45 protein-coding genes (1 of these 45 running past the window's edge) are annotated in these 57,671 nt (G+C 41.9%); 21 read left to right on the plus strand and 24 right to left on the minus strand.

Annotation, left to right across the window (positions count from 1 at the left end):
* Window positions 1–434 precede the first annotated feature (434 nt).
* From DV872_RS12180 to DV872_RS27270, 3 genes are all read right to left on the minus strand, one after another.
* Entirely contained in the window at window positions 435–2,177 is a 1,743-nt protein-coding gene (locus tag DV872_RS12180; protein ID WP_114630215.1) for a response regulator, read from the minus strand.
* Between the two features lie 180 nt (window positions 2,178–2,357).
* Window positions 2,358–2,729, minus strand: a complete 372-nt coding sequence (locus DV872_RS12185) for a methyl-accepting chemotaxis protein (RefSeq protein ID WP_114630216.1) — start codon at window positions 2,727–2,729, stop codon at window positions 2,358–2,360.
* Between the two features lie 745 nt (window positions 2,730–3,474).
* Window positions 3,475–3,726 (minus strand): transposase, encoded by a 252-nt coding sequence (locus DV872_RS27270; protein ID WP_199563468.1) that lies wholly within the window; start codon window positions 3,724–3,726, stop codon window positions 3,475–3,477.
* An 82-nt stretch (window positions 3,727–3,808) separates the two neighbouring features.
* On the opposite strand from DV872_RS27270, the gene DV872_RS12195 reads away from it, so the two are divergent.
* The 8 genes from DV872_RS12195 to DV872_RS12235 all read left to right on the plus strand — a co-directional run bounded on the left by DV872_RS12195 (window position 3,809) and on the right by DV872_RS12235 (window position 13,010).
* Window positions 3,809–4,144, plus strand: a complete 336-nt coding sequence (locus DV872_RS12195) for a UPF0758 domain-containing protein (protein WP_114630217.1) — start codon at window positions 3,809–3,811, stop codon at window positions 4,142–4,144.
* 703 nt (window positions 4,145–4,847) lie between these two features.
* The gene (radC, locus tag DV872_RS12205; RefSeq protein ID WP_233516422.1) at window positions 4,848–5,690 is read left to right on the plus strand and encodes a DNA repair protein RadC; all 843 of its coding nucleotides are present in this window, start codon (window positions 4,848–4,850) and stop codon (window positions 5,688–5,690) included.
* A gap of 67 nt (window positions 5,691–5,757) precedes the next feature.
* Window positions 5,758–7,293 carry a sensor histidine kinase gene (locus tag DV872_RS12210; protein WP_114630219.1) on the plus strand — a complete coding sequence of 512 codons (1,536 nt, stop codon included), beginning with the start codon at window positions 5,758–5,760 and terminating at the stop codon, window positions 7,291–7,293.
* Window positions 7,286–8,869, plus strand: a complete 1,584-nt coding sequence (locus DV872_RS12215) for a response regulator (RefSeq protein ID WP_114630220.1) — start codon at window positions 7,286–7,288, stop codon at window positions 8,867–8,869. Before DV872_RS12210 ends, DV872_RS12215 begins: the two co-directional genes overlap by 8 nt.
* A gap of 132 nt (window positions 8,870–9,001) precedes the next feature.
* Window positions 9,002–9,973 carry a tripartite tricarboxylate transporter substrate binding protein gene (locus tag DV872_RS12220; RefSeq protein WP_158546946.1) on the plus strand — a complete coding sequence of 324 codons (972 nt, stop codon included), beginning with the start codon at window positions 9,002–9,004 and terminating at the stop codon, window positions 9,971–9,973.
* Between the two features lie 47 nt (window positions 9,974–10,020).
* Window positions 10,021–10,995, plus strand: coding sequence for a tripartite tricarboxylate transporter substrate binding protein (locus tag DV872_RS12225; protein ID WP_114630222.1), 975 nt, complete (start codon window positions 10,021–10,023; stop codon window positions 10,993–10,995).
* A gap of 46 nt (window positions 10,996–11,041) precedes the next feature.
* Complete coding sequence (locus DV872_RS12230) at window positions 11,042–11,497, plus strand: tripartite tricarboxylate transporter TctB family protein (RefSeq protein WP_158546947.1); 456 nt, start codon at window positions 11,042–11,044, stop codon at window positions 11,495–11,497.
* A 16-nt stretch (window positions 11,498–11,513) separates the two neighbouring features.
* Complete coding sequence (locus DV872_RS12235) at window positions 11,514–13,010, plus strand: tripartite tricarboxylate transporter permease (RefSeq protein WP_114630224.1); 1,497 nt, start codon at window positions 11,514–11,516, stop codon at window positions 13,008–13,010.
* A gap of 6 nt (window positions 13,011–13,016) precedes the next feature.
* On the opposite strand, the gene DV872_RS12240 is transcribed toward DV872_RS12235, so the two are convergent.
* The 3 genes from DV872_RS12240 to DV872_RS12250 all read right to left on the minus strand — a co-directional run bounded on the left by DV872_RS12240 (window position 13,017) and on the right by DV872_RS12250 (window position 15,941).
* Complete coding sequence (locus tag DV872_RS12240) at window positions 13,017–14,465, minus strand: DEAD/DEAH box helicase (RefSeq protein ID WP_114630225.1); 1,449 nt, start codon at window positions 14,463–14,465, stop codon at window positions 13,017–13,019.
* A 167-nt stretch (window positions 14,466–14,632) separates the two neighbouring features.
* Window positions 14,633–15,622, minus strand: coding sequence for a fatty acid desaturase (locus DV872_RS12245; protein WP_114630226.1), 990 nt, complete (start codon window positions 15,620–15,622; stop codon window positions 14,633–14,635).
* A gap of 127 nt (window positions 15,623–15,749) precedes the next feature.
* On the minus strand, window positions 15,750–15,941 hold the full coding sequence (locus DV872_RS12250) for a YwbE family protein (RefSeq protein ID WP_114630227.1): 192 nt from the start codon (window positions 15,939–15,941) through the stop codon (window positions 15,750–15,752).
* A 238-nt stretch (window positions 15,942–16,179) separates the two neighbouring features.
* Between DV872_RS12250 and arsB the strand changes: the two genes are divergently transcribed.
* Window positions 16,180–17,217 carry an ACR3 family arsenite efflux transporter gene (gene arsB / locus DV872_RS12255; protein WP_114630228.1) on the plus strand — a complete coding sequence of 346 codons (1,038 nt, stop codon included), beginning with the start codon at window positions 16,180–16,182 and terminating at the stop codon, window positions 17,215–17,217.
* Window positions 17,218–17,295: 78 nt separating this feature from the next.
* Window positions 17,296–17,988: an MBL fold metallo-hydrolase gene (locus DV872_RS12260; RefSeq protein ID WP_114630229.1), complete on the plus strand. Its 693-nt coding sequence runs from the start codon at window positions 17,296–17,298 to the stop codon at window positions 17,986–17,988.
* Between the two features lie 3 nt (window positions 17,989–17,991).
* On the opposite strand, the gene DV872_RS12265 is transcribed toward DV872_RS12260, so the two are convergent.
* Window positions 17,992–18,213 carry a hypothetical protein gene (locus DV872_RS12265; RefSeq protein ID WP_114630230.1) on the minus strand — a complete coding sequence of 74 codons (222 nt, stop codon included), beginning with the start codon at window positions 18,211–18,213 and terminating at the stop codon, window positions 17,992–17,994.
* 179 nt (window positions 18,214–18,392) lie between these two features.
* On the opposite strand from DV872_RS12265, the gene DV872_RS12270 reads away from it, so the two are divergent.
* Both DV872_RS12270 and DV872_RS12275 read left to right on the plus strand, forming a co-directional pair.
* Entirely contained in the window at window positions 18,393–18,797 is a 405-nt protein-coding gene (locus tag DV872_RS12270) for a DUF4260 domain-containing protein (RefSeq protein WP_199563469.1), read from the plus strand.
* 9 nt (window positions 18,798–18,806) lie between these two features.
* A complete protein-coding gene (locus tag DV872_RS12275; RefSeq protein ID WP_114630231.1) occupies window positions 18,807–20,090 on the plus strand; it encodes a ferritin family protein in 1,284 nt (427 codons plus the stop codon).
* On the opposite strand, the gene DV872_RS12280 is transcribed toward DV872_RS12275, so the two are convergent.
* Together DV872_RS12280 and DV872_RS12285 are read right to left on the minus strand one after the other, a co-directional pair.
* Window positions 20,087–22,867 (minus strand): DUF1638 domain-containing protein, encoded by a 2,781-nt coding sequence (locus DV872_RS12280; RefSeq protein WP_158546948.1) that lies wholly within the window; start codon window positions 22,865–22,867, stop codon window positions 20,087–20,089. The genes DV872_RS12275 and DV872_RS12280 overlap by 4 nt on opposite strands.
* A 79-nt stretch (window positions 22,868–22,946) precedes the next feature.
* Window positions 22,947–24,260, minus strand: a complete 1,314-nt coding sequence (locus DV872_RS12285) for a DEAD/DEAH box helicase (RefSeq protein WP_114630233.1) — start codon at window positions 24,258–24,260, stop codon at window positions 22,947–22,949.
* 201 nt (window positions 24,261–24,461) lie between these two features.
* Here DV872_RS12285 and DV872_RS12290 point away from each other — a divergent pair, with 201 nt between their 5' ends.
* Window positions 24,462–26,441, plus strand: a complete 1,980-nt coding sequence (locus DV872_RS12290; RefSeq protein ID WP_114630234.1) for a DUF2194 domain-containing protein — start codon at window positions 24,462–24,464, stop codon at window positions 26,439–26,441.
* Here DV872_RS12290 and DV872_RS12295 read toward each other — a convergent pair.
* The 3 genes from DV872_RS12295 to ald form a co-directional block, all read right to left on the minus strand.
* Window positions 26,425–27,279 carry a 3'-5' exonuclease gene (locus DV872_RS12295; RefSeq protein ID WP_114630235.1) on the minus strand — a complete coding sequence of 285 codons (855 nt, stop codon included), beginning with the start codon at window positions 27,277–27,279 and terminating at the stop codon, window positions 26,425–26,427. The two genes, DV872_RS12290 and DV872_RS12295, sit on opposite strands and share 17 nt — an antisense overlap.
* The gene (locus DV872_RS12300) at window positions 27,276–28,643 is read right to left on the minus strand and encodes an MATE family efflux transporter (RefSeq protein ID WP_230391549.1); all 1,368 of its coding nucleotides are present in this window, start codon (window positions 28,641–28,643) and stop codon (window positions 27,276–27,278) included. The genes DV872_RS12295 and DV872_RS12300 overlap by 4 nt, the downstream gene beginning before the upstream one ends.
* Window positions 28,644–28,731: 88 nt before the next feature.
* Complete coding sequence (ald, locus tag DV872_RS12305; RefSeq protein WP_114630237.1) at window positions 28,732–29,847, minus strand: alanine dehydrogenase; 1,116 nt, start codon at window positions 29,845–29,847, stop codon at window positions 28,732–28,734.
* A gap of 265 nt (window positions 29,848–30,112) precedes the next feature.
* Here ald and DV872_RS12310 point away from each other — a divergent pair, with 265 nt between their 5' ends.
* Complete coding sequence (locus DV872_RS12310; RefSeq protein WP_114630238.1) at window positions 30,113–31,954, plus strand: HD domain-containing phosphohydrolase; 1,842 nt, start codon at window positions 30,113–30,115, stop codon at window positions 31,952–31,954.
* On the opposite strand, the gene DV872_RS12315 is transcribed toward DV872_RS12310, so the two are convergent.
* Both DV872_RS12315 and DV872_RS12320 read right to left on the minus strand, forming a co-directional pair.
* Window positions 31,858–32,823 (minus strand): DMT family transporter, encoded by a 966-nt coding sequence (locus tag DV872_RS12315; protein ID WP_114630239.1) that lies wholly within the window; start codon window positions 32,821–32,823, stop codon window positions 31,858–31,860. The two genes, DV872_RS12310 and DV872_RS12315, sit on opposite strands and share 97 nt — an antisense overlap.
* A 58-nt stretch (window positions 32,824–32,881) precedes the next feature.
* Window positions 32,882–33,994 carry an IS110 family transposase gene (locus tag DV872_RS12320; RefSeq protein ID WP_158546950.1) on the minus strand — a complete coding sequence of 371 codons (1,113 nt, stop codon included), beginning with the start codon at window positions 33,992–33,994 and terminating at the stop codon, window positions 32,882–32,884.
* Between the two features lie 464 nt (window positions 33,995–34,458).
* On the opposite strand from DV872_RS12320, the gene DV872_RS12325 reads away from it, so the two are divergent.
* The 5 genes from DV872_RS12325 to DV872_RS12345 are packed head-to-tail and all read left to right on the plus strand — an operon-like array spanning window position 34,459 to window position 41,663.
* Window positions 34,459–35,748, plus strand: a complete 1,290-nt coding sequence (locus DV872_RS12325) for a TolC family protein (RefSeq protein WP_114630241.1) — start codon at window positions 34,459–34,461, stop codon at window positions 35,746–35,748.
* 38 nt (window positions 35,749–35,786) lie between these two features.
* Window positions 35,787–36,866, plus strand: a complete 1,080-nt coding sequence (locus DV872_RS12330; RefSeq protein ID WP_114630242.1) for an efflux RND transporter periplasmic adaptor subunit — start codon at window positions 35,787–35,789, stop codon at window positions 36,864–36,866.
* A 9-nt stretch (window positions 36,867–36,875) separates the two neighbouring features.
* On the plus strand, window positions 36,876–39,971 hold the full coding sequence (locus tag DV872_RS12335; RefSeq protein ID WP_114630243.1) for an efflux RND transporter permease subunit: 3,096 nt from the start codon (window positions 36,876–36,878) through the stop codon (window positions 39,969–39,971).
* 58 nt (window positions 39,972–40,029) lie between these two features.
* The gene (locus DV872_RS12340; RefSeq protein ID WP_158546951.1) at window positions 40,030–40,767 is read left to right on the plus strand and encodes an RNA methyltransferase; all 738 of its coding nucleotides are present in this window, start codon (window positions 40,030–40,032) and stop codon (window positions 40,765–40,767) included.
* On the plus strand, window positions 40,764–41,663 hold the full coding sequence (locus DV872_RS12345; RefSeq protein ID WP_114630245.1) for a DMT family transporter: 900 nt from the start codon (window positions 40,764–40,766) through the stop codon (window positions 41,661–41,663). Before DV872_RS12340 ends, DV872_RS12345 begins: the two co-directional genes overlap by 4 nt.
* Here the strand turns inward: DV872_RS12345 and DV872_RS12350 are convergent.
* The 5 genes from DV872_RS12350 to DV872_RS12370 form a co-directional block, all read right to left on the minus strand.
* Complete coding sequence (locus tag DV872_RS12350) at window positions 41,660–43,321, minus strand: DUF342 domain-containing protein (RefSeq protein WP_114630246.1); 1,662 nt, start codon at window positions 43,319–43,321, stop codon at window positions 41,660–41,662. The genes DV872_RS12345 and DV872_RS12350 overlap by 4 nt on opposite strands.
* Before the next feature lie 58 nt (window positions 43,322–43,379).
* A complete protein-coding gene (locus DV872_RS12355; protein WP_114630247.1) occupies window positions 43,380–44,963 on the minus strand; it encodes a GLUG motif-containing protein in 1,584 nt (527 codons plus the stop codon).
* Window positions 44,960–47,089 (minus strand): lipopolysaccharide assembly protein LapB, encoded by a 2,130-nt coding sequence (locus DV872_RS12360; protein ID WP_114630248.1) that lies wholly within the window; start codon window positions 47,087–47,089, stop codon window positions 44,960–44,962. Before DV872_RS12360 ends, DV872_RS12355 begins: the two co-directional genes overlap by 4 nt.
* 291 nt (window positions 47,090–47,380) lie before the next feature.
* Window positions 47,381–49,453, minus strand: coding sequence for a TRAP transporter permease (locus DV872_RS12365; protein ID WP_114630249.1), 2,073 nt, complete (start codon window positions 49,451–49,453; stop codon window positions 47,381–47,383).
* 98 nt (window positions 49,454–49,551) lie between these two features.
* A complete protein-coding gene (locus DV872_RS12370) occupies window positions 49,552–50,544 on the minus strand; it encodes a TAXI family TRAP transporter solute-binding subunit (protein ID WP_114630250.1) in 993 nt (330 codons plus the stop codon).
* A 468-nt stretch (window positions 50,545–51,012) separates the two neighbouring features.
* Here DV872_RS12370 and DV872_RS12375 point away from each other — a divergent pair, with 468 nt between their 5' ends.
* Window positions 51,013–51,354: a DRTGG domain-containing protein gene (locus tag DV872_RS12375; protein ID WP_114630251.1), complete on the plus strand. Its 342-nt coding sequence runs from the start codon at window positions 51,013–51,015 to the stop codon at window positions 51,352–51,354.
* On the opposite strand, the gene DV872_RS12380 is transcribed toward DV872_RS12375, so the two are convergent.
* The 4 genes from DV872_RS12380 to DV872_RS12395 form a co-directional block, all read right to left on the minus strand.
* Window positions 51,348–52,352 (minus strand): tRNA-dihydrouridine synthase family protein, encoded by a 1,005-nt coding sequence (locus DV872_RS12380; protein ID WP_114630252.1) that lies wholly within the window; start codon window positions 52,350–52,352, stop codon window positions 51,348–51,350. The two genes, DV872_RS12375 and DV872_RS12380, sit on opposite strands and share 7 nt — an antisense overlap.
* A 25-nt stretch (window positions 52,353–52,377) precedes the next feature.
* The gene (locus tag DV872_RS12385; protein WP_114630253.1) at window positions 52,378–53,595 is read right to left on the minus strand and encodes an HD domain-containing phosphohydrolase; all 1,218 of its coding nucleotides are present in this window, start codon (window positions 53,593–53,595) and stop codon (window positions 52,378–52,380) included.
* A 36-nt stretch (window positions 53,596–53,631) separates the two neighbouring features.
* Window positions 53,632–53,913 (minus strand): Dabb family protein, encoded by a 282-nt coding sequence (locus tag DV872_RS12390; protein WP_114630254.1) that lies wholly within the window; start codon window positions 53,911–53,913, stop codon window positions 53,632–53,634.
* A gap of 114 nt (window positions 53,914–54,027) precedes the next feature.
* On the minus strand, window positions 54,028–55,029 hold the full coding sequence (locus tag DV872_RS12395) for a Gfo/Idh/MocA family protein (RefSeq protein ID WP_114630255.1): 1,002 nt from the start codon (window positions 55,027–55,029) through the stop codon (window positions 54,028–54,030).
* 87 nt (window positions 55,030–55,116) lie between these two features.
* Here DV872_RS12395 and DV872_RS12400 point away from each other — a divergent pair, with 87 nt between their 5' ends.
* Window positions 55,117–55,968 (plus strand): HDOD domain-containing protein, encoded by an 852-nt coding sequence (locus DV872_RS12400; protein WP_114630256.1) that lies wholly within the window; start codon window positions 55,117–55,119, stop codon window positions 55,966–55,968.
* A gap of 129 nt (window positions 55,969–56,097) precedes the next feature.
* Here the strand turns inward: DV872_RS12400 and DV872_RS12405 are convergent, their stop codons facing one another.
* Window positions 56,098–57,671, minus strand: partial view of a tetratricopeptide repeat protein gene (locus DV872_RS12405; protein WP_114630257.1) — the final stretch only. 2,185 nt of this gene lie beyond the right edge of the window; only the last 1,574 of its 3,759 coding nucleotides appear in the window; the start codon falls outside the window, past its right edge; it ends in the stop codon at window positions 56,098–56,100.

The raw sequence follows: 57,671 nt of genomic DNA on the forward strand, positions 1-57,671 counted from the left end.
CAATCATGGACCGTATTGTTCACAGTTCTATCAGAATAGAGCTTCAGGGAGAGTCTGTAAGGAAGAAAATGTATAAAAAAACTTGACTCAAACCTGCCACCCGGGATTAGATGAAACCAGCGGTTGAGAAAAGCGACTTAGGTGGCAGGATAAAACCGGAATGGGTGGCAGTTTTCACCGGAATATCCAAACTATTATATTTTTCTTATTTTTTGTCAAAAAACGTGTGATGTAATTTAATTCATCGACGTTATATTTTTGAATGTTATTAGCCACCAGAAAAAAGACATCTTTTGGCCTGATTTCCTTTTCGCATATTAAGTTGACTTGAGGGAGCACTATAATATTTTGCATATTTTAATAGAAATTAAAAAAAACCTTGCAAAAAGATTAGACTTGTTGACTCATATAATATTTATCACAAGTCTGCAATTTCACACCTGTGTAGATATTACTTCATGTACTTTTTCTGAAAGTGTTGTAATTGAGTAGGGTTTATGAATTATATCATTTAATCCTTTTTTCATCATTGATTGTATCTGTTCATCACTAATATATCCTGATACCAATATGGTCTTAACTTTTTTATTAGTTGAATAAATCTTTTGCAGAAATTCATAACCAGACATATCAGGTAATACGAAATCGAATATGATAAGATTAAATGATTCTTTATCGTCATTATAAATCTTCATTGCTTCTGATCCAGAAGCCGCAGGAATCACAACATAACCACAGTTAATTAGCATTTCTTTGCACAACTTCAAAATCATTTCTTCATCATCAACTAAAAGTATTTTCCCTTCTCCCTTGATTACTGAAAGAAACGATTGGGGTTGTGATTGATAAATACTTCTCTTACTATTCTTTGGTAGTAAGATATGGAAAATGCTACCAATGCCAAGCTTAGACTCAGCTTTAACAATTCCATTATGGTTCATTACAATATGATTAACCATAGACAGTCCTAAACCTGTTCCGCTGTTAGATTTTGTTGTATAGTATGGATTGAATATCTCTGTAATCTTTTCCTTTTCAATCCCAACACCCTCATCCTCTATTTCAATATGCCAAAGGTCTTTTAGATGCTCATCTGGAATAGTACTGTTTTGGATCCCACCATTATATGATTTGAGAACCAGCTTTATATTTCCACCCCATTGTTCTCCAGTTCTATGCATTGTAGTCATAGCATGCTCAGCATTAATCAAAAGATTTAGTAATACTTGCTGTATGTTATCCTCATTCCCCATTATAACAGCGGCATCTTTTGGGAGATCTGTCTTGATCTTTACGGATTTATTAAATGATAATCTACATAGTTTTACTGTATTTTCTATAGCATTTTTTAAGTCGAAAGATTTGAATATATGATCATTATTATTAAACTTAATGAGTTGATTAATTGCATTTGAAGCACGTCGGACACAATCATTGATAGTATAAAGATATTCATCAATGCTTTTATTAGATATCTGTAGTTTATCTTCTAACAGATAATGAATTAAAGAAGATGAAGCGCTAATCCCACCCAATATATTATTCATATCATGTGCATAACCGCTTGTTAATGTTCCGATGAGTTCTATTTCTTGAGATTGTTTCAGTTTTGCTTCAAATATCTTACGATCTGTAATATCAATGATGACTCCATCCAGTATAGTCTCTCCAACTTCGGAAACAGCCCCTTTACCTTTTTCATAGATCCATCTTATTGCTCCATTCTTATGAACAATTCGATACTCAAGGATATAATTATCATTAATAATTAGTCCATCACGAATCACATCATCAACTTTTTTCCGATCATCTTCTAAAATTATTGAATCATAGGTTCTAATTTTATTTTCAATAAAATCAGATGCTTCGTAACCTGTTATTTGGTAGATAAATTCACTTAAAAAAATCATTTTCCAACCATTTTCATTATGGCAACGATAGTAGGCTCCCGGGATATTGGAAACTAGTATCTGGAATCTTTCTTCTGATTCCAATAATTTTTTTTTAATGCTTCTTTTTTTAAGATAGGAATTGTTAAAAGGTTTTTTGATTTTAATCAACTGCTTGTTATTAAATATATGATTTAAAGAAAAATAGAGGAGTGTAATTACAATGACTGTTGTTAATGCACCAATAATAAAGAATAAAACTTCACTATTAATCTGATAAACTCTCATTTAAATCTCTATCTCCATATTATACTAAGATTTATAATCTTCATCGTTCCAACTCTATCAATAACACAATCACTAAAACTCTTGATATTCTTCGATTTACAAATGATTCACATCTGTATTTTTTTTTCGACCTCAAAGAAATTAGTTATTTCAATCAGTTTATCAGACTCGAGCAAAGAGTTATTCTGACATAGAAGTTAGCTCTTTAGAATATGAAATATTTTGCTGAACAGCTTTATCAAGCTGCAATACAGTTGATTTATTCAGCTGAGAATCACTATTCTGTTCTAAAGATGCAGCGGATATACCTTTAATGAACTCTGTTGTGTTCTGAATGGCTGTAAAGATCTGCTTAAGCATGTTACCAGTATTTTCAGCAACAGTTATGATTTTCTTTGATAGTGAATATATTTCTTCAGCAAAACTCTGGATTCTCTCAGTTAACGTTCTTTCTTCCCTGGCAGCTACTGCTAATCCCTTACCTGCATCTCCAGTCCCTACAGCTTCAATCGCTACATTAAATGCTAGAAGACCTTTAAACTTCTTTACCATTTACATATCATCCTTTCATAAGATTATAAGCCTATAATATGATGATTTCCATATTACTTATATGATGCTGATAACCTTGTAACTGTAAATAGTATTCTGAAATTCTTAACATCTTGTGTAATATTTATTTGGATTTGGATTCTAAGTAATTATCATGGAGGAATTACAAATGATCAGCAGTAATTGGCCGGAATTGATATTTAAGTTAAAAAAACTGATGTCACCAATACTGTCATACAACTAACCCTGAGACTTGAAGATTTTTCATTGAATATTCTACCTGGATTCAATCAGCAATCTCTGAAAGATCTTCTCTGTATCCTGGTAGAACTATAATATTTATAGATTTACAGGAATATCATTATTTTGATCCTGCCCCGAGAAAACGGAGTTCCAGTTAAACCACATTTCCAGTTTCATCATACTTACTTACTTTCTTTCTCATCAGGAGTCAAGCAATTATTTCCTGAGTGCTTCCTGATCCTGTTGTAGTGAATTTCAATATACCAATAAATTTCCTTATTAAATTCTTCCATCGTTCGGTATTTCCGGTGATAAATTCATCGTGTTTTCAGTGTATGAAAGAATGATTCTGCAACTGCATTGACGCTCCTATGTCAAGAAGAACCCTGAATATTGGCTGAATCACTCATTAATACAAGGAAAAGCTTTCTTACAATATATCGTTTTAAACATCTTTGAATTTCCTTAGTTGTTAAGCCTTCAGTAGTTCAAGGATCACTTCTCATACGAACCATGACATAGTCCATAAAGCATTATTTTCTATCCTACTCCCACCCCGATTCAAAGGATGTCGTGTTATTTTACCGGAAGATGCTGGTAAGGGATTCACACCACACATTGATGCTAGTGCTGCTTCATTTTTCAGACGTTCTGGATTATGAATGAATATAAGATGGAGCCTGTGCCACAGGTCATGCAGACCACTTCTACAATAAAGTCTTAAGGATTTGATCTCCACCCAATAGTTGGACACTTTTAAATTATAATTGACAGTCTTGATCTCCCCGTGGGATTGGAAAGGGGCACAGCCGCCGTCCCATTAGGGCAGCGGAGCCTTGGAAAGCCCGACCGGCTGCCGCCAGGCAGACGGACACGGCCAAAAAAATAAAAAACTTTCAATCTGTCTCAATCACCAGACCCTTCCCGCCCGTATGGAAGTTATGAAACAAAAAAAATATACAATCAGCTCCAGAGAGAACATGCAGCCTCGGGAAAAAGCGCTTCACTACGGTGTGTCTGTATTAAACGACAGGGAACTGTTAAAGATTCTTATCGGAAGCGGGCAGAAAAACAGACCTGTGGATGCAATTGCCCGGGATGTGCTTAAACTGCTGGATTACAACAATGTGGAGAAATTATTCATACTGTCAATATTTCAAAACTCTTTTTGATAAATGAATCTAATTCCTTAAAGCTTGCTCTTCAATTGGAAAATGAAGAAAGCTATTTGCTTCAATCTCTAGACCTACATCTATCATTGTCATTGAAAGTAAAGTCGAACTTGTTCAATGTATAATAATTGGATGAATGGATTGAAGAGCACAAAGTGAAAACGCTGCCATCTGGGATTAATTGAATGATCTCGAGATGACCTGAATCACTAATTCTTATTTCTGTGATCATTACCGATTTCCTCAATTAAAGGGATGAGGAAGATTATACAGGCTAAGAAAAAAATTATACTTCCTGCAATGGAAATATAATCCAGGCTCCTGATTCCACTGATCAAATATAAAACTGCACATAGTAGAAACAAAAACCATCCCGCTAACTGGTATTTATGACTTACTTTCATATAAAGTCCTTTATTTACTAAATGAGACCAAAAAAAAGGGGTATTTATTAAAAGAATGCCCCTTAAGTGATGTTTATCTTCTCAGTATTTGACCCTTGCGATTATACTGTGTCATTTGGTTGAATGGAATGAATAATCAAATATTTATTTAATGGTTCAGATTCTGATTTTTTTCATTTAAATAATTATAAAATCTCATCTTTGAAATTTTGAGGTGATCCAATACTCTTATGCCTAATATCTCACCAGCATGACATAGACGTTCAACTGATATTCTATGATCCAGGGCTCCAGCCACCGTGAGGGATTGGAAAGGGGCTCACAGCCGCCGTCCCATTGGGGCGGCCGGAGCGGCAGCGCAGCCTTGGAAAGCCCGACCGGCTGCCGCCAGGCAGACGGACACGGCCAAAAAAAGAAAAAAACTTTCATTCTGTCTCAATCACCAGCCCCACCCCGCCCGTATGGAAGTTATGAAACAAAAAAAATATACAATCAGCTCCAGAGAGAACATGCAGCCTAGGGAAAAAGCGCTTCACTACGGTGTGTCTGTATTAAACGACAGGGAACTGTTAAAGATTCTTATCGGGAGCGGGCAGAAAAACAGACCTGTGGATGCCATTGCCCGGGATGTGCTTAAACTGCTGGATTACAACAATGAGATGCCCGACCCCGAAGAGCTGATGAGTATTCCCGGGATGGGAATGGCCAGGTCTTCTCTTGTAACTGCAGCCCTTGAGTTTTCAAGGCGCCACTATCTGACCCAGAATACGAGAATCACACACCCTGAATCGATCTACAACCTACTCTCTCATATGGCAGACCGTCAGCAGGAGTGTTTTTTCACCATAAGTCTCAATGGGGCTCATGAGCACATTAAAACCAGGCAGGTGAGCCAGGGGTTGGTAAATCGTACGATAGTCCACCCAAGAGAAGTATTTGCAGCTCCTATCACAGACAGGGCCGCAGCCATTTGTATTGCCCACAACCACCCCTCAGGTAATTTAGAACCGAGCCGGGAAGATATTAATATAACAAAAAGACTTGTGGAGGCTGGTGATATACTGGGTATTCCGGTGCTTGATCATATAATATTCAGCAAAAATGGATATTACAGTTTTATGGAGCATGGAATGCTGAATTAGTAGAACTATATCATTTTCTTTTTCTCGATCTGAGACTATGCTATCTTGAGTTTTACAGGAGCATGGGATGAAATTAATCAGAAAAATTGTATCTACAACTATGACATCATCCATTTTTTTTATATTCATTTTCAGCATCACCGTTGTTTCAACCCGTATAATGCTGAATCTAAAGGACCTGTCTAATCAGACAATCGAAGTTTTGTCGGACTGGAATGCCCTGGACAGATTAACCAATGATGTCCTTTATTACAGACTTGATTCTGTCAGCCGCCTTGAGAGCATTGAAGCAAACTGGATTCAGGCAACAGCAGATCTGGATGAATCCTTTGGAAAACTTAAAAACAACAAGCTTCTCAATCTACTCTCAGAAGATATAAACAACTCCCTTGAAGAGTCCTGGTATTTATGGTTGTTTTCACAGGAAAAACTGATCGTGGGACAACAGATTTTCAACGATATACTTCATGGGGATGAGACGAATGCCAGGATTGATGAAATTGACCGGACTACTTTTTATGAAAAACTTCTATTTCTAAAAGATACGGGGGGAACATATCAGGAGAAACAAATATATCAAAGTTTCTTTTCCCATATGTATGTTTTAGATGTAACCAGTGAAGACTTCACAATACTGCTTAAGGATATCAATAAAAAGATTCCCGATGAAATTGATTCTTATATCTACTATATTCTCATTACTGTTGTTATCAGTCTGATTCTGGTAATAATTGTTTCTCTTTTATCAGCCAAAAGAACAATACAGCCTATTGTAAGGCTTGCCGGTGCCGTTCGGGAAATGAGTGATAATGACTATCCTGCCGATATGAGCATCACAGGCAATATAGTTGATGAAGATGATGAACTGAGTATTATAAATGACGGTTTTAACAGAATGGCGGTTAAAATACACGCCCTGTATGATGAATCTCTGAGTAGGGAAAAAGAGAAGAGGGATGCTCAGTTCAGAGCACTTCAGTATCAGATCAATCCCCACTTTCTTTATAATACTCTGGCGACACTTCAGATGACGGCAGCTGTTCAAGGCTATAAAAATATGGCCGAAAACATTCAGTCACTCAGCCGTCTGCTGAGAAATACAATCTCCAAGAGTGATCATTTCATAACAGTTTCCGAAGAGCTTAATATTATGAATGACTATATCAATATTATTCAAATCCGCTATAAGAACAGACTCATTTTTAAATCATCTGTCAATGACAGAATTTCCGAAATGTTTATTCCTGCTTTGATACTGCAGCCTCTGCTTGAAAATGCAGTTCTTCACGGCCTGAGCGAAAAACTGAATAGAGAATCTTCGGATGCCCTGCTTAATATCGAGGGGACAATCAGTGAAGATCATCTGATACTGACCATTTTTGACAATGGAAAAGGGATAAGTTCGGATAAGATACCTACACTTCTGTCAAAAGAGATTAATAAGAATACAGAGAACTCAGTGCATATAGGTCTAAAGAATATCAACGACAGAATTATTCTTCTCTATGGAGCCGGGTATGGAGTAAATATTGAATCTGTTCAGGGTGAATATACCAGAGTCAGCCTGAAACTGCCCCTGATTACGGAGGAAGAGAATGCTTAATCTTCTGATAGTTGATGATGAACCCATGTTCCGTGAGGGACTGATAAAGACGATTGACTGGAAGTCACTTGGTATACAGATTGCAGCTGAGGCGTTTAATGGTGTTGAAGCCCTGAAAGCTCTCTCTGAGAACAATATAGATCTGATTATAACCGATATACGTATGCCTGAAATGGATGGTTTGGAACTGATCCGCAGAGCAGGGAGAGAGTACCCCGATGTCCGGTTTATAGTTCTCAGTGCATTTGATGATTTCAGCCAGGTTAAGAAGGCATTTCAGCTTGGGATTGTTGATTACATCCTGAAATCAGATATTCAGGAGTCAGAACTGAAGGAAATTATTGACAGACAGCGCCTGGAGGTCCGAAACAGATCTGAATCTGCAAAATGGGACAGGACAGAATATGCCAGAAAGACCAAAAGACTGGTATTTCAGCAGCTTCTGCGGAACTGTGTTGACAGGAAACTGTCTCTCAAGGAAACTCCCGAACTTCAGGAATATTTTAACTATTCTGAAGTCTGTCCGGTTTATGCTGTAACTCTCTGTATTCATCATAAAGAGTATTCTCTGGGAAAAGATCTTATTATAAAAGAGATTCAGGAAGGGGTCCAATTAATTGAAAATCTGATAAGCGATGTGATTGATGACTGGACCGGATACTCCGATTCACCCAACATATTCCTCTTCCACTCACCCGCCAGAGAACTGAGCTGGACTGATCTCTCCAGAAGGACTGAAACCCTGAGAGCAGAGAGTCAGGAATCTTTGAATAGAAAACTTCCTGATCTGATACTAAGCGCCGGCTTCAGTTCGGTTAAAAAATCCAGTAACCTCAGCCGTCAGAAATCTGAAGCTGAGAAGGCCTGCAGCTACAGTTTCTTCAGGGGAATCGGTACAAGCATTGCCTACAAGCATTATCAGAACAGCCTTGAGTTTCCTGAAACAGATTATGATTCCCTTTTCAGAGACTTTGCAGCAACTCTTAAAAATCGTGATCTTTCAAAAATTATTGAATTCATCAAGAAGTATCAGCCCAATCCCTTAAGAATCAATGGAGCATCCAGAAATGTTGTAATTGAACAGTACAGGAAGTACCATTACCATCTTCTCTCGTTCTACGAACAGATGGGACTGGATCAGGAAGAATCTATAACAAAGGTTTTTGATCTTTTTCCTGCAATGGAGGCATCATCCGCCCCCTTCAGTGATCTGATTATCTGGCTAAATACAGCAGTAAATCTGATATATGAAAAGATGAGCGGGAGACATTCTCTGACAAAACAGGTATGTCGTTATCTGAATAATAACTACAGCAGAGACCTGTCACTGACTGAAGTTGCCGAATATTTCAATGTAAATTCCAGTTACCTCAGCCGGGTATTCTCTAAAGAAGAGGGAAAAGGATTTGCCGCATACCTTTTAGATCTGAGAATCCGGAAAGCTATTGAACTTCTTGAACGAAGGAATCTGAAGATCTATGAAGTATCAGAGCAGGTCGGCATGATGAATCCTGAATCCTTCAGCCGCGGATTCAAAAAGGTCACTGGCCTCAGTCCCAGTGAATACGTTCAATAAAGAGCATTATCTACACAATCCTCCCATTTTTGACATTTTAGTAAAAAATAGACAGGAAAAGTAAAATCTCATCATGGTTCAATGCTGAAAAGCAGAACTACAATATTCACAGATCAGGAGGAATAACTAATTTTGCACAAAAGACAGTTATTAAAAATCACCCTATGGATTCTATGTTCACTTCCCCTTTTTGCAGCAGGAAATAAAGAGCATCAGGATTTCCCATCAAAGTCCCTGACTATTATCGTTCCCTATTCCGAAGGTGGAGGAACCGATACAATTGCCCGTTCAATCGGAGCTTCACTGGAGAAGATTCTTAAGCAGGAAGTCTTTATCGAGAATAAACTCGGAGGCTCCGGAGCTGTAGGAATGATCTCCGGTGCAGCAGCCATACCCGATGGTTATACCCTTACCATGGTAACCAGAGAACTTGTTTCTCTGCCCGCTCAGGGTCTGGCGGAAATCACCCGTGATGACTTTCAGTTATTGGGACTTGTCAACAAAGATTCTGCGGTCCTGGTAGTTGCTGGGGATTCATCATATGAGTCTCTGGATCAGATTATTGAGAATGCCCGGAAGACTCCCGGTAAACTACGTTTTGCCAGTGCTGCTAAACCGCACTTTTATATTCTGGAATTTGAAAATCATGAAAATATCATGTTCAACAAGATTCCTTACAACGGTGCAGCAAAAGCAATACCGGCAGTCAGTGAAGGACATGCCGATTTTACTCTTGCCAACGCGGGAGAACTGAAGGTCTGGCTTAATGAAGGCAAGGTGCGTGCTCTGGCAATAATGGCAGATGAACGTGCTGTATCTCTTCCCGATGTCCCGACATTCAAAGAGCTGGGATATGACATTACATCTTTTACCTGGAGAGGCCTGGCTGTCCCTCTGGATACTGATAAAGAGACACTGAACATCCTTCAGGATGCTGTGCGTGAGGCATGCTCAGATCCATCATTCATACAGACAATGAGTAAAGAGCTGTACAGCCTCGACTATATGAATGCTCATATTTTTTCACAGTTTATTGAAATGGATAACAAAACAATCACAGCCATTCTGGAAAAAATGGCATCAGACGAAAAGTCTGCTGAATAAGTGAATCATAGTCTGCCTTGCGGGCTTAGAAATAATTAGGAGTCATTATGAAAAAGAATCTATTTGTATTGGGTATAGCTCTGTTGATGCTATCCATGATCGTCCCTGTATTTGCTGAAGGTCAGAAAGAAGACGCCAGTTTTCCAACAAAGGAAATTACTGCAATCTGCCCCTGGTCTGCCGGTGGTGGAACAGACACAATTTTCCGTGCACTGTCTAAAGAAACTGAAGCTTTCCTTGACACAAATATTACTGTAACCAACAAAACAGGCGGTGGTGGAGCCGTAGGTCACGGTGCCGGTATCAGTGCTAAAGCAGATGGCTATACCGTAACAATGGTTACCTTTGAACTCCTGTCTCTTCCCCCTCAGGGACTGGTACCTTTCACATATGCAGATTACGACCTTCTTATGAGAGTTAACATGGACCCCGCGGCTATAACAGTTCCCGCTGATGCTCCTTACGATACAATCGAAGAGTTTATTGAATATGCGAAAGCTCACCCCGGAGAAATCAATATCGGTCATTCCGGACCTGGATCAGTATGGCAGATTGCCGGTGGTATCCTTGCAGAAGATCAGGGACTCAAAGTAAAATTCGTACCCTATGATGGAGCAGCTCCTGCAGTTACAGCACTTGTTGGTAATCATATCCAGGCAGTATCTGTAAGTCCCGCAGAAGTACAGGGTCAGGTTGAAGCCGGATCTCTGAAAATGCTTGCTGTTATGAGTGACGAAAGAATTGGCAACTTCCCCAATGTACCTACCCTTAAAGAGAAAGGAATCGATGTTTCCTTCGGTACATGGAGAGGTCTTGCTGTTCCTAAAGGAACTCCCGAAGAAGCAAAAACAGTTCTGGCTGATGCATTTAAAAAAGGAATGGACAGCCCCACTTTCCAGGAATTTGCTGCAAATGCAGGACTGGGTCTTGCGTATCTTTCAGGCGAAGACTTTGAAAATGATCTTAAAGTTTCAGCTGTCAATGTTGAAAATGTAATGAAGAGCCTGGGATTGGCTAAATAATGAACCAGGGGGAGGGTCTTCCCTCCCCTTTCTCAGGAGAACTATCTTGAAAAAAGAAAATATAATATTCGGTCTGATCGGCATAGCTCTCAGCGGCTATGTTTTTTTAGAAACATCTAAATTCCCATCAGATAATATAATGAATGTAGGACCTGCCTTCTTTCCCAGAGTACTCGCTGTGGGTCTTGGTATATTCAGCCTCATTCTGATTTTTGTTAATATATTCAGTGGCGATCAGAAACAGGAAAAGCGATTTGACATCAAGGATTCAGGTGTTCATAGAGCCGCCATCGCCCTTCTGGCAACAATCATATACGGAATCATCATGCCCTATCTGGGCTTCATCATTACAACCATTCTGTATCTTTCATTTATGATGTATCTGATGAAACTTCGGAGCTGGAAAAAGATTCCAGCTGTTTCTATCGGTGTTTCATTTGTTGTCTATACAATATTTAGAACATTTCTCCATATCACACTGCCCGTCGGTTTCTGGGCATAGGCAGGAGTATAGTTATATGCAATTTGAATTATTATTAGCGGGATTTATGAGCATCCTTCAATGGAAGTCTCTCCTTATGGTTTTTATCGGAGTTACCGGTGGAATCATGGTTGGTTCACTTCCCGGTCTGACAGCAACAATGGGTGTGGCTCTTCTTGTTCCATTTACTTTCGGACTTCCCATCGGCCAGGCTATGGGTATGCTTCTTGGAATATTCAGCGGTGCTATTTACGGCGGCTCTATTTCTGCAATACTTATCAGGACACCGGGAACTCCGGCAGCAGCGGCAACTCTGCTTGACGGTTATCCCATGGCCTGTAAAGGTGAGGCCGGCAGAGCACTGAGTATGTCTGTATTTGCCTCTTTTATAGGTGGATTCACAGGGGCTCTTATAATGACCTTTCTGTCTCCCCAGATATCAAAAGTGGCCTTGAAATTCGGTGCTCCCGAATACTTTGCTCTGGCTATTTTCGGCTTAAGCATCATCATTTCCGTATCTGGGAATTCTATAATCAAGGGTGTAATTGCCGGATTCTTCGGTTTACTCATATCAACAATCGGTTTTGATCCCATCTCGGGATATCCACGTTTTACCTATGGATCCATGGATCTTTTTGAAGGCCCCGCCTTTATTCCTACTCTGATTGGACTTTTTGCTTTTTCTGAGGTGTTCAAGGGTGTTGAAACAATATCCAAGACTCCAAAAGTTGTTAATAAAATCAATAGAATACTTCCAGAATGGAAAGATATCAAAGCCTCGTGGAAGGACATTCTCAAGTCCAGTATCATGGGAACATTTATCGGTTCCATTCCGGGAGCTGGCAGTGATATCGCCGCTTTTGTGGGATATAGTGAAGCTAAAAGAACATCCAAGCATCCTGAAAAATTCGGAACCGGTGCTATTGAAGGTGTTGCTGCTGCTGAATCAGCCAACAATGCCTGTACCGGCGGTGCCATGATCCCCATGTTGTCTCTGGGAGTACCGGGAGATGCCGTAACAGCTGTTCTTCTGGGTGCCTTTGTCATACAGGGACTTCAGCCCGGACCTCTGCTTTACAGAGACCATATGGATGTAGTGTACAGTGTATTTGCGGCAATGATGATTGCCAATGTCGCCATGTTTATCATGGGATCATTTGGAGCAAAACTTTTTGCTAAAGTCATTACTGTTGACCGAAATATCCTGCTTCCCGTGATCTTTGTACTTTCTGTTGTGGGATCATATTCCATGCGGAACAGTATGTTTGATGTCTGGGTAGCCCTTTTCTTTGGTATTGTAGGTTACTTTCTACAGAGGTATGATTTTCCGGTCTCACCCATACTGCTTGCCTTGATTCTCGGCCCCATGGCTGAGAGTAATATAAGACGGGCCATGGTTATCTCCGATGGAAATCCCTTTGTTGTCTTTACAAGACCAATCAGTGCAGTATTCCTGACATTAGGAATACTGTCACTTGTGACTTCTGTTCTCAGACAGCGCAAATATGCTGCCAAAATGAAAAGTTCAGACTAAGACTGTTTACAGGCGGGTGCGGCTTTTACGGCCTCTTCCGCCGGTGGGCTTTCTATCCTGTTTAGTCGAAGACTTGTCGTTCTTACGACCTCTGCCACCTGATCGCTCAACTTTACCTTCTGCTGCAGGTTTTGATTTTTCGAAACTACTCTTCCTGGATGAAGCTCCAGATTTATTGGGGGCTCCAGATTTATTGGGGGCTCCAGCTTTCTTGGGGGCTCCAGATTTATTAGGGGCTCCAGATTTATTGGGAGCTCCAGCTTTATTACCAGAGGATTTCTTCCCTGTACTTCCGCTTTTCTTTGTCAGCACCTTATCAATATCATGTTTGGGCTCAAAGCCTTCTACCCGTTCAACAGGAATCCTGGCTTTCAGAATATTTTCGATCTTAAGAAGCTGATTCTTTTCAGAAAAAGAGACAAGTGAGATGGCAGTACCGGACTTTCCTGCCCGGCCTGTTCTTCCGATACGGTGGATGTAGTCTTCGGGAATCTGGGGAAGTTCAAAGTTGACCACATGACTCATATCATGGAGATCGATTCCACGGGCTGCAACATCGGTTGCCACAAGAGCCTGAAGTTCTCCGTTTTTAAAGTTTTTAAGGGCCCTGTTTCTGGCACCCTGACTCTTGTCACCATGAATGGCGGCAGAGGGTATTTTTGCCTTGAGCAGATCGGAGGCCACTCTGTCGGCAGTATGTTTTGTCTTTACGAAGATAAGAACCTGATACCACTGCCCTTCCTGAATTAAATGAAGCAAAAGATCAAATCTCTTCCCCTTGTCCACATAATGGAGAATCTGATTTACATCAGTGGCTACTGCATTTCGCTTTGTGACCTCTACGGCTACAGGTTTATTCAAAATCTCTTTGGCAAGTCTTTCAATATCCTGTCCGTAGGTGGCGGAGAAGAGAAGATTTTGACTCTTCTGCTTCATTGTTCCCATAATGGCCTGGATATCTTTGATAAAACCCATGTCCAGCATACGATCTGCTTCATCAAGGACAATAATCTCAACCTTACTGAGATCTACGCTTCTCTTCTCAATATGATCCATCAGCCGGCCGGGGGTGGCTATGACTATGTCTGTACCATTTTTCAGATTAGTGACCTGGGAGCTCATCTTGGCCCCTCCGTAAACTTTACAGATCACAAGATCCAGATTCTTTCCGTAACTCTTGAAGCTCTCGGCAACCTGATCCGCCAGTTCCCGGGTGGGAGTAAGAACAAGGGCTCTGGGAGCCGCAGACTCTCCTGAGGTTTTCTTAAGTTTATTAAGAATTGGCAGAGCAAAGGCTGCTGTCTTTCCGGTTCCTGTCTGGGCACCGCCCAGTATATCCTTACCCTCCAGAATTGCCGGAATGGCTCTTGTCTGGATGGGTGTTGTATTGGTGTATCCCCGTTCTTCTACGGCTTTTAGGATTTCAGGCATTAATGCCAGTTTTTCAAATTTCATTTATATATCTCCTAACCATATCTGTAATTGTAAACAAGATTGGCTGTGTAATTCATTTTTTAGATAAAACAGTGCTCTGGATTAAAGAACCTATCATTTGAGAGAACAAATGTATAGTTACAGAATAAGGATTTAGAAGAAGATCAGTAGTAAATCGTACCCGGAAATTATATTTTTCTCAAAGCCCGAAAATTGATAAGTTTCCCGGTTTTCTCATCCCATAAATTCAGGAATGCCAGTTTAAGACTCTTTATCATTGTAATAGGAATGATATCCTTCACCTGGGGAATTTCTCCAAAACATTTTCTAAGATTATAATTCGGGATTCTGGAATCAAGGTGATGAATATGATGAAGTCCTATATTCCCGGAAAACCAGTTGATAAGAGCCGGCAACTTGTAATAGGAGCTGCCGTTAAGAGCTGCTTTTTCAAGGTTCCAGGCTGTAGAGTGAGCCCAGTACACATTTTCAAACTGATGCTGTACATAAAAGAGCCAGACTCCCCCCATGGTAGATAGAAAAGCAATCGGAAGGATAACTTTTAAAATAACTGAAAATCCAAAGACTAATGAGAGTGCCATGATACAGATTCCCAGCATTAAATCTGTCAGTAGAATGCTCTTCCAATCCTTTTTATTCATATTCCCATGGGGAAAACGCATAATAATCAGAAAGAGAAAAATTGGAGCAATACCAAACAAAAATACAGGATTTCTAAAGATACGATAGATTATTTTTTTAAATATGGATGATGCTCTATATTCCTCAACTGTCATGGTCCATACATCACCGATCCCCCTCTTCTCAAGATTGGATACAGAAGCATGATGAATAGCATGAGAGCGGCGCCAGTCATAGTAGGGAGTAAAAGTAATCAGACCGCAGATTCTTCCAACAAGGGTACAGGCACGGGGGTTCCTGAAATATGAGTTGTGCCCGCAATCATGCATGATGATAAATGTTTTAATATGGAATCCCGCAGTTGGAACAGCCAGTAATAAACTGATCCAATAGGGCTTACCAGTATATACAAGGAAGAACATAGCAGAAATTAAAACTGTATAACTGATTAAGGTTAGAAAGAGTTGAAATAGAGATTTTCCGGAATCTCCCACCTCATAATTTTTGAGTGAGGAAATCCATTGACTTCGTTCCATAATGCACTCCCTGAAAAAAATGGGTGCTCATGCTCAATTTTAAATCCCTTATCTTAATAACACAAGATTGGATACCGGCCTATTGAGAATTACTGCTGTTTTAACATGCATTTAAGGATGAAATGTTTTAGAGGACTTCCTGAACTCTGCCGACCTGTCCGTCTTCAAGACGTACCTTAATGCCATGGGGGTGGAAGGAAGAATTGGTAAGAAGATCCTTTACGATTCCTCTGGTAAGCCTGCCGCTGCGCTGATCCTGTTTCAGTACGATATCCACTTGAATACCCGGTTTGATATTTTCTCTTTGTTGTCCATTCATGTGACAGATAATAAACTATTGGAGGGAGTATATCCATAGGCTGGAACAAATAGGGATGGGAGGGAGGCAGAGCCGCCCGAAGGGCCGAGTCCCGGACAGCCCGCCCGGGCCTGCCCCGGGATTTGCCGAAAAAAATTGATAAAATTTGCTTAGCAACAGAAACAGATAGAGATTAGCATTGACTAAGAAGCCAATATTTTGGCAGATTACTATTAAATACATTTCGATGGAGAACTAAATGTCAGATAAGAGAATAGGTTTTTTTGCTCGTTACCTCTCCCTGTGGGTGGCTATCTGTATAGGATTGGGCGTTGCTATTGGAGTGATTTTTCCTCAGGTACCCGATCTCTTAGGGAAAATGGAATATGCCAATGTATCCATACCTGTTGCTGTTTTGATCTGGCTGATGATCTACCCCATGATGCTTAAGGTTGATTTTAAAAGCATTATCAATGCAGGCAGAAAGCCAAAGGGACTTGTTATAACTCTTGTGATCAACTGGCTGGTAAAGCCTTTTACTATGTATCTTATTGCAGCATTTTTTCTGAAAATTGTTTTTAAAGCATTTATACCAGACCTTCTTGCAAGCGAATATCTTGCAGGTGCGATTCTTCTTGGTGCAGCTCCCTGTACAGCAATGGTCTTTGTGTGGAGTTATCTTTCTGATGGAGATCCCGGTTACACTGTGGTTCAGGTTGCAGTAAATGACTTGATAATCCTGGTGGCCTTTGCCCCCATAGTCGCCTTTCTACTGGGTGTAAGCAATGTTCATGTTCCCATGGATACACTCTTCCTCTCTGTAGTTTTATTTGTGGTCATTCCTCTGACTGCTGGTGTTATCACACGTACATTGCTTTTAAAAAACCATGGAAAGGACTGGTTTGAGAATGTGTTCTGTAAGAAGTTTGAAGGAATAACAGAGGCCGGTCTTCTGCTCACTCTGGTTATTATATTCTCATTTCAGGGAGAGACTATTCTGAAGAATCCACTGGCGATTGTGCTGATTGCAGTACCTTTGATCATACAGACCTACTTCATATTCTTCCTTGGATTTGGCTGGTCAAGACTTTGGAAGGTACCTTATGCTGTTGCGGCACCTTCCGGAATGATCGGTGCCTCAAACTTTTTTGAACTTGCTGTTGCAGTGTCTGTCAGCCTCTTTGGACTCTCCTCAGGGGCAACACTGGCTACTGTTGTGGGTGTTCTTGTAGAAGTACCTGTAATGCTGAGTCTTGTAAAAATTGCCAAGGCTTCACGAAGCCGCTTTCCTGCATAATTTTCTTGTATTTTTTGTTATTCCGGTTTTATAGTTGTATTGAGATTATTTATAGCCGGGAAATATAAGGGAAGAGAAATGAAACTGATCCAGAGAACAGAAAGACTCTATGAGCTTAAAATGGGTTATGTGAAGGCCTTTCTTGTTGAAGGGGAAGACCAACTTGTTCTGATAGACACAGGTACTGCCGGCAAGGGCAAAGAGATTCTCGAAGCCTTAGATCTTGCCGGGCTGGACAGTAAAAGACTCAAACATATAATTATCAGTCATCTTCATAAAGACCATACGGGAAGCCTGGCGGAACTTAAAAAACTGACAGGCGCCACTATATATGCCCATGAGGCAGAAGCTTCTGATATGGAAGAGGGCATTGTCATAAGAGCCTACACTCCCAGCCCTGAATTTCCTGCCAATATTCTGGTACCCCTCCTTGCGGGCAAGGGAAAGGATGAAAGACAGACAGGATGCAAGGTTGATGTAAGGCTCAAGGGAGATGAATTCCTTGAGATAGGTGGTGGTATTCAGATTGTTGCCACCCCGGGTCATACAAAAGGTCATATCTGCTGCCTGTTAGCTGAAGAAAAAATACTTCTGGCCGGTGATGTGGGCAGTGGTGGAAAAAAACCTGGCTACCCTCTTCTTTTTGAAGACATGGAAACCGGAAAAGAATCACTGAGAGCTCTAGGTAAAATGGAATTTAATACCGCTTATTTCTGTCACGGGAGAACGATTGAAAACGAGGCCTCCCGTAAATTCAGGGAACGATTCTAAGAATCAGCCGTTTTCGGCGATTGCAAGATAGGCTCTCTGCTTTTCATGGGGATAGAGGTTTGGAGGCATAAATTCTTTTCCAATGGAAGTTGCAATCATATACCTGGAGCAGTTTAAATTATTATTCTTACAGTACTTTTCTTTCATCTCATCTACTTCATCAGATTTGCCGCTTAATTCATCGTTGAAAAAAGGACATTTGATGATAAATTCACATTCAGCCATAGAAAAAACACCTTGTTAATTAGATTTATTAAATATCTGTACCCATTTTCAATAGTAGAGGGCCTTTTGGTCAAGTATTTTTTATTGATTGCTGTATTTTTAACATTTATCGGCTGCATAGGAAATATGAAACATAATCTATTAGACTTATTTATGGATGATTAGATAAGGAGGCTCTTATGAAAAGCCGTTCTATGAGTATTCTTCTCCGCCTCGAAGAACTGGGTTTCTTCCTGATAACAATTTATCTTTTTACCCTCCTTCCCTATCCCTGGTGGGTATATCCCCTGCTCCTTTTTATTCCGGACATCAGTATCCTTGGTTATATGATTAATTCTGTTACAGGAGCTTATCTCTATAATTTCATCCATCACAGAGGCATTGCTCTGATACTCTATGTCTGTGGTGTTCTGATGGCCAGACCAATGATTGCCGTAGTGGGGCTGATGCTTTTCGCCCACTCATCTCTGGACAGAGTCTTCGGCTACGGTCTGAAACATAAAGAGGGATTTAATCAGACTCATCTGGGTGAAATAGGATCAAAAGAAAAAAATAGTCAAAGGAAAAATAGGCCCAAAGGATAAATAGAGAAGGTGAGTAATACAATAAGAAAAGGCCTCCTTAAAATGGAAAAGACTGTTCTCCATCTACCCCGGGCTGAGCGGATAAATCTTATAGGCGATCCAGGTTGTGACGGCCTGGGAGCGGGAATCATGACAGTTTTTGCAAAAGCCCTCAGTTCCACAGAGGCTGACCACAGCATAATAATCGGCGATATGGTCCCCTTCGGTTCAAAGAAAATCTATCAGAATGTGTGTGACTTCACTCAGTCTATGGCGGAACATCCTGTAACTTGTCTCAAAGGAAATCATGATACAGAATATTATGATGAGTTTTTCGGTTCTCCAAACTATGCTCTTGCATCTGAGGATCTGCTGATCATAGTTCTGGATAATGCAGCAAGGGTCTTCACTCCGGAAGCCCTCGATTTCTGCAAAAAAGTGCTCCATAAGGAAGATGCTGAAAATATAATATTCGCCTTCCACTATCCGCCGCCCAATCCTGTGGCGGGAAACAGTATCAATCCGTCTGAGTGGGAAGATTTCAGAGCCATTTACGGTGTATATATGGATAAGATCCTGTACTTTGTCAGCGGCCATGTCCACTCCATGGTGGAGACTGAAATTGACGGGATTCCCGTACTGATCACCGGTGGTGCGGGGGCCCGGATAGAACAGATGAATCCTGAATATGACGAGAGTTATATAAGACACCATATTTTCCAGATATTCAGGGAAGATGGGGGAAAGTTCACACATCGCATTATCTATCTTGACGATATTCCTTACACCAGAGAGCTGAAAGACAGGAAACTCCTTGAGATGCTGGAAACAGCTTATCATAACGAAATTGAGGCTCACTTTAAATATAAGATGATGGGGGTAAATGCAAAGGAACAGGGCTGGGAGGGACTTGCCCTGCTTTTCAAGGCCCTTTCTGATTCTGAATTTCATCATGCAATGAACCATTTTGAGGTTCTTGGAAAGGGAAAAACAATTCTTGAGAATCTGAAAAAGAGCATTGACGGTGAAAATTATGAAATCAATGAGATGTATAAAAGTTATATGGAATATGCCGAAGCACAGGGTCACAGCCTTGCCCGCTACACCTTTCAGGATGCACGGGATGCGGAAAAGGTGCACAGCAGCCTTCTCAGTAAGGCTTTAGAAGCGGTAGAAGAGGAGAAGGACATAACCCTCTCGTCCTACTATACCTGTACTTCCTGCGGTTATACATTTGAAACAGAAAACAAACCTGTCCGCTGCCCCGTATGCGGAGCACCGGATGATAAGATAGAGCCTGTCCTGCCTCTCTAAATCAGGTCGGGAGCACCTTTCAGGGAAGATCTGTAAATCCTTTCCAGAAAAAGAATATCTCCCCCTGCGGATTCTGCGGTCTTATCTTCGATTCTGATACTGACAGTCTCTTCCGAACTTCCGGCACGTCTCGCCTTGTCTCTTGTTTTATCAACAAGAGCCTTAAGACAGAGTTTTTCCGCCTCTTCCAGGGTCTCGAGGTCTTCAATTCCCCCCATTCCGAGAATACGGAAAAAGCCTTCGACCGTCGGAGTAATTTCCGCTGAGCTCTCCACTGAAACCTTGCTGGTTATGGCTCCCAGGGCATTTGCCACATCTCCGTTCTCGGGAATCAGCACATCTCCCCCCAGAAGCTGGATTGCATCCTCAAGGAATAGAAAAGCCGGAGCACCAAGACCGATAACAGGAGTTTTCAGTGATGGTGTAAGGGTAAGACGCTCATTCCCTCTGTCCATGACAGGTGCATAGACTTCGGGTGTTTCTGAGGCTTCGGGAAATATTCTCTGCAGAACTGACTGAGCCAGTTTACGGCTGATTTTTTTCATAAGATCATCCATAACCCTGTAGGAACTCTCATTCTGCAGCTTGAGATACAAGTCGAAGTACTCCTGAATACCCTTTACAGGCCACAGCGAGAGTTTCCCCTGCATATGGTAGAGATCCGTGGGAGTGAGTCCTGCTTTCTGAATACAATAGGATTTTTCAAGGCGCTCGATCTTTAACAGCTTCCAGACACCATGGCAAAGCTCCGTACTGAGTTCTGAGATAAAACATGGCCCCTGCTCCAGCATTTTAAGGATCTTTTCCTCCTGCCCTGTCAGTTCGAACTCAGGCTCTTTACCTGTTTTATATAACCATAACAGGGGAATTGATGATTCACTGGAAATATCTGTTTCAGCTTCTTTTTTCATGGCAGTACTCAGATCGTACTGTGAATTGAGCCAGCAGAAAGGTGTAATTCTACCGGGTCCGATACTCCAGACTTGCCGGTCAAATACTATGGCGCTGTCTCCCCCCAGGCCCGTAGTGAGCATATCAACCGCTTTGACGTGAGTCCGCCAGGAACCGATGGAGGCACCGTTCTCACAGACAGAGACCTCACCTTTTTCAAGATAGCCGATATCCGATGTAGTTCCTCCCACATCAATAACCAGAGCCTCATCAAGACCTGTCAGGAATCGGGCACCCGCCATACTCGCAGCAGGACCTGACAGTGCAGTCTGTACGGGGAACTCAGAGGCAAAGGCACCTGTCATTACAGATCCATCCCCCTTCACAACCAGCTGGGGAGCATCCACTTCAACTTCCCTGAGGGCCGTTTTCATCTCTGATAAGAACTCTTCCATAATGGGAATAACACCGGCATTGAGCACTGCCGTATGGGCACGGACATAAAAGTTCAGTGTTCCAGACAGTTCATGACCGCAGCAGACATCAAGACCTGTCTGATCACGGAGGATTTCCTTTACTTTAAGTTCAAGCTCCGGATTGACTGAAGCTCCGTAGCCGGAGACAGCAAAGGCTCTCACACCATCCTGCTGTACCATTTTGGAGGCTGCTTCTTTAATCTCCTCAGAACAAATATCTTCGGCCATCAAACCTTCAATGGTCATACGTCCTTTGATAATGCAGTGAGGGGAATGACTGATATTATCGGGAGTCATTGTAGCCATGGGCATCAGAAAAAGGCCTACAGGATAGAGATTTGATTCCACAATTGCATTGGTGACAAGTGTAGTGGAAAGTGATACGAGATCCACAGTCTTAAGCACATCCGGGGGGAGCTGTCTGACGGCTGCCATAATTCCCTCAGAGTATTTCCACTTTGTAGTAAGGGACTTGGCTCTGCTGATAATCTTCTGTTCTTTGAAATCAAAAAGTACGGCATCCGTATAGGTTCCGCCGGCATCAATACCAAGGCCCATGGAGGCGGTACTGACCGGCTGATGCTCTTCTTCAGTTTTATCAGATGTGAATACAAGATTCCGTATCCCGCCGTTACTCTCTTCTTCCAGAGTCGATGCAAAATTAACCAGCCCTGTGGCTGAGTCAAATGTAATCTCTCTGCCGGGAGGTACTACAAGAATCTCATCACTGGAAAGATCAGTATTCCTCAGTGTGGAAAAACACTGATAGATTAAACTCTGAGAGCCCTCCAGACGGGTATACTCCCATCCGTTGTCCTCTGCCATTTTTTTAGCATAATCGGCATATTTACCCTTGGAACCGCTGCCTGTATCAATATAGACAGCCCGTGAATAATTATTCTTCCAGGCATCAAAAAATTCAGTTACCGCTTTTGAATTATCCTCACCGAAACGCTCTGAAAGAATGTCTTTATCCAGAGTGTCTGCGTAGGCCGGGGGCATGGCTCCCTGTTTCTGTTCTTTGAGTCTTTTCCCCCGGGGCTGTACCTGTTCTTCATACCAGCCCGCAGAGATATAGTAGGTTCCCGGTTTATGGGAGAACTGTTTTCTGTATTCTTTAGTTCCTCCCAGAAACAGACTGATACAGTCATGTACTCTGGGAACGACGATTGTCTGATTTATAGAATGAAGCCCGACAATTCCCTTACCGCAGACTCCATAAAGAAGTACGATTCGTTCATAGCTGTCGGGTACCTTATCAATGGCACTCTGCAGTTCCCGTCTCAGAAGATCAGGTTCTGCATGAAGTCCACCTTCAAGATATTCAACTTCGGGAGTTTCGGGTAATGCGGGTAGGATCTCCTGAAGATCCTTTCTGAATACACCGCAGGCAATACAATAAGTTTTCACATTTATCCCCTTAAACAATCCTGGAAATTATATCATCTCCAGGAGGGTAAACATTGGTAATAATTATCGACTTTTTGTATTATCTTGAGAAACTTGATTTTCCTTTCTTTCTGGGAGAATTACCACCAGGGCTATTCCGACTGTATCCGGCATTGGCAGATCTGCTGCCGCCTCCACTGTTCCGGCTTTGACCACCATTTCCTGGTCTGGCCACACCCTGTCTGCGGGCTGTGGGGCCTCCATTATTCAAAACAGGGGTCAGTTCTTCAGGCACAAAAGAGTCCGAGTGCTTTAAGGGAATGCTCTTGTTTAGAAGGCGTTCAATTTTCTGCAGATCCTGCTTTTCATCTGATGAGGCAAAAGAGATCGCCGTCCCTGACTGTCCGGCTCGTCCTGTCCGTCCAATACGGTGAACATAGTCTTCCGCATTACGAGGCAGGTCAAAATTGACTACATGAGTCAATCCCTCCAGATGTATACCTCTGGCTGCCACATCAGTTGCAATCAAAGCCTGAAGATCACCTTTTTTAAAGTTATCCAGAGCCTTCAGACGGGCATTCTGACTCTTGTCACCATGGATGGCGGCAGTAGTGATGCCCTCTTTGGCCAGCTGTTTGCTAAGACGGTTGGCACCATGCTTTGTTCTGACAAAGACAAGAACCTGATACCAGGATTCCTCTTTGATCAGATGAGAAAGGAGAAAACGTTTCTGTCTTTTATCAATTTTATAGAGATACTGTACAACCATTTCGGCTGCTGTATTTCTCCTGGTCACCTCAACGGAGACTGGATCTCTTAGAATCCCTTCAGAGAGCTTCTTCATATCCTTACCGTAGGTAGCGGAAAACATAAGATTCTGTCTCTTAGGAGGCATCTGTTTGAGTATGCGTTTAATATCATGAATAAAACCCATATCCAGCATTCTGTCCGCTTCATCGAGAACCAGAGTTTCAACATCTTTAAGATGAAATGTTCTCTGATCCAGATGATCCAGAAGACGACCGGGGGTGGCAACCAGAATATCTACACCCTTTCGGACTGCTGAGATCTGGGAACCTATCTTTACTCCGCCGTAAACTGTAACAGTCTTAAGGGAAAGGTATTTTCCGTAGCTTCTGAAACTTTCACCGACCTGTTCGGCCAGTTCTCTGGTGGGAGTAAGAACCAGAACTCTGGGATTACGTCCTTTGCTTTCTGATTCGCTGAGTCTTTCTAATAGAGGAAGGGCAAAAGCAGCTGTTTTACCGGTACCTGTCTGGGCACCGCCTATAACATCTCTGTTATCTAGAATAGCTGGGATTGATTTTGCCTGAATATCTGTGGTTTCTGTATAACCACGATCGTGAACGGCTTTTAGGATTTCATCCTTAAGCCCGAGTTGTGTAAATGTCATTATATCTCCTGAACAAGCCCGCATTTTCATGCTCCAGTCCAGGCATTGTAAGTTGTAATTGCTGATCCGACCGGATGTTATCAGTGATGAGGGGCTGACAATAACATCTGTCTGGATAAATGTATAGAGTAGATCGCATAAAATGGCCGAAACTATTGTAATGAGACTCAGGGACATGATTTATTATCAGAAGGATGTATATTGAAGACAGTTAAAAATGGTTTAAAAGGAAAGGATAGAGTTGTGAAACTGAAGGTCATCCTCTTCTGGGGACTGTTTCTGGTTGCATCCTGTAAAATGGCAGATCCTACTGCTGATATTGAAGATATAACTCCCAGCGAGACCCCGGACAACACTGATAACCCTGCACCCCCTTCGGATACAGACACTCCAGACCCTGCTCCTGCCGACAGGGAACTTAATGAAGGCCTGCTGGATGATATAGATCTGGATTACATGAGTTACAGATCGGCTCCGGCTGAGTATCAGAACTTTGTAGTGGTGTACAGTGATGAATCTGATGGGGAGATTTCACTGAAGGAACAGGTTTGCTGTACTTTCAACCAGGCGAAGCTGAACTACTCGCTTGTAGATATGGAAGATTTCAAAACCGAAATAAGCACATATCTCGCTGTATTGGATTCTCAGGATGTTCTCGTTTTTGCATCAGAAAGGCTATGGCGCCTTGAAGAAATAGAAAGGAACCTTCTGCTTAAAGCAATTGAAGATGGAACCAACTCGATATTTCTAATAAATACCAGATACGATGATGATATATTCAAAAGTGCAGTTGGTATCACATCAGGTGGAACCGTATGGCCGGGAGGCAGCGGAATAAGAATAACCAAGAATATTTTTCCCGGATTTGATAACACATATATTTCTTCAATAGATTTCCTCAACTCAGCATCCATAGCATTTGAACTCTCCACTGACGCAACAGTTATTGCTGAAAGTAGTGAAGGAACTCCTTATATTTGGAAGTATAATCATGGTCTTGGAAATATTGTTTATACAAATTCTTCATTATTTCAGGGCAAATCTTTCCGGGGTCTCCTTCTGCAATGCCTCTCTCTTGTCCCGGATTACTTCTTAAGCACCCAGTACAATTCAGCCCTCTTCTATATTGATGATTTTCCGGTTTCCATACCTGCCGGAGAGATAGGGACTGACCTTTTGGAACCCTATGAAGGAATGAGTAAAATAGATTTCATCAACCATGTATGGTGGCCGGATATCAAAAACCTCCAGGAATCTCATAATCTGAAGTACACAGCACTGGCAGTAGGAAATTATATTAATGTCACCGAAGGCGATCTTTATGAATTTACAGATGAAGACAGAGAAAACTTTGCCTATCACGGCGCTCTTCTCAAAGAGGTAGGAGCAGAACTGGGTATTCATGGTTATAATCATGTATCCCTGGTTTTAAACAGTGAATTCACAGATGACACAACAAGTACTAAATGGCCCGGTATTTCTGCTATGTCCAGCTGTTTGAATGATCTGAAAAGAATGATGGATGATCTGTTTGACCATATCCCCTACTACAGCTATGTTCCTCCCATGAACAGGATGAGCAGCAGCGGCAAGACTGCCCTGCTGGATGTATTTCCTCAAATCAGCAATATAGCCGCTGTGAATCAGGGGATAGAAAATTATGGTGATCTGATTCAGGAAATTGAGGAGGATCCAATATTTTCTCACTGGTTTGATATACCCCGTTTTTCATCAGGATATCTGCAGGGTGATAATGAAAAATGGCTGATTTATGATGCCCTGGCCTATAGTGGAGTATTCTCCCATTTCATACACCCCGATGATGCAATGGACACAGTTAGAAACGAAGGCAATAACTGGGACAGTATGTACTCACAGTTTGATAATTGTCTGGATGAAATCTTTTCAGACTTCCCTGATCTTAAAAGAATAAGCAGTGCTCAGATGGCAAAGATTACCAGGGCTCAGGAAGGAATGGATGTTTATTCCTGGAAAGATGGAAACAGTATCAGAATCAGATACAGTGAGGGAGCCACTCCGGTTTATCATTATCTGAGAATACAGCCCGGACAGGGCATCGAATCTGTACAGGGCGGAACTGTAAAAGCTCTACAGAGCAGCAGCGGACTTTATCTTCTGACCGGTACTGCCCGGGATGTTACAGTCAATCTTCACCCATGATTTCAGAAAAATCCTGAAGCAGTGCTTCCCTGTTGCGGCCGGGAACCCTTCCATGAAAATGCAGATGATTAAGTCTCATCTCGCCCTGTGACAGTCTAAAAACATTCTCATTGGATACAACGGAGTTGGGAGGCATGTTAAGACGCTCTGCATACTCCTCACGGCATTCAAACAACTTTTTAAACAGATCCCGGCACTCCTGAGGCATTTTCTTAAACCGGTTTTTCTTCAGAACTCCCGGAATTGGATTCAATAATATTTCCCTTGTCTGAGCCAGACGGTTATTCTCTTCATATTCGTCCAGGAGATTCAGGGCGGCCACTTCTTTAAGCAATTCAATTTTAAGATCAAAAAGATACCTTACATCATCCAAAGCATATTCCAGGGCATCTGCCTGAATAGGCCTGCGCATCCAGTTATACTGCTGGAATTTTTTCTTGGCCTTGGGCTCTACTGATAGAAATTTTGTCAGTACAAAGGCAAGATTTCTTTTTTCAAGATCAAGGAGCTCTGATGCAGGCAGAAGATCTTCAATATTCTTTACCGCAATTCCATATTTTCTAAAAAGGAGTGTCCTGTCTCCAGAGCAGTCATACATGATCTTACTGATATCAGGATTCTCAAAGAAATCACGAATAAGTGTGATCCTGACTTTCATAGGATCAATCAGTGCATATTCCTCTCCGTCAAAAATCTGCACAAGGCAGAGATGCTCACCGTAACAATGGAGATTAAACTCCCCTTCCAGGTCAACTGAAACCCTCTCAATTTCGCGGGTCTTTAAGGAATCCAGATAATCGGAGAGTTTACTGTCGGTATCGAGATAGTGATATTTCATGCTTCTGCCATCCTGTCTACTTCAATATGAAGCCATTTTTTTCTTAAAAATCCAAATATCATCAGAGAGGCATGACCTATTTGATACAAACCGAAACTGAACCATATATAGCGAATATCATCAGGGAAAAGCCTATAGGCCAGGAGTGATGTTCCCAGTATAAAGGTAAAATTAGTTAATGATTCACTGAAAAGGACCCATTTTCCATAACCGTTACCCGTGAATACCATCTCAAATGAATAACCCAGAGCTTCGAAAAAGAAGAATGGAATAAAGAAGCTGAGAGCCTTTGCAATTGCCTCGATAGTATCCGGATCATTTGTAAATATATAAGCAATCTGGTTTCTGAAGAAGAGTGTAAAAACGGCGACAAAAAGAGCTACGGCTCCTGCAACAATGCCGCTTGCTGTAATTATACTTTGAGCCTCTGCCTTATCCTTTCTTCCAAGTGCATTACCGGCCAGTATGGATGCTGAACGGGCAAAACCGCTTATGAGTGTCTTATTCAGTCTGAAATAGGCAAATACACTATGGGTAGCAGCCAGATAAACGGTTGAATAATTCTCTATAAAAGTCTGATAAACCATAAATATGGAGAGGGCTATTATGTTCTGCAGTGCTGGAGGAAGTGCAACCTTAACAATATCCTTCTGCATCCCTGTTAGAAAATGATCAAAATGGAAAAGTCGATATTTTTTCTTATACCCTTTAAAGAGGATAATTCCCGCAAGAAATAGAAAAGAGACAGTATAAGAAAGTACCGTACCCAGGGCCGCTCCACGGATACCCATGGCAGGCAATCCCAGCTTCCCGAAAATAAAGACCCAGTTCAGCAGAATATTCAGAAGGTTGCTGATCAGGCCGGAGTACATCACATATTTGGTCCGGTTCACCGCAGCGAAAAATCCCTGAAGAATAAAGTAGAGTCCCGTTGGAATCAGTGAGAAACGCATGATCTTTATGTATTGAAGGGCCAGCTCGATGATCTCGGGAGTATCCAGAAGATGATTAAGCACAAAGGGTGCTGAAAAACTGATTATCAGTGCAACCAACGCCGCATATAGAGAGGTGATAATCCCGTTATCCAGGGCTTCACCGGTAAAATGTCTGCTCGTCTCATCATCATGGTCCTGTTTTCCATAACGCCGTGCAGCAATGGACTGCACTCCTATAGACATAGGCCAGAGGCATGTAAGTAATATCCAGGTAAAAAGACCGGCAACACCTATTGCGGCAAGCTCAAGACTCTCCTCACCGTAGTGTCCAAGCATGGCAGAGTCGGCAATCTGAAGAAAGTAATGGGTCAACTGTCCGAACAGGAGTGGAATTCCCAGTATGATGACTTTCTTTAATACTGATTTCATTGAATTCAAAAAAAAAGCCCCCTCGACGGGGGGCATTATGACAGGATTACATCTACTTATCCATCCCCTGAGGAGATGGTAATTCCTGTTATTTCAGCACTGTATCAACATCTGTATACTCGATACCGAGATCATCGGCAACTTCTTTGTATACACACATCCCTTCATACACATTCAGACCAAGTTTTATGGTTCTATTTTCAATACAGGCTTTCTCAAGACCCTTATCCGCAATCTGCAGTCCGTAAGGGATAGTTACACTGTTTAATGCTTCTGTTGATGTAACAGAAACGGAACCGGGCATATTGGCAACACAGTAATGAACCACACCGTCAATGATAAAGGTGGGGGCTTCATGGGTTGTAGGATGGGTTGTTTCAAAACATCCGCCCTGGTCAACAGCAACGTCTACGAGTACGGCACCGGGTTTCATCAACTTGAGGTGCTCACGTTTTACAAGCTTGGGAGCCTTGGCACCGGGAATAAGAACCGCACCGATAACAACATCACTTTCTTTCAGTACTTCTTCAATATTATGGGGAGTACTGTAGAGAGTAGTGATTCTTCCACCGAAGATATCGTCAAGATACTCCAGACGTTTGGCGGAAATATCCAGAATTGTAACATCAGCACCCATACCTACGGCCATTTTACAGGCATTGGTTCCGACAACTCCGCCACCGAGGATGGCAATCTTTCCTCTTCTTACACCGGGAACTCCACCGAGGAGCACTCCCCTTCCGCCGAATGCTTTTTCAAGATATTTTGCACCTTCCTGAACACTCAGACGTCCTGCGATCTCACTCATGGGTTTCAGACAGGGAAGACTTCTATCAGGAAGCTCCATTGTCTCATATGCGATTCCTTTGATTCCTGAAATAAGAAGACCTTCTGTCAATGCCTTATCTGCAGCAAGGTGAAGGTAGGTATAGAGGATCTGGCCTTTTTTGAACATAGGATATTCAGAAGGCTGAGGTTCCTTTACCTTCACAATCATATCAACCATATCAAATACATCTTTTGCAGTTTCCAGGACTTTAACACCCTCAGCAATGTATGACTCATCGGGGTAACCGGCTTCTGTACCGGCATTGGTCTGTATATAGACCTCATGTCCATGGCTTATGTAGGATTTAGCACTTGATGGTGTAAGACCTACTCTGTATTCATGATTTTTAATCTCTTTTACTGTTCCTATTTTCAAAAAAATACCTCCTGTATTCCGGTCAATTATTATTTAATAGGAAGTATATCCCGACTTTTCCATTTTCGCAAGATTTAATTACGATTAACATATTTCAACATTATCAATAATACGCATTTCGTATTTTAATCATTTTTTTTCATACTTTACGGATTTCTAAATTGGAGAATATATTGTCTTACAAACATATAAGGGGTATACAGCAAAGCTTTAAATAACTAAGTTATCTCTTATTCTTGAAAGTTGATAAAAATATAAGTAGGCTATGGCTATGAGATTACGTATAGGTTCCAAACTATTATTTTTTAAGCTGGTTGCACTGTTTGTGCTCTTCGGCATACTTGTGGGCTATATGTCATTTATATCCAGCACAGCTTTAGAAACCTTTGAACTTTATAGCTCCTTTCATAAAGAACTCAACTCCCAACTCATTGATTTGATGCATTCGGAAGAACCCGATATCCTCTATAAGGCGTTTGTAGAGGAACCACAGCTTGGGGCTGAATTGATACAAAACCTGGAAACCCTGATACCTGAAAATCAATCAGAGAATATACATCTGGCTCTATACGGCCGGTATCCAGCCAGTGAAAAATGGATTCTTCTAGAGTCTGTAAACAAACCTGAAATAGAATTATCCATATCTACTGAAATTGTTACGGTTCTGAATAATACGCTGGACAGTACATCATTCTATAAACCTGAAATCTACTATGGTCAGAGTGGTCATAGATACTTTTATATTAATATGACCAATGAAAGAGACAAACTGAGTTATATCTTTGAAATAAGCCTTGAAAGAGAGGGACTTACTAAATATATAGAGAGTGATAAAAACACATTAATAACCTTCACCTCAATGATCCTTTTATTTTCATTGATTCTGGGTTCCCTTTTTGCCAGGTCAATTACAAAACCCATGAAAGAACTGACTGACAGAGCTCTTGATCTTGCTAAAGGAGATATGGGAATCCGCTTCCATTCAAAGAGGTTGGATGATATAGGGACACTAGCCCGCTCTCTGGACATAATGAGCCTCAATCTGAATCATCGTTTTAATTCCATGCATACAATGAACAAGATTGACAGAGCAGTACTCTCCTCGGTATCAAGGAATGAACTCCTCGAAGAGGTTGCCGGATTTATATCTGAGCAGTTTAGCGATACAGCAGTAGCAGTCCTTGAACATAAAGAAGAAGGTCTGGTAATAGCTGCACTTGTCCCCGAAAGAGAACATACAATCGGACGCCTGATATTCCATTCAGACCTGCCGGAAGAATTAGTAGACATAACTGAAACCAAATTACTTGATCTTCAAGTCATTGGAGACAAGAACCCTGGTACTATCCTTCTGTTTCCAGAAGAGATACGCAAGAAAAAAGGTGTGTTTATTCCCATTCTCCACAACGAAAGGACTTTAGCCACTTTTGCCATAACCCTGAATGAGGTCAGTGATCAGGATAAGGAAGCTCTTGAAATGCTCTCGGATCAGGTTGGAGTGGCACTCCAAAGCAAGATTGAGATGGAACAGAGAGAAGAGATGACCCAGGGAACCCTGATTGCCCTGACAAGAAGTGTGGATGCAAAATCCCGTTGGACTGCAGGTCATACCGAACGTGTTGCCCGCCTCTCTGTTGCCCTTGCCAAAGAACTTGGTATGAGCAGCAATGAGATTGAGACCATCCGTATAACGGCCCTTCTCCATGATATTGGAAAACTGGGAATCCCCGAAGTAATTCTGGATAAACCCGGCAAACTGACTGAAAAAGAGTTTGATCTTATAAAAAACCACCCCGAAAAGGGAGACAATATAATCAAGGATATTCCGGGAATGGAAGAGGTCCGTCAGGGAGTCAGGCATCACCATGAGCGATGGGACGGATCAGGATATCCTGACAAACTAAAGGGAGAGAAGATTCCCAGGATTGCCAGAATCATGATTCTGGCTGATGTTTATGATGCCATCTCGGAAGACCGGCCCTACCGTAAGGGTTTCACTCCTGAAGAAGCCTATAAGTTTCTTGCAGAACAGAGGGGATCATTGTTTGATCCGGAGCTTCTTGATTCATTTTTAACAGTCCTCTCATCGACAGAATCTCCACTCTGACTTATTACAACTCCCAGAAGTACCGCAGCCGAAGCAATACACTGCACAAGAGTCAGTGATTCCCCCAGTAAGGCCCAACCCAGGACAACCGCCACAACCGGAATCAGATTGATAAAAAGTGATGCCCCCGAAGCACTTGTATGACTCATCCCCCAGTTATACAGACCAAAGGCTCCGAGACTCACAGGGGCTCCCAGATAAAGAAGCAGAAGAACATGTTTTGTTGTGAACTGGGGCATATCCTGAATAAGCATAAGGAGCCCTGGTGAGAAGAAAAGAAATCCTGCAAAACACTGCATCATAGTCAGAGTCCATGGATTATAGCGATCAGACAGTTTTTTAATTATCAGCATATTGGAAGCAGCAGCCACCATGGCGCCTACTTCCATAATATTTCCGAGTATAATCTTATCAGCCGACTCGCTGCTGCTATTCATAAGAGTTAAAAAAACAATCCCTGTTATAGACATGAGCAGACCGAGAATACCACGCAGTTTCAGCTTCTCTTTTAAGAAGAGCCATGCCCCCAGGGCGACAAGTAGAGGAACAAATGCTGAGATAACTCCTGCCTGAGATGAGCTGGTAAATCGAAGGGCGTTGCTTTCAAGGAGAAAATATAGACATGGCTGAAAAAGAACCATGGGTAAAAGGATTTTCCATTCACTTCTCCATCCGGCTGGAGGTGCCAGTTTTTTAATAAACGGGAGAATGGCCAGAGAGGCCAAAGTCATTCTCAGCCACATTACAGTCATTGGATCAAGATCCTGAAGCAGACGGCTGGCAGCACTGAACGAGCCGCCCCAGAGAAGTACCGAAGCTGTGAGTGCTATAAATGCATTACGTTGTCTGTTAATCGTGGGATTATCCATTTTTTTCTCCTATAAAAAGTCAACCATTAGCTTTATATAAGCTTACAATTGAACTGGTTTAACCAGCTTTCACGACATTCCATGCAGCCGCTTGCATTTCCATATATCGTTTATCCGGAACCATCCTTAATGGATCAAATGGTTCTCTTGTTTTTAATATCATATAAACAATGGTACTCATCTTCCGGGCTGTAGCGATGATACTCTGGCCACTACCTTTCACTTTCTTCATGACACGGTACTTACTCATGATCCTATAATTACCGGTTGTTTTACTACTCCGAACCATTCCAAGTACACTTTGCACCATTGCTGTCCTAAGCTCTACAGGACCTCTCTTCGTAATATGCCCATGATGGATCGTCTCATTCGAGTTCTGAACCCAAGGAGCCAATCCAATATACGATGCAAACTTTTTAGGGCTATCATAACGATTGATATCATCCATATAAGCTCGAATCGTTGATGCGGTGATAATTCCAACTCCAGGAATTGTCATCAATAACTCCACATCCTTATCTTCTAAGACCAGTTCTTCAATAACTATCTCAAGTTTCTTGACCTGAGCGTAAAGCTGATCTATCGTATCAAATAGTGGTACAACCGCTTTGGCAGCGTTTCCGAAACATTCATGGTCCTCGAGACCGTTAAGGATTCGCTGCCTTTCTTTTTTACTTTGCAGCTGCCCTCGTTTGCTCTCGATCCCATATCCTAGTAAAAGACCATGAACCTGATTCTTCACACTTACTGTTGTTTTTACCAGCAAAGATCGAGTCTTTAAAACTCTTCTTAGATCTTCACTCTCCTGTGAGCATAAAACAGACTCAGGAAGCATCTCTTTCTCAAGAAATTCTGCCAGTGTTTTGGCATCATGCTTGTCTGTCTTCTTTACAGATTCATTAACAACTTTAAATTTCAATGTATTTACAACTACCACGTCAATTCCGGCCACCAATAACTTGTTTCGGAAGTATCTGGCATTTCCTGTGCTCTCTACTGCTGCCTGTAATACATAACCAGATTCTGAATACTCTTTTGCCTTCTTTAGAAAATCATCGTATCCAGATTTATTAGTAGAAAAGATCCCTGATTCAACCATTTGCCTTTTCTCTCCAAGAAAGCAGACAGTAAACTGTGTCTTGTGTAGATCCACTCCAATACTCATCTTCATATTTTGACTCCTGTCATTTAAAACAGCGCCTATACGGTGAATTGATTCCATTCTCCTATCCGGTCTCGAAGACCATTGAATGTTTCGGTCACGGCTCTTCAATCTCCTGAACGGTCTCTTGGACCAGTAAAAATGCCGAACAGTAACCTGCTGTTCCAAATGGGTATTTGGTACAGTATATCAATCCACAAGCTTATGATGACTTTTTATCATTCCTCCTGATTCACTGTTTTATTCTGTCATTGAACAGAAAAAAAGAAAACATGTATTGAATAAAATTGCAGATCCGGAGAATGTAAGAAATCATTATTTTTTCCACTAATGCATATATTGAATAATAATTTTGATGAAAAAAGAATCAGCAATCAATCAACATATATAATTTATTGGTATATAATGGTGATAAGCACTAAAATAATCATTATTGAATATGGAAATCACATTTTAAAAAGGAACTACGAATTATGTATAAACGAATTTCAGGACTAATAATTTTATTATGCGTCACAGCAGTTTATATCCAGGCCATGGATCTGACTGTTGATGAAGCTGTTGAGATAGCCCTTGAACAGAATCTTGAACTGCAATCAACTTATATAGGTCAGAGAACTCTTGAAAGAGAGAAGAACTCAAACTGGAATGAATTTCTCCCTGATGCCAGCGTTTCTGCCGGTCTGGGAAAAACAAATACACAGGATGCCGGATATCCGGAATATTGGAACCTGTCCCTGGGCTTTAACACTTCTCTTGACTTATCAGCAGACACTTACTTTCAGATCAAAGATACGATCATGGATTATCAGAAAGGACTGATCACTCAGGATATTGCAGTTCAAAAACTAAAAAGAGATGTACGCAAGGCTTTTTACTACATCATACTGATCAGAGAAACCATCGATGTGAATATCGATATGATTGATACTGCCTTTAAAAGATATGAAAGAGCTAAGGTAAACTACGAGCTTGGTAATATTGCTTATGTAGAGGTTCTCTCCTATCAGGTTGCCTGGGAAAATATGAAACCCCAACTGATCAACCTGGAGAATTCCTATGAAACATCCTTATGGGAATTTAAAAGATTGCTGGGAATTGATCTTGAAGAAAATATTGTCATTGTTGGTGAGATAGAAAGTGATATTCAGATTTTTGACTCGGAAAACATAATTTCAGAATACATGTATGACAGGCTGGAAGTTCAATACTTTTCAAAACTAGTTGAACAGATCAGGGTAAAAAAAGGAATGGCAGCAGCCCAGACCATGACACCAGTGCTTGGACTGGGGTATTCATGGAATTCTATGATGGATGATCCATTTGGAGATGAGATTGACAATCCTGAGTGGAATGATAACTCAGGCAGCATGAACATGAGCCTGACTCTGCCATTGGATGGATTTATCCCTAATTCCCAAAAAAATCTGTATGTAAAGAAATATAAGGATCAGCTGGAGAGAGCAGAACTGACTCTTGAGAATCAGGTAAGAGGAAATGCTATCGATATACAGTCAGTTGTTCTTCTTCTCAATAAATCAGCCAGTACCATCGATTCATTGGAACTCAATGTCGATTTAGCTCAGGAAAACTATAACCTGGTAGACAGTTCCTACACAGAAGGGATTCTCGATTTCCTGGATGTACAGAATGCTGATGATGAATTAAACAAAGCAAAACTGATGGTTGTAGATGAAAAATACAACTACATATCCGCCCTTATGGATCTTCAATACATAATCAACAACGATGAACTTAAGTAGCAGATAATGAGTGAATCAATAAAAGTTAGGAGAATAGAATGTCCAAAAAGAAACTAAAGAGGGTAATAATTGTACTGGCAGTAACCATAGGCCTGATTATTATTGCTCAAATTATAAAAGCAACTCAGAAAGAACCTGAAATTGTTCTCCCTGTAAGGCCGGTTAAGGTCATGGAGCTTTCTTTAAATGAGGGAGATTTTACAAGAACCTATCCAGGTGTAGTAAAAGCCTCTCAGATTGTTGAACTTACCTTTGAAGTCAATGGCCGAATCAATGAAATGCCCGTAGTAGAGGGTGAAACTGTTGAGGAAGGCGATCTCATAGCACGGCTGGATCCCACAGATTATGTAAACCGGCGGGATGCTGCAAGAGCTCAGTACGATACGGCTCAGAGTAACCTGGATCGTTCCAAGTCTCTTTATGAGAGAGATATGATTTCACAGGTAGAGCTGGAAACCCGTCAGGCCACATTTGATGTGAATATGGCCGACTTTAATATTGCCCAGAAGGCTGTTGATGATACATATATCTATGCCCCTTTTGCAGGTGTGATTTCGGCTCGTTATGTTGATCTTCATGAACAGGTCCAGAGTCAACAGGCAATTATGACCCTTGAAGATCTCACAGATATTGATGTAACCATCAATATTCCAGAAAAAACAGTCAGACATTTCAACAAATATAGAGTAAATGTCTTTGCCATTTTTGATCAGGATAAGGAAAAGCAATATGTTCTGAAAGTTAAGGAATTCAGTTCTGCTCCGGACCCCCAGACAAAAACTTACAAGGCAACATTAACAATGGAACGTCCTGAGGGATTCAACGTATTCCCGGGAATGGCAGTAAAGGTACTCTTGGATGGCGAGCTGAAAGCTGAAATCCCCGAAGATGTTTTTATTATTCCTGCCAGCGCCTTCTTTTCAAATCCTGCAGGAGAAACACTTGTCTGGGTCATAAATGAAAGTGGCATGACAGTAAGCTCCAGAAAAGTCGAAACAAGCACCATGATTGACGGTTACATTGAAGTTAAAACCGGATTGGAAAGTGGAGAGATTATCGCCATTGCCGGTGTGAGTCAGCTTATGGAAGATCAGAAAATCCGGTACTACAACCAATAGGGGCCATTAATGAATATTGCTGAAATAGCTATAGAAAAAAAAGTTATTACCTATATTGTCATGGTCCTGCTTCTGGTAGGTGGTTTTATAGGTTTTCAAAATATGGGAAAGCTGGAAGATCCGGACTTTACCATCAGAGAAGTACGTGTTATTACCATGTACCCCGGTGCGACTCCTTCAGAAGTAGAAGAAGAAGTCTCAGATATCATCGAACAGGCGGCCCAGCAGCTTCCTGATGTGGAAGAAGTCAGTTCAGAATCTTCCAATGGAATGTCCATTGTTACGGTTAAGTTCTTTATGGGAATAAATTCTGAAGAATACAGACAGCTTTATGATGAACTGAGAAGAAAGGTGAATGACGCTCAGACCAGTCTACCCCCGGGTACCGGACCATCACTGGTGAATGATGACTTTGGAGATGTATTTGGTATTTTTTATGCCATAACAGGAGACGGATTCACACAGAAAGAACTCTATGATTATACCGAAGATTTGGAAAAAGCGCTTCTACTTGTCCCGGGAGTCAGTAAAGTAGAACTCTGGGGAGTCCCGCAGGAAGTTATCTATGTTGAAATATCAAGAACCATGATCTCCAGCATGGATATCTCAGAAGATTACCTTTACAGCCTCCTTCAGGATCAGAATATGGTCGTATCCACCGGTAGTGTGGCAGTAGGTGACTCAAGGATGATCTTCCGGGGAGAAAGTGGTGCCCAATCTGTTCAGGAACTGGGTGATACGGTTATAAGCAGCAGCTCTGATTCACAGATTACTCTTAAAGACATTGCAACAATCCGCAGGGATTATAGAGACCCTCCTCAAAACATCCTGCGCTATAATGGAAAACAGGGAATTGGCCTGGGTATATCTGTTATGAAGGGTGGAAATGTTATTGTCATTGGTGATGCTATCACCGAAGCTCTGAATAATGTGATTAAAGATACACCTTTAGGGATGGAAGTTGAAACCATCATGATGCAGGGAAATGCGGTCCGGAAATCCATCACCGGATTTGTTATGAACCTGGTTCAGTCGGTTGTCATAGTTATCGGTCTCCTTATGATATTTATGGGGCTGCAAAGCGGAATGCTTATCGGTGGAATGCTGATTCTTATTATTGCAGGAACCCTATTAATAATGTATCTGCAGGGCATTACTCTACAGAGGATTTCTCTGGGAGCCCTTATAATCGCCATGGGAATGCTTGTGGATAACTCCATTGTTATTACCGAAGGCATGCTGGTTCGCTTTCAAAAAGGTGAGAAAAAACTTGTAGCAGCCAACAAGGTTGTCAATCAGCAGATATGGCCCCTCTTCGGGGCGACTCTTGTTGCCATATTTGCCTTTGCTTCTGTTGGTATGTCCCCCGATGGAACAGGTGAGTATACCAGATCTCTTTTTCTTGTCATCATAATATCCCTGACTCTCAGCTGGGTGCTTGCCATAACGGTCAATCCTATGCTTGCTGTTCAGTTTCTGAAGCCTAAAGTAAAAGAGGAAGATCCTGAACTGATCCAGAAAGATGGAAAGCTTATGCAGCTGTACAAGGGTCTGATCAAGTATTCTATAGCCAACAAATTCTTTATTGTTCTTATACTGGCTTGTCTACTGGCTCTTTCAATGGCCGCTTTTCAATTTGTCAGTGTGAGTTTCTTCCCTAAATCTGAACAGCCTCAGTTTATGATCGACTACTGGCTCCCTGAGGGAACAGATATTAGGCGAACCGAACAGGATATGATGGAAATTGAAGAGTATCTCATGTCCCTGGAAGAAGTCAAAAATGTTTCCACCTATGTAGGACAGGCTCCGCTGCGTTTTCAATTGACCTTCTCTCCTGAAAAGCCGAACAGCCGCTATGGTATGTTCCTTGTGGAAGTTTATGATTCCAAAAAAATTGATGCTCTGTTTCCCCAATTACAGGAGCATCTGGACTCTACAATGGTTGACGGGATGAGTCAGCTTCTGCGCTTTAATCTGGGCCCCGGCAGTAAGGGAGCCATAAGCACAAGAGTTCTTGGTCCTGATTCCAAGGTTGTACGGGAAATAGCTCAACAGATCAAGGAGATCTATTTTGAAGCCGGAGCTATTGCCATAACCGATGACTGGGGTGACCCTGCGGCAGTAGTACGTATGGATATAGATTCCCTACAAGTCAAGAGAACCGGATTATCCAGAGTAGATGTCAATGAGGCATTGCAGCAATCCTATCTGGGAAAACAGATTGGTCTGTACCGGGAAAACAATAAACTCCTCCCCATACTGGCCCGTCCTCCACAGGAAGAACGAATGGGTGTTCAACAGGCCAATGAAATACAGATCTGGAGTGCACAGACCGGAAGGTATATCCCTCTGGCTCAGCTGACTAAATCACCGGAACTGGCCTGGGAAGATTCAAGGATTCAAAGAAAAGACCGTCTGAGAGCCATGGCAGTCAAATGCGATCCCAGGGAAGGCATACTTGCCAACTCAATCTTTGAAAAGACAAGGCCTCTTATTGAAGCCATCGAGATGCCCCCGGGTTATTATATTGAATTTTCAGGAGAATATGAGGATTCAAAGAATGCGAATGAGGGGATCAGCAAGACTTTCCCACTGGCCTTTCTGGCAATGACTCTCACCATCTTATTCTTGTGGAATAAGATAAAACAGCCGATCATAATCCTTCTTTCTATACCCCTTTCTCTTATAGGGGTTATTTTCGGGCTGGTACTGACAAATACCTCCCTGGGATTTATGGCAATACTCGGTTCCCTTGCTCTCTTCGGGATGGCCATAAAAAATGCCATCGTCATGGTGGATGAGATTGACCAACTGATAAAGGAGGGTGTAGCCCCTTATCAGGCCCTCCTGGATGCTTCACAGAGTAGACTGAGACCCGTAATGATGGCGACTCTTTCTACAGTCATGGGTATGGCCCCGCTGATCACAGATATCTTCTTTAGAAGCATGGCTGTTGCGATTATGTTCGGTCTCTCTTTCTCTGCCTTTCTGACTTTGATTGTCTCCCCCACCCTCTATGCCATCTTCTTCAAGATAGATCCGCCGGAGGATGATGATGATGCCCCTGAGGCTTTGACTGCAGAGGCTGTTCCGGAAACAGTATAAAACAGATTTTTTAAAACCGGCCTTCACGGGCCGGTTTTTTTATATGATAATGTTCCCCATGTCAAAGACTCTATTAGATAGGATTATAATTGTTCTCTGCCGACCGGAAGGAAGCCTGAACATAGGTGCCGTTTGTCGGGCAATGGAGAATATGGGGATTTCCCATTTAAGCCTTGTGGGTGATTTAAAAGCTGTTGATCATGAGAAAGTCAGGATGATGGCCATCCATTCTTATTGGATTTATGAGAATGCCGGACACTTCGAAACTCTGCCTGAAGCTCTTAGCAACGCCGTTATCGCATCCGGTATAACAAGGCGCCTGGGTAAAAATCGAAAACATATCTCACGTCTGCCTGAAGAGCTTGCCTCTTTTGCATCAGATACTGCAGAGGGAGATATTGCACTGGTCTTCGGTAATGAAAAAAGCGGGCTTAATGATGAAGAACTGGCTTTCTGTACCGAAGCCTGTCATATCCCAAGTCATCCAGATAATCCCTCTTTAAACCTTTCCCATGCAGTACAGATTCTGACTTACTCATTTTACAGAGAGACCATGCAAAACAATACAGGCCGATACTCTCCTGTTCCCATTGCAACTATAGAAACCCTGGCAGATACAGTAGAGTCGACCTTAAAGGATTCAGGATATTACGATAAACCCGACCGTTTCAAAACCAGGCAGTTTTTCAGAGATATCTTTGCCCGTGCCTCTCTGAGTAAAAAAGAAGCCGACCATATGGAAAAAGTTTTTCAAAAACTCCGTTCCCTTGCCAAATCAAACAGAGAGAAACAATGAACAGAGATAAAAAAGCCGTTATCTATGCCCTTGCCGCCATTCTGCTCTGGTCCACAGTGGCTACGGCCTTCAAGAAATCACTTGAGATGATATCAGCCTTTGACCTTCTTCTCCTCTCCTGTATATGGTCTGTTATCGTCCTTGGAGCCGTCAATTTTTCTAAAGAACTGAACCTGAACTGTCTAAAAATCACAAAGGAGGAAGGTTTTGTCTATTTACTGGGAGCCCTGCTCAACCCTGTAGCCTATTACCTTGTACTTTTCTACAGTTATGACCTACTGCCTGCACAGATCGCCCAGCCTTTGAATTACACATGGCCTCTGATGCTGGTTTTACTCTCAATCCCGATATTAAAGAGAAAGCCGGCACTCACAGATGCCATAGCTCTGCTGATCTGTTTTGCAGGAATAATGCTGATAAGCCGGGGTGGAACTTCCGAAACCCTCGGCCCTTTAAGCAAAAAGGGGATATTCCTGGCCCTTTTCAGCTCTATACTATGGGCCCTTTACTGGCTCATGGGAAACAGACAGCCCGGACAGCAGGATAAAAGGCTGTTCTGGAATTTCTTTTTAGCACTTCCGGTACTCCTGCTGCTCAAGCCCTTCCTCTCACCGGGATTTCCTCATCTGAGTGCTGCCATACTCTTATCAACAGCATGGGTAGGATTCTTTGAAATGGGAATTACATTTATCTTCTGGGGACTGGCCTTACAGGCAGCGAGCCATCCTGCCAGGATCAGTCATCTGGTCTATCTCTCTCCATTCCTCTCACTCTTCTGGATCTCACTTATCCTGAAGGAGAAAATACAGATGAGTACAATAACGGGACTGGCAGTGATTGTCGCAGGAATACTGCTTAGAGAATTTATATCAAAACGGAAAATGAATCAGCCTTAGTCTTTCACACCGGGAAGAGCTTTTTTGATATCTTCGGGAACCTGAGACGGATTATATCCTGTTTCCTTAATTCTCCCCTCACGGGCCTGAAGAATTGTCTTTTTAGCTCCCCTCTGATCCACGGTAAACTCCAGCAGTCCAAAACTGATTTTTGATCCTGCATAAATAATATCTTCCACGAGAATAAAGCTTTCCCTGGAGGGGATCAGTTCCTTACGTAATTGCTGTACTTTTTTCATGGTGTAAGCGATCCTGACTCCCGCGTCCCTCACCTGTGCTGCGGCCTGATCTTTCTGTCTGAAACTCAAATCCGAGGCCCCTGGAATGGAACACTGTTTTGTATAATAGGCCAGCTGCTTATCCATCTCATCCTGGATTTGCCGTTGTTTCTCAAGTTCTTTCAATGTATCAAAAAAGATATCAAGTTCTTCCGGAGCTACACCTGTTACAACATTAGTTTTAGCTTCATATAGACTGCCGATCTTTCGGCACTTGATCCAGTCCTTTACAACAGTCAGACCGCCTACTATTTCACAACGGCCGCCTTCCAGAAGAAGATCCCCACCTATTTTAACTGTTGAGTTTAAAAGTGCACCCGAAATAAATGCAGATCCTTTAACCTGGACAAATGAGCTTTCAATAAAACGGGCATACAAGTCACCCTGAACACCAAGATGACCCTCTTTGTCTCCATTTATTCCGGACTGCAGAATCAGATTCCGCCCTGCTTCAACGGTCACCCGCCCTACACTCTTGGTAATCTGAATATCTCCTGAGGCCTTTACAGAGAACCCATCAGCCACATGGCCTTTAACAATGATAGAACCTTCAAAACTAAGGTTTCCTGTCTCATAATCTACATTATTTACAGTTACAACGGGTTCAACTATAACTGCACCCTTATCCAGACGCACATTACCTGCTACCAGTGCAACTATCTGCTTTCCCTTGATCTGTGTATTCTCACCGGCATTCAGGCTTTCACCTTCATCAGCAGGTTTGGCTGTAACCGTTTCACCATACACATCACTACCGTTACCGGGTATGACAGGATTTTCCAGCTCTGCCAGAACAGCGCCGGCTTCCTTAAACTGAATAAAATTGAGTTCTTTCAGATCTATCCGTCCGAAAGGGAGTTCCCTGAAAGGTTTTCCAACTTCCAGATTGAAAGTATAAGCGATTTTACCTCCCCGGCCGTCAACGGCGGGAGTCCCCTCTGCGATGGTGATCCATTCATTATAACAAACTGTATTGATACAGCGGCTTACAGCATCCGGCAGAATTCCACTTGAAATTTTGTTATCCCGGAGAACATGCTGAAACTCTTCTTCAGTAACAGCGCCGCCCCCGATCTTAGGAGGTTCGATGAAGACCTCAGCCTTCATCCTGTCCTCTCTAACCCTCACCTGGATAAAAGGTGACAGATGAACCCCTGAAGGCCACTCAATGAGTTTCTGGACAGAACCATCAGCCTTTTCGATAATATCCTCAATCTGCATCATCCGAACCATGGGGATTTCCAGGATTTTCATTCGGCTCATAATTTCTTCGGCAAAGACCCTGTTTTCGGGACTGGAGGGAGGATAAACTCTTAAAACGGCAAAACCATTTCTATAATAGAGACTGAATCTCTTGTCGGAATCATTGTGTGAGGACATGGTGTTATCTTAATAGACTACCCCCGAGGCCGCAAGTCCCGGGAGAATTTTATGACTATTATGGAGCCATTCCTATGAGGTAGGGATAACCGTTGTTGATTGTCGAATCGATGCTCCAGATTTCTGAGAAATCCCAGTTGGTAAAAGTGCTTTGAGTTTTCATAGCAGCTGTGCTGGTTGGAGCACCTGTTGTTTCTGTCTGTCCTGTTGTTTCGGTATCATAATAGCAATAATTGACCATACCTGTATCAATAGCGACAATACCGCCATTGCTGGCACCAGGCACAGAGCCAGTTGCAAAACAGCGATCAATTCCGTTTGAATTAGATCCTACCAACCCTCCCATTTCATTGGTACCAGTAAGATTGCCTGTTGCAAAACAGTTTGAAACAGGTCCTGAACTAAGACCGATTAGTCCTCCAACTCTATCACTATCAGCACTGACACTTCCTGATGCATAACATTTACTGACAGTACTACCTAAGTTTTCCCCTATAAGCCCCCCTGCATTTGTATTTGTTGCGTATACAGCTCCTGTAGAATAACTCATTAAAATACTGGAACTATTTTGGCTAATTCCCACAAGCCCGCCAACCATCGAAACTCCACTGGTTGATCCTGTCGAAGAGCAAATATAAATCGAAGAAGAATCAGTCAATAATCCAACTAATCCACCAGTACCTGTTTGAGTGGAAGTAACATTTACAGAAGTATTACTAGATCGAATATAACCGTATGCTGCATTAGAAGTGCATTTTCCAACTAAGCCACCAGTATAATCACCACCATTAACAATCCCCTGAGCAGAACAATTGTTAATATATATCCCGGTACCGTTCCCAACTAGGGCACCGGTATAGCTGTTCCCACTTACCTGAACATTTTCCTGAATAATATTTCTGATTACAGAAGTTATCCCTGAAGAAGATTCCACATTTCCAAATAATCCCTGGTAGTTTGATGATCTATTTATGTAGAGGTTACTGATAATATGATTATTTCCATTGAATGTCCCTGTAAATGGATTTGTCTCAGATCCAATTGGAATCCAACCCCCACTTGATGAATAAGAGCTGAGATCAATATTTTTTGTAAGAATATAGTAGCACTCCATTGTCACTGTTGGATTATCCATTAGAGCTGCTAATTCAGCTGCAGTGGAAAGACAATATATAATAGTGGAACTGGTTGGTAGACCCATTGTGATACTATGTCCGGTAGCCTTTCCACCACTAACAGAAACTGCCTTGGCTGTAACAGTATAAACAGTTCCATTGTTTAAGCCAGAAAGAGTATGAAGGGTTGTTCCTTTATTTATGTTAACAGCTGATGTTCCTTCTGGAGACCAGGAAATTTCAACATGATCATAATCACTATCATCGGGCTCAATCCAGGATAGAGCTATATTTCCGGCACCGGCACTAGTAATTTCCAATTCAACATCGTAGCCATAAGCCGGAAGAGGATCATCGCTTGTAGGATCTTCAGTTGTAGGATCATCAATTGTAGGGTCTTCCTGAGTATCATTATCCGAAGTAATCTTATCTGAAATTCCATCTATATAATCTGATTCTAAAGTACAAGTACTGAAACCAAACATCAGGAGTATCAGTATCTGTGTGAGAACATTTAACTTTCTCATTCCTCTTCCTCCCACAATACAAGATCTTTGAGTCCAAGAGCATCTGCAGCCCTCTGCCCTTCTGCACCCCGTAGGTCCAGGTATGCAAAACGCTCTGCTAAATCTGTATCTATTTTACTGAGCTTCTGATAATAGAGTTTTACTGTTCCATAGTTTTCCAGTTCATGATTACATCGAGCAGAGCCAAGAAGAGCTTTTTTGTTCTGACTGTCCCTGGCAAGAACCTGATCGTACCATTTCAAAGCACTCATATAGTCATTTTGGACAAAGTAGATATTTCCGGTATTCAGAAGAGATGGGATATAGTTTCTACTCTCATTTATTTCTGCAAAAGTACTTAATGCTTTGTCATACAAGCCGTAGCGGGCATATAAAACAGCCATTTTATTCTGATAAATATATTTCTTGTTTGAACTGGCCATTCTTTCACGGATTTTTGCCTCCTGAGGATATATTTCCTGATCCACAAATCGGCTTATTGTTTTTACAAACTCAGTGGTTACATCATTCCGGCTGGGCATCTCGATTCCGCCGACAGCTTCCTCTCTGAAACCAACAGCCTGATAATATGACCAGGACTCATGTGTTGGATAAAACATGGCCTGAGATTTTGAATCGTTCTCCCTCCATTCCTTGGCGCCATTTTGCCAGGCTCCCTCAAAGCTTTCCTGAAACATCGTAATTTCAATAGGAACCCAGACTTTATCCTCAAGGAATATGAATTCATCGATCCGGCTGTATTTTGACCTTACATCATCAGGACTGGCCTTTAGGGAAAAGGCCATATAAATATGTCCTGGTATTGTGATAATTCCAGTTTCAACTCCCACAGCCTCAAGGAGAGAGGAATATAGAGCTGTCAGGTCATCACAGTCACCCGTTGTATATCCCAGGGTCTGCCTTGGAAACTGGATAAAATCCACAGTACTCGTCTGCTCTGATAAAGCGGCGAAGGGTGTAGCCGGATCAACTTCATAGCGGACTCCATAGGATTTAACTGCTTCAAAAAGAACCATACCCTTCTGTAGATTCTCATCAATAGAAGGATTTTCAAACTCCTGCATCCAATTAGTTACTTTCTTGGAAAAACTGAGGATTTCAGGATCTTTTGCTGTGATAAAAGAGGCGATTTTTCTATCATCATCCCAGGTGAGGGCATTGCGGTTATTTAATTCAAGCACTGGATTGTAATTCTTACTTTTTTCTTTATCTGCCATGGTATAGGAAACGCTGACTCTGGCAGAAGCCTTTGTTCCTTCAGTAATATTCATCATGTCTTCAGTAAAAAGACCATAAAGCTCTATTGTTTTCTCTTCACCAGGTCCCAGGGTGAATAATTCTATGGATTCCATAGGATTGTCCATATATCTTTCCATATAGAACTGAACGATAATATCCTCTGCTTTTTTGGATTCAAAATTAATGACTCTGACTGTTCCAATAGGGTTATCATCATAGTATTTATATAAAACAGGGAATAAAGTAATAAGCTCCATATCTCTGAGCTCCACTCCTTTACCCTTTCCTTCTTTCATTGGATCGATTTTTTTATTGTCATCTGCGGAATAATCTCTAACAGCACGTTTTCCTGTTTCACTGACGAAATCAAATCTGGCATTGATGGAAATACCTAAACCATTGTAAAGATCTGAATAGTAGTCATAAGACAGTCCCAAGCCCATTGAAAATGGCCCGGCAATATTGAAAGCTCCTCCTCCGGCACCACCGAATCTGAGTCCTCCTCCATTATTACCACCTGTATCCCATCCCAATGCATTAAAAAAATAGTATCCGGCTCCGGCTCGTGCAAATATTGAAAACTTATCACCCAGTGACATCTGGAATACTGCACCTCCCAGCCCAGAGGCAACCCATATGGAATCTTGACTCTCAAGGGGGATAATTAAATAATCTCCATTGATTCCAATACCAAAGTTTCTCCATGCAGCCGGTTTATAGGAGATCTCAAGATCAATTCCATATCCCAATTTGAATATGTCGGAACTTGAACCCATGGGGAGTGTACCGTAAGGTACCGCATCAATGGTTAGCAGATTTTCTTCTGATTGAAGTAAAGTTAGTGTGAGAATAAATAGAAAAATTATACAGATGAGGATTCGTTTCATAAAACACCTCTCGTATATTCTTTGGGGCAGAAGAATAAAAAATTATGCATTTATTATACAATGGATGTATTCACGAAGCAATGTTTATCCGAATTAACACCTTGATAATTATCATGAGAGAACAGCATTAACATGGGAGCAAAACAATTGATTAAAGCTGAAATTAGATACTCAAATCTTTGAGAATGTAGTTTCCAGTTCCCTGCAAAACTAAATAAAAAAGATCCCGGAATTTGATTCCGGGATCTTTTTTTATTCAATCAATATTTTCATTTATACAATTAGATCGTACTAAGCCGTCACTTTTTTGGCTCTCAACCTCTGTTCTCCGTAGATAAAACCGATAAGGGCAATACCTAAGAGCATAACAACCTGCTTTGGGGCGGAAGAAAGACCGATCCATCCTCCTACAAGCTCTGGTCTTAACAGTGTCAGGGCTCCCAGTCCGAGAGCAACACCTTCAAACCATTTATTCTTAATAAAGAAATACCCCTGGGTCAAAGCGGCAAAGGCAAACATGGCCATGGTTGCAGATGCAAAGATCCATAAAGCATAACCCACACTGTCTACACCGATAAGAAGAAGTTCTGTATTGAAGATAAACATAAAAGGTAGAATCGCGGTCCTGATATCATAGGTAAAACCCTGAATACCCGTCTTAATGGGGTCAGACTTGGCAATTGCCGCAGCGGCAAAGGCAGCCAGTCCCACAGGTGGTGTATCATCCGCCAGTATCCCAAAAAAGAATACAAAAAGATGTGCCGCAATCAGAGGTATGACGATCCCATTCTTCGCACCAAGAGTCAGGATGACCGGAGCTGTCAAAGATGCCATGACGATATAGTTTGCCGTTGTAGGCAGTCCCATTCCCAGTATAAGACTGGCAATAGCTGTTATAATCAGGATGAGAAAAAAGTTTCCACCCGAAAGGACTTCGATAACCTCGGTAATGATTCCACCCAGTCCCAGAGTAACAACACCGACTATAATACCGGCGGAGGCAACCGCTACACCGATACCCATCATATTCTTCCCACCTGCAACCAGAGAGGTTCCAATCTGCCAGAAGCCATGCTTGATTGCACCCTTAACAGATTCTTTCTTTTTAACAGCCTTGTAGATATTCTGAATGAATATAAGTGCAGTCAGTGCAAGAATAGCTCTGAATGCAGCCAAAGCGGGAGAATGTCTGAAGACAACTAACTCAATAATCAGGAAGAAAAGAGGGATTAAAAAATGAATACCCTCTATAAAGGTTTTCCAGAACCTGGGAAGATCCGCCTTTGGAACACCCTTCAATCCCAGCTTGGACGCTTCCAGGTGGGTGATATACATCAGGGCTATATAGGATACAACCGCGGGAATAAAGGCAGCCCGGATAACTTCAACGTATTCCAGGTTGCAATACTCTGCAATGATAAAGGCCGCTGCACCCATGATAGGAGGCATAAGCTGACCGTTTGTACTGCAGGCAACCTCTACGGCAGCCGCCTTATGAGCCGGATACCCTACACTCTTCATCAGAGGAATGGTAAATGTTCCTGTAGTAACAACGTTGGCAATACTGGAACCTGAAACCATTCCGGTCAAACCACTGGCTAAAACCGCGGCCTTGGCGGGTCCGCCCTTAAAGCGTCCCAGCAGACTGAAGGCAAGGTCTACAAAATACTTTCCTGCTCCAGCCTTATCCAGCATTGCACCAAATAATACAAACAGGAATACAATAGTTGCCGATACGTCCAGGGGAACTCCATAGATCCCTTCTGTGGACAAGGTAATCTGCCCGATAAATCTTTGTATGGATACACCTTTGAAGGCCAGTACCGAGGGCATATAAGGCCCGAAAAAGCTGTAGAGTATAAATACGAGAGCCACTATCGGCAGCGCCGGACCCAGGGCTCTTCTTGCTGCTTCCAGGAGAAGTAGCACCAGAAAAAACCCAATAATGAGGTCTCTTTGAATAGGTATTCCCTGGCGTCCGCTGATTCCCACATAATCTATTGCGATGTAGAGAGCCAGTGCTGTTGCAGCCAGAGCAATTATGATATCGACCACGGTAAAGCGGTCATTTTTTGCAAAATAATTGAGATAACGGTTTTTCTTTGGTTTCTTAAACATCGGATGGCTCAGAAAGACCAGACAGATGGCAAAGGCCAGGTGAATTGCTCTGACAAGGGTACTTTCCATTAATATAAAGGATGATATAGACAATTGAAAAATTGACCAGGCAGCAGCTATTACAGGTATCACCCAGCGGCTTAATCCTGTCTGGATATTTCGAGTTCCACCCTCAGCTTCATCAGCAATCCTTTGAGCCTTGTCGAGATCTGCATCGCTGGGTTGGTGTTCAAGTTCTTTTAACATAATAAAAAAAGGCTCCTTAAGAAAATCTCAGTCCTTTAAGACAGAGTAAAACCCCGGCAATAAATGCCGGGGTGAAAAATCATAGTAAAGAAAGGGGATTATTTTAGTCCGGCTTCCTTAAAGTATTTCATTGCACCATCATGAATGGGAGCAGAAAGACCTGTAAGCATGCTTTCAGCTGTAAGGATGGCAAAAGCAGGATGAAGCTTTTTAAAATCATCCAGGTTTTCAAAAACTTCTTTCGTTATGGCGTAAACAACATCATCAGAAACATCAGAAGATGTACAAAGAGTAGCCTTAACACCGAATGTATCTACATTGCCGCTGTTTGTGGCATTGGGATATTCACTGACAGGAATGAAGGAAGCTGCGTAATAAGGGTAGTCAGCCAACAGACCTTCGATTTCTGTGATAGGAACAAAGTGTGCTTTTCTTTTTCCGGAAGTGGCTTCCTTGAATGATCCGTCGGGGTGTCCAACAGTATAGAAGTAAGCATCAATTCTTCCGTCCTGCAGCATCTTGGCAGCTTCAGAAGCCTTTAGGCTTTCAGCCCTGATATCAGATTCCCAGTCAATTCCGTATGCTTCCATTACATCGATCGCATTACCTCTCTGACCGGAACCGGGGTTACCGATGTTGATAATTTTACCTTTAATGTCTGTAAATTTTTCAATTCCGGCATCATCTGCTGCAAGCATAGTTACAGATTCGGGGTGAATAGAGAATACGGCTCTCAGTTTTTCCTGGGCACCTGCATCTTCCCAGTCTGCTGTTCCGTTATATGCCTGGTACTGTCTGTCAGACTGTACAACACCGAACTCAAGATCACCCGCCATGATGGCGTTTACATTGAATACAGAGCCGGCTGTAGATTCAACAGTCGCTTTGATATTATAGTCATCAAATTTCTGATTTACCATCTTGCTGATGGCTCCACCGGTGGGGTAGTAAACTCCGGTGACACCACCGGTACCGATAGTTACAAAAGTCTTTGACGGAGCTGCTGCAGTTTCATCTTTCTTCGCACAGCTCACGAGCAGCAACGAAGAAACGATAAGCATCAACATTGAAACTTTCAATAATTTTTTCATTTATTCCTCCAAATAAAATTAGTAAATATTAATTATGCCCTTTAGGCATTAATACACAGAAAGCACCAAAAACAAAAAAAGGTTTTCGGGCATGCGAAAATAATCCGGCAGGGATTATTGCAAAAAAATTAGACGGGATACAAAATCCCCATACAGTTTATCAGTCGGCAGAGACCGTTTCATGTAAAGAAAATTATCTAAATGAACAGCTGCCTGATTTCAGTCAAGAAAATGAAGAATCGATCAATTGAATAATTAATCAATATTTATACAAAAAATATTATCGCATCTTTATTTATTGATCAAGGATATGTATAAAAAAAGGCCTTTTCCTACACAATTGTTGGAAAACTCCCAAAAATTCCAGTAAAAAGGTCATGATTAAGATCATAGTACCGAGTAATTGCACAAATCTGATTGAAATCTTTGGATTTTATCTATAAAATATTATCTGTATCAGGAGTAGTGATGAAACTTAATGAAATAATAAAATTGACAGAATCCGAGCTTATTTGCGGGGACCCTGAGACTCAGGAATACGTAAATGCCTTCAGTTCAGATCTAATGAGTGATGTATTAACCAATGAAGCTGATGAAGCTCTACTCATAACCGGTCTGGTCAATGTTCAGGCTATCCGCACTGCTGAGATGGCTGATATCAGCTGTATTTTGTTTGTTAGAGACAAGACAATCCCCCCCAATATGGTCCGCCTGGCCGAGGAGAGTGATATTACAATTCTCAAGACAAAACATACAATGTTCTGGGTTTGCGGTGTTCTGTATCAGGCCGGTATCGTTCCTGTTTACTGAGAATCAAAATATTCATAAATCTTATATCTGAATTTCTCCCATTCCTTCAAAGTTTTGAGACTCAGTAGTTCTTTCCTGAATTCTGATGGCATAGATTCCAATTCAAAAGTAAATAAAAGTATTCCCTTTAAATAGTTGATAAGGGCAATTTCCCTTTGAAACTGCCCCTTCATCCTCTTCAGAAGATCATCGATAAAATCCCTGACTTCTCTATGAGTCAGGGGGTGAATGACAGGCTCAGCTATATCAGCACCCTCATCGGCATTGACCCCTATATCTGGAAAACTTACTTCTGATAGTATTTTCTGAGCCAGGAATGGATCTGCCAGAAGTCCTCTTCCAATCATCCACTCCTCTACCTGAGGAAATCTGGCTTTAAGAGATCTGAAATCGCCCGGACTCCTGATATCACCATTATAGCAGATAGGCTTCCCATACAGTTCAAGAGCTTTTTCAAAGCCATCCAGATCAACAGATCCGCTGTACATCTGTGTCCCCAGCCTGGGATGGAGCGTCAGACCGGATATTGGATATTCCCTTAGTCGAGGAAGGAGCCTGAAACACTCATCTCGGCTCTCAAGTCCAAGTCTGATTTTCATTGAAAGATTGATATTGAGTTCGGGCAGAACAGCATCCAGGATCTCGAGTATATGATCGGTATGAGGCATAAGTCCTGAACCTTTACCCTTCCGGATAACTCCCCTGCTGGGACAGCCGAGATTCCAGTTCACTTCTCTGTAACCTGCTCTCTCCAGTGCCCTTCCGGCAATTAAAAAAGCAGAGGGTTCAGAGACCAGAAGCTGCGGGATTTCATGTACCGGAGATTCTGAGGGTAGAGCTACCTGCTTCAAATTCCTAAGAGGAACACGTTTAACTCCGTCGGGGATGGGAAGAAAAGGAGTCAGTGCAGCATTGAGACCCGGAAAATGATCATAATAACAGCTCCGGAAGGTTTTATCAGTAACACCTTCCAATGGAGCCATTATCAATTTAATCATTTTATCATCTGCTGATTTCCGATCGTTATTCTGCCTGGTCAGGATATTTCCGCTGAGTCTGTTTCAGGATAGGAAGAATTTCAAAAAAGATATCGACTAGCTCAGGATCAAATTTACATCCTCCGCAGACCTTGATTTCATTTAAAACATCATCTTCGGTCCAGGCTTCTTTATACACTCGCCGTGAACTGAGTGCATCAAAAACATCCGCCAGTGCAACAATTCGTGCATAAAGAGGAATTTCCTCCCCTTTCAGGCCCTTGCCGGAAGGAAGGATCTCATCGGGCTTAGAATCTGCCCAGTTAATATCTCCGGGATATCCGGAGCCGTCCCAGTTTTCGTGATGACTGATGGCGATATCTTTGGCAATACTGTCCAGGTCGGATTCTTCATCTGCAAAAAGTCTTGCACCTACATAGGTGTGTGACTTCATTATTTCATACTCATCATCATTAAAGCGTCCAGGTTTTTTCAGAATCAAATCCGAAATACCAACCTTGCCCACATCGTGGAGCATGGCAGCCATTCTGAGAGTATCCTTCTGTTTCTGGAGTGTATCATCAGGAATATTACGGCGTCGTGCCCAGGCCTCATAGATTTCACAGGAGTAGGAACCTACACGGTTTACATGGGCTCCAGTCTCCTTTGGATCTCGAAGCTCGGCCATCTGTATCATTCTAAGAAGAAGAGTACGGGTCATCCTGGCCCTCTGCAGAGCAACTGTCGCAGTACTGGCGAAGTGTAGAACAAAGGGCTCATCCCCTTTCTTGAAACTTGTAATATTTTCCTTGGGAGTTTTTGCATTAAGCAGCTGAAGAACACCCAGAACATCTCCCTGATTAGTCACAAGAGGAAATGTCAGTGATGAGACAGTTTTATAACCAGAGACTTCATCAAAATGGGTATTGAAACTGTAGGGTCTCTCCTCCGGGATTTTATACATGTCCCGAATATTCAGATGAGTTCCCTTGGCAGCTACATATCCGGAAATAGTCTTTTCATTAACAGGAATTCTGAAAATATCGAATCCCAGTTTCTGACCTTCTGCCAGCTCTTTCTGAAGGGTATCGTTTTGAGCATATTTAATTTCCAGTTCATTACCGTCTTTAATATAAATTGAACCTGCATCGGCGCAAACGGCGTCTCTGGCATAAAAGAGAATTCGTTCCAGCAGAATATCAAGATCCTGAATTTTGTTCAGGTCTTTATCAATCTGTAGAATTTTCTTCATCTGGTTAGTCATAAAATATTCCTATATCTCAAATTTACGCCAAAAAAATTAAAATTCAAAATCTACAACATATCTTGCTGAAGCAGCCGCTTTGACGATCTTCTTTACTTCGCCATGAATAGAATCATCCTGATAGGCGTCAAGATCCTCTTTTGATCTATGAACTGAAATAAGAACTAAATCACAGGAAATATCACTGAGATTATAATTGATTCCACATTCAACATCCACCATAGAGGGAACTTTCCCTTTCATGTTTTCGATAGCGGCTTTCAGCTTTGGGGCATCATCCTTATCTTTTAAAGTCCACATAACAACATGTTTTACCATTTTACTCTCCTGAATTTTTTATTACATTTTTATATAATAGCTTAATTACATATAATTTCGGTAATTATCTATATAAGATTAACTTACAAAATTTACAGTACTTAATTTTTTATGTCATATGATATCTTCCCAGCAGCCACTCTCCCCTGCTCTGAAAATGGCTTCCAGGATCTTTATATTCTGTACAGCATCCTCTAAAGGAACATGATTTTCCTGCTCTCCTCTCAATGTACGGACAAAGGATTCTGCCTGAAGAGTGTACTGATCACAGACAGGGAATTCCAGCAGCTCATGATCTTCATGATAAAATTCACCTTTACTCAGAAAAAGACGGCAGGATCTGTCAGGGGGTGCATTAAAGGGGATTTCTACTTCCAGGCGCCCTTTTGTTCCGAAAATCTGCATTATCTGATAGGGAACCAGTTGAGTGGAGACAGAAAATGAGGCCTGTCCCGAGGGAAACTGCATAAGGACTGAACAAAGCCGATCGATACCTGTTTCCGGATCTTTTTCAAGAATTGAAGCAACCCGGAGAGGCTCCTCCCCGAAGACAAAACGGGATGTTGTAACAGGATAGCATCCGATATCAAGCATAGCTCCACCACCGATATCCTTCCTGTTTCTGATATTATTTTTATCCACATTATAGTAACTGAAAAAGCCCTGAATATTACGCAGTTCACCCAGCTGACCTTCCTGAGCAAGGCTTCGTGCTTTCAGCCATTGTGGATGATAGCGGACCATAAAGGCTTCACTTACGGTCAGGCCTGTTTCATCCCTGAGATCAATCAGTTTCTGAATTTCTTCAGATTTCAGAGATAGTGGTTTTTCACAAAGAACATGCTTTCCCGCCTCCATGGCTTTTATGGTCCATTCCACATGCATGTGATTGGGAAGGGGGTTATATATGGCCTCAACTTCAGGGTCTGCGAGGAGCTCCTCATAAGATCCATAGGTCTGTGGAATATTCAGCTTTAAAGCTGCTTTATTTGCATTATCCAGATTACGGGAAGCAATGGCATAAACTTCACCGTTTTTAGATTTATTAATAGCTGGCAAAACCTTCGTCAGACCGATATTTGCTGTGCTGAGGACTCCCCATTTCACTTTTTTCATAAAAAAACCCCTCTATTTGCTGTTTTCCGAATTAATTTACTATAATAATAGTCATACAATCATATAAATGGAACGATTATAATACTAATGGAAAATTATGAAAAGTTTTTAAAAACAATACCGGTCATGCCGGATGTAGCAACAAAAGTACTTACTTTTGCTGAAGATCTTGATGAAGTATCTTTCACCGAGCTGGAAAGCCTTATCAGTATGGACCCAGGTCTCACTGCAAAAATACTGAAGGTTGCAAACTCTGCACTCTATGCAAGACAACAACAGATTACACGCCTGCAGACAGCTATTTCCCTGATGGGATTCAAGGCCATCAAAAGCCTTGTTATGCTTCTGACAGCATCCAATATGTTTTCAAATAAAATTGTATCTCCTTTTTACAAGTATTTCTGGCAACACTCTCTGATTACAGCGTTTATTGCCCAGAAGCTCTGTGATATTTCCGGTAATCCACGGATAAGGGAAGAATCATTTCTGGCAGGTCTGCTCCATGATATTGGACAGATGAGTCTTTATGAATCCCAAAAAAACGGTTACGACAACATTATGGAATATATAAATCTGGATGAAGACAAGACCTGTGAACTTGAAGAGAAAATTTTTGGGGCCAGTCACAGAACTGTAGGACGCAAAATTATGGAAAGCTGGAATTTCCCTGCAGTTTTTGCTGATTCAGCGGGTGAACACGGAAATGTAAATATCCAGTCACCCCACAAGGAACTGATTGTTCTTGTTTCAATTGCGGATAATATCTCCTCGGTGCTTCATGAATTCGGTTTCTCAGATGAAACAAAGAAAGACCTTGATCCATATCTGAAATATTCAGGATTGAAACTGGAACAGCTGAGCTATTTTCAGGATAAGTTCATGATCGATATGAAAAATGATCCCCTCTTTCAGGAGTGCAAGAGCCTTTTCCGGCTTTAAGTCCCACTCATTTATCCATCATCAGATACAGACTGGAAAAAATCCCCTGTTTTGCAGGGGATTTTTTATCTTCAGTATAAAGACTTCAGTATAGGCTTCAGAAGAAAGGGACAGATTATGCCGTTGCTCCTAATTTGTAAGAAGCGATGGAACGTTGACCTTGGCTCCAACCATAGCTGAGAATTCCCAGAAGTTCAGATCCTTTGCATTCTTGAAAGTAGAACTACCGCCCACATTGAGGAAGAGAGTCATTGTCTCCTTCACATAATAGAGTCCAAAATAGCTTTCAGCCTTTAAAGACTGAGCCATCTCCTCTTCTCCCCATACATTGACCCAGTATCCCCCGGCTGCGCCGTAAAGACTCAATTCAATATTTTCTGTATAGGTTTCGTTATGAAAGTTCAAGGTAGCTCTAAGACCACCCTTTGCCTCGAGGACACCGCTTGGCAGGTAATAATCCTGAATATCCGACTCGCTGCCGTCTTCAAGGTTAAACATTCCATTGGCTGTCAGACGAAATAATGGTTTCCGGGCAACGACCACGCCTAAGGACGCTTCCTGAATGACCTGTCCTTTCACATTTCGATCCGTATCGGAATTGGTGTTGTTAAGAAATTCAAACTGTCCATAGGTCCTTGTAATAACAGGCCCCCAATCATAGGAATTTTCAAGTGGAAAATAAGTAGCTGCATTCAGATTGATAAAATGACTGCGTGTCAGGCTCTTATCGGGGAACATGGACTCCCTTTCAAGCTGATATCGATATCCCATTGAGGTATCAAGGAAATTCCATTTCCAATTTGCTGAAAGCCCTGCCAGAGGTTTTATAATAATCTCTGATGCCAGATCTCCAGGTGTAGTGATATCCTGCCAGTCAGTGGTGATCACGCCCTCACTGTAGCTTGCATTACCAAGATAAAAACCACCCATAGGAGTGATAGTCAGATTCCAGTTTGAAATAGTAAAGGGTACATCAATTTCAAAAGAGTGCATCTTGAACTCACTGGGTGAATTCAGATCAGGATCATCTATAGGATTGATCACCTTGTATTTACGATCCATATCCAGCTTATAGGTCAGTCCCCATCCCAGCCATGTATTTATTTTTGTCTGGTAATTGGCTATGCCCCTGTAGTTGATACGTGTGGTATCGGTAATATTCTGGGCCGATACAGAAACGGAATCCGCATTCTGCCTGGCCAGCTGATTGTAATAATAGGCAGCATTTTCATAGCCCGGATTCTGATAATAGACTTTTTTGTACTGATCCATGGCCCGTGACCAGTCACCGGCCCTCTGGCTTACGATTCCCAGCTTGTAATTAGCCGAAATATTCCAGGGGTCCATAGCCAGAACACGTTCAAACTGTCTGACAGCCTTGATATTCTGCTCCATATCAAGATAGTACTCCCCCAGAGAATAACGGAGCAGATAAGTATCCTGTTCATAATAATAGATCTGACGGACCAGTTGCTGATCCAGAGCCTTATACATACTACCGAGAGAATCTGTAAGTTCTTCTGATTCACTTCTCAAGGTAGATACACGGTCTTGCATTTCCTGAATTAAGGCATCGCTTTCTTCTGCAGTGGGCACCATATAACCCTGACTTTCAGGGTTTGCCCAGGCAACAGCCTCCATATCAAAGAGGTGCTGACGGTAGAGAGTGAGTACATCGGATTTCTCTTCCCACATACTCTCCC

It is taken from the genome of Oceanispirochaeta sp. M1, assembly GCF_003346715.1.
Lineage (GTDB): Bacteria > Spirochaetota > Spirochaetia > DSM-2461 > DSM-2461 > Oceanispirochaeta.

What these genes read in the sequence shown, in the direction of transcription:
- DV872_RS12350 (WP_114630246.1), bottom strand. Translation starts at nt 43,321, where the DNA reads ATGTCCTCACACAATGATTCCGACAAGAGATTCAGTCTCTATTATAGA.
- DV872_RS12340 (WP_158546951.1), top strand. Translation starts at nt 40,030, where the DNA reads ATGTCAAAGACTCTATTAGATAGGATTATAATTGTTCTCTGCCGACCG.
- DV872_RS12240 (WP_114630225.1), bottom strand. Translation starts at nt 14,465, where the DNA reads ATGAAATTTGAAAAACTGGCATTAATGCCTGAAATCCTAAAAGCCGTA.
- arsB (WP_114630228.1), top strand. Translation starts at nt 16,180, where the DNA reads ATGTCAGATAAGAGAATAGGTTTTTTTGCTCGTTACCTCTCCCTGTGG.
- DV872_RS12330 (WP_114630242.1), top strand. Translation starts at nt 35,787, where the DNA reads ATGTCCAAAAAGAAACTAAAGAGGGTAATAATTGTACTGGCAGTAACC.
- DV872_RS12250 (WP_114630227.1), bottom strand. Translation starts at nt 15,941, where the DNA reads ATGAATGGACAACAAAGAGAAAATATCAAACCGGGTATTCAAGTGGAT.
- DV872_RS12315 (WP_114630239.1), bottom strand. Translation starts at nt 32,823, where the DNA reads ATGGATAATCCCACGATTAACAGACAACGTAATGCATTTATAGCACTC.
- DV872_RS12395 (WP_114630255.1), bottom strand. Translation starts at nt 55,029, where the DNA reads ATGAAAAAAGTGAAATGGGGAGTCCTCAGCACAGCAAATATCGGTCTG.
- DV872_RS12285 (WP_114630233.1), bottom strand. Translation starts at nt 24,260, where the DNA reads ATGACATTTACACAACTCGGGCTTAAGGATGAAATCCTAAAAGCCGTT.
- DV872_RS12210 (WP_114630219.1), top strand. Translation starts at nt 5,758, where the DNA reads ATGAAATTAATCAGAAAAATTGTATCTACAACTATGACATCATCCATT.
- DV872_RS12235 (WP_114630224.1), top strand. Translation starts at nt 11,514, where the DNA reads ATGCAATTTGAATTATTATTAGCGGGATTTATGAGCATCCTTCAATGG.
- DV872_RS12310 (WP_114630238.1), top strand. Translation starts at nt 30,113, where the DNA reads ATGGCTATGAGATTACGTATAGGTTCCAAACTATTATTTTTTAAGCTG.
- DV872_RS12390 (WP_114630254.1), bottom strand. Translation starts at nt 53,913, where the DNA reads ATGGTAAAACATGTTGTTATGTGGACTTTAAAAGATAAGGATGATGCC.
- DV872_RS12270 (WP_199563469.1), top strand. Translation starts at nt 18,393, where the DNA reads ATGAAAAGCCGTTCTATGAGTATTCTTCTCCGCCTCGAAGAACTGGGT.
- DV872_RS12360 (WP_114630248.1), bottom strand. Translation starts at nt 47,089, where the DNA reads ATGAAACGAATCCTCATCTGTATAATTTTTCTATTTATTCTCACACTA.
- DV872_RS12225 (WP_114630222.1), top strand. Translation starts at nt 10,021, where the DNA reads ATGAAAAAGAATCTATTTGTATTGGGTATAGCTCTGTTGATGCTATCC.
- DV872_RS12300 (WP_230391549.1), bottom strand. Translation starts at nt 28,643, where the DNA reads ATGAAATCAGTATTAAAGAAAGTCATCATACTGGGAATTCCACTCCTG.
- DV872_RS12260 (WP_114630229.1), top strand. Translation starts at nt 17,296, where the DNA reads ATGAAACTGATCCAGAGAACAGAAAGACTCTATGAGCTTAAAATGGGT.
- DV872_RS12385 (WP_114630253.1), bottom strand. Translation starts at nt 53,595, where the DNA reads ATGACTAACCAGATGAAGAAAATTCTACAGATTGATAAAGACCTGAAC.
- DV872_RS12375 (WP_114630251.1), top strand. Translation starts at nt 51,013, where the DNA reads ATGAAACTTAATGAAATAATAAAATTGACAGAATCCGAGCTTATTTGC.
- DV872_RS12325 (WP_114630241.1), top strand. Translation starts at nt 34,459, where the DNA reads ATGTATAAACGAATTTCAGGACTAATAATTTTATTATGCGTCACAGCA.
- DV872_RS12400 (WP_114630256.1), top strand. Translation starts at nt 55,117, where the DNA reads ATGGAAAATTATGAAAAGTTTTTAAAAACAATACCGGTCATGCCGGAT.
- DV872_RS12365 (WP_114630249.1), bottom strand. Translation starts at nt 49,453, where the DNA reads ATGTTAAAAGAACTTGAACACCAACCCAGCGATGCAGATCTCGACAAG.
- DV872_RS12380 (WP_114630252.1), bottom strand. Translation starts at nt 52,352, where the DNA reads ATGATTAAATTGATAATGGCTCCATTGGAAGGTGTTACTGATAAAACC.
- DV872_RS12370 (WP_114630250.1), bottom strand. Translation starts at nt 50,544, where the DNA reads ATGAAAAAATTATTGAAAGTTTCAATGTTGATGCTTATCGTTTCTTCG.
- DV872_RS12295 (WP_114630235.1), bottom strand. Translation starts at nt 27,279, where the DNA reads ATGAAATATCACTATCTCGATACCGACAGTAAACTCTCCGATTATCTG.
- DV872_RS12335 (WP_114630243.1), top strand. Translation starts at nt 36,876, where the DNA reads ATGAATATTGCTGAAATAGCTATAGAAAAAAAAGTTATTACCTATATT.
- DV872_RS12265 (WP_114630230.1), bottom strand. Translation starts at nt 18,213, where the DNA reads ATGGCTGAATGTGAATTTATCATCAAATGTCCTTTTTTCAACGATGAA.
- DV872_RS12345 (WP_114630245.1), top strand. Translation starts at nt 40,764, where the DNA reads ATGAACAGAGATAAAAAAGCCGTTATCTATGCCCTTGCCGCCATTCTG.
- DV872_RS12355 (WP_114630247.1), bottom strand. Translation starts at nt 44,963, where the DNA reads ATGAGAAAGTTAAATGTTCTCACACAGATACTGATACTCCTGATGTTT.
- DV872_RS12215 (WP_114630220.1), top strand. Translation starts at nt 7,286, where the DNA reads ATGCTTAATCTTCTGATAGTTGATGATGAACCCATGTTCCGTGAGGGA.
- DV872_RS12245 (WP_114630226.1), bottom strand. Translation starts at nt 15,622, where the DNA reads ATGGAACGAAGTCAATGGATTTCCTCACTCAAAAATTATGAGGTGGGA.
- DV872_RS12180 (WP_114630215.1), bottom strand. Translation starts at nt 2,177, where the DNA reads ATGAGAGTTTATCAGATTAATAGTGAAGTTTTATTCTTTATTATTGGT.
- DV872_RS12320 (WP_158546950.1), bottom strand. Translation starts at nt 33,994, where the DNA reads ATGAAGATGAGTATTGGAGTGGATCTACACAAGACACAGTTTACTGTC.
- DV872_RS12185 (WP_114630216.1), bottom strand. Translation starts at nt 2,729, where the DNA reads ATGGTAAAGAAGTTTAAAGGTCTTCTAGCATTTAATGTAGCGATTGAA.